Raw genomic sequence first — 57,044 nt, forward strand, 5'->3', positions numbered from 1 at the left:
GGGGTCGAGGATGACCATCACTTCGTAGTGACGCATGTGGAACCCACCTCCTTTGGACTCAGCGGCCACGGTCGTTCCGTGGCAGGAGGGTCGTGATGCGTGCGCACGGCATCTGCAGAGCAGACACCGCGCAGCTGTACAGACTACCTCCTCGACTCCTTCCGGTTGAAATCCGGCGCCAGGAGGCCACAATCTGTATGCATCGGGTGTTCTCGGTGCTAAGCCCCCGGCCTCGGCCGGTGGCGGCCCGCAGCACCGCTCTGCTGCAGCCAGGAGGCCTTCCCATGGCACAGGCAATGCAACGCCAGTCCATCTCGCTCTTCGCGACCGACGGCAAGCCCCATCCGCTCCAGGACACCCTGGTGGCGGTCACCCTGGTCCTCGGCGCCGTGGCGTTCATCACGGCGTTCTTCCACAATCTGCACCTGCTCAGCTCATGGACCGGGCTGATCGGGATCGCCACCGGGCTCTACGGCCAGTTCATCTCCGTCACGACACGCGAGCGCACAGCGCTGATCATCGGCCTCGGAGCCTCGGCGATCGGCTTCTTCCTCGGCATGGCGCACGGCGGTCTCTTCGGCGGCTGGCTGGGCTGACCGGGTGCTCCGCGACGGGGCGCCGGCCTCCCACCGGCCCAGGCACGGCCTGTCCCCCAGATGGGTGGCGCCCCCGTCGCAGTAGGCTTCGCGCCATAGCCAGCGAAGCCGCCGAGGAGACGCCCCGCATGAGCCTGTCCCTGAGGACCATCAGCCGAGAGCAACACCTGGGCTACCTCCAGAGCCTGCCCTCGGCTAGCCACTGCCAGGTCCCGGCGTGGGCCGACGTGAAGAACGAGTGGCGTTCCGAGAACCTCGGATGGTTCGACCAGTCCGGCGAACTCGTCGGCGCCGCACTCGTGTTGTACCGACAGCTGCCCAAGGTCAAGAGGTACCTCGCGTACCTCCCCGAGGGCCCCGTCATCAACTGGTACGCCCCCAACCTCGAGGAGTGGCTCCAGCCGATGCTGGCGCACCTCAAGCAGCAGGGCGCCTTCACCGTGAAGATGGGCCCGCCCGTCGTCATCCGCCGCTGGAACTCGACCGCCATCAAGGCCGGTATCCAGGACCCGGAGGTCAAGCGCCTGCGCGACGTGGAGGCCTCCGTCATCGAGCCCCGCGCCTTCGAGGTCTCCGACAAGCTGCGCCGTATGGGCTGGCAGCAGGCCGAGGACGGCGGCGCCGGCTTCGGCGACGTCCAGCCCCGGTACGTCTTCCAGGTCCCCCTCGCCAACCGCTCGCTGGACGACGTCCTCAAGGGCTTCAACCAGCTGTGGCGCCGCAACATCAAGAAGGCCGAGAAGGCCGGAGTCGAGGTAGTCCAGGGCGGCTACGACGACCTGCCGACCTGGCAGAAGCTGTACGAGGTCACGGCCGAGCGCGACAAGTTCCGCCCGCGCCCGCTCAGCTACTTCCAGCGCCAGTGGACGGCCCTCAACTCCGAGGACCCCAACCGGATGCGGCTGTACATCGCCACGCACGAGGGGGAGCCGCTGGCAGCCGCCACGATGCTCACCGTCGGCCAGCACGTCTGGTATTCGTACGGCGCCTCCGCCAACCACAAGCGCGAGGTCCGTCCGTCGAACGCGATGCAGTGGCGCATGCTGCGCGACTCCTACGCGCTCGGCGCAAGCGTCTACGACCTGCGCGGCATCAGTGACACCCTGGACGAGAACGACCACTTGTTCGGGCTGATCCAGTTCAAGGTCGGCACGGGCGGCGAGGCCGTCGAGTACGTCGGCGAGTGGGACTTCCCGCTCAACAAGCTGCTCCACAAGGCGCTCGACATCTACATGTCGCGTCGCTGACCCCGCCCCATCCACACACACCGCACCGCTGCACCACGCAGCTTTTCGAGAGAGGCTCCGGACGGGCATGGCGCTCACGCTCTACGTCGACACCGCGCGCTGGCGTGCGCACCAGAAGCAGATCCAGGACCAGTTCCCGGGGATGATCCCCGTCTGCAAGGGCAACGGCTACGGCTTCGGTCACGAGCGGCTCTGCGAGGAGGCGACCCGGATGGGCGCCGACGTCCTCGCGGTCGGCACCACGTACGAGGCCGCCAGCATCAAGGACTGGTTCGGGGGTGACCTGCTCGTCCTCACGCCGTTCCGGCGCGGCGAGGAGCCGGTGCCGCTGCCGGACCGGGTCATCCGCTCGGTGTCCTCGCTGGACGGGGTGCGCGGGCTGGTCGGCGCCCGCGTGGTCATCGAGTGCATGAGCTCGATGCGCCGGCACGGCATCTCCGAGCAGGAGCTCGGCCAGCTGCACTCGGCGATCGAGGACGTCCGGCTGGAGGGCTTCGCCCTGCACCTGCCGCTGGACCGCCCGGACGGCTCGGACGCCGTCGAGGAGGTCATCGGCTGGATGGACCGGCTGCGCGCGGCCCGGCTGCCGCTGCACACGATGTTCGTCAGCCACCTGAAGGCCTCGGAGCTGGCGCGGCTGCAGCAGCAGTTCCCGCAGACGCGCTTCCGGGCCCGCATCGGTACCCGGCTGTGGCTGGGCGACCACGAGGCGACCGAGTACCGCGGCGCGGTGCTCGACGTCACCCGCGTCGCCAAGGGCGACCGGTTCGGCTACCGGCAGCAGAAGGCCGCCTCCGACGGCTGGCTGGTCGTCGTCGCCGGCGGCACCTCGCACGGAGTCGGCCTGGAGGCCCCCAAGGCCCTGCACGGGGTGATGCCGCGCGCCAAGGGCGTCGCCCGCGCCGGACTCGCCACCGTCAACCGGAACCTGTCGCCGTTCGTGTGGGCGGGCAAGCAGCGCTGGTTCGCCGAGCCGCCGCACATGCAGGTGTCGATCCTGTTCGTGCCGTCGGACTCACCCGAGCCGAAGGTCGGCGAAGAGCTGGTGGCGCACCTGCGCCACACCACCACGCAGTTCGACCGGGTGCTCGACGCCTGAGTCACTCCCCGGGGCGTACGCCCCAGTCGACCCGCTGGCCCTCCGAAGGCGCCGCTTCCCGCGGCGCCTTCGTCGTCTGCGAGAACGTGAAGACGTCCTCCGCGCCGTCCAGGACGCCCCCCGAGGGGTCGTCCGAGCCGTCGCGCCGCACCACGTCCCGGTCGGGCAGCAGGATGTCGCGTACGACCACCGCGCACAGGTAGAGCGTGCACAGCAGGTGGGCCGCGATCGACAGCTGGTAGCCCTCCAGCGGCAGGCCCTGGTGCTTGTCGCCGCTGGTCGTGTAGGCGAGGTAGAACCAGATGCCCATGAAGTAGATGACCTCGCCGGTCTGCCAGATCAGGATGTCCCGCCAGCGCGGCCGGGCCAGTGCGGCGAGCGGGATGAGCCACAGCACGTACTGGGGCGAGTAGACCTTGTTGACCAGGATGAAGGCGGCCACCAGCAGGAAGGCCAGCTGGGCGAAGCGGGGGCGGCGGGGCGCGGTGAGCGTGAGCAGGCCGATGGCCGCGCACAGCAGCAGCGTCAGGCCCGTCGCGTAGGTGTTGGCATCTTCGAGCGGGTTCCCCGAGCGCTGGGAGATCAGCAGCCACACGGATCCGAAGTCGATCGGCCGCTCCTGGCTGAAGGTGTAGAACTTCTGCCAGCCCTCCCAGGCGAAGAGCATGACGGGCAGGTTCACCACGAGCCAGGAGGCCACGGTGCCGCCAACCGCCGGGCCGAAGGCACGCCACTTCCCGGCCCGCCAGCAGAGCACGAACACGGCCCCGAGCAGCAGCAGGGGATAGAACTTGGCCGCGGTGGCCAGGCCGAGCAGAACACCGAAGGCCAGCGGCCGGCTCCGCGACCACATGAGCATCGCGGCGGCGGTCAGGGCGATGGCCATCAGGTCCCAGTTGATGGTCGCGGTCAGCGCGAAACCGGGCGCGAGGGCGAAGAGCAGTGCGTCCCAAGGCCGTCGGCGGTGGGTACGGGCCACGCACACCGCGATCACGGCCGCGCAGACCATCAGCATGCCCGCGTTGACCATCCAGTACATCTGCTCGCGGTGCTGCATGGAGCCGCTGCCCGGGGTCATCCAGGAGGCGACCTTCATGAAGAGCCCGGTGAGCACGGGGTACTCCAGGAACTGCATGTCGCCGGGGATCCGGTCGAAGTACGGGACGAGGCCGTCGGCGAAGCCGCGTACGACGAAGAGGTGCGGGATGTCCGAGTAGCAGGCGTGGGTGTACTGGGAGCCCGCCCCGCGGAACCACGCCCAGTTGTAGCAGGGCAGCTTCTGCACCATGCCGAGTGCGAACATCCCCAGCGTCACGAGAACCACGACCCGTACGGGGTTCAGCCAATGGCCGCCCAGCCGGGCGTAGCGGCCCAGCGGGCCGCCGATGAGCTCGCTCCCCGCGGCGGCCACCTCGTCCTGCTGGGTGGGCAGTACGGGGCTGTCCTCGTGCACCTTCGTCATGCGCACATCCTGCCGTACGGCGCCGCCGTCTCCCATGGACAGCGTGCGAGAGGGCCGCCGCACTCGGTGCGACGGCCCTCCTCTGCCGTGTGGGGCGGCCCGGTCAGCCGCCCGTGGAGCCCCCTATCGGGAAGCCTCCGCTCCCGCCGTTCGTCGCGCCGCCCGGCCGGCCGCCGCCCGACTTGCTGGGCGAGGGCGAGGGTGACCGCGAGGAGCTGGGGCTGGGGTCCGGGTTGCAGATGGTCCACGGCTTGCAGGTCGGCTTGCCGCCGCGCGACGGGCTCGGGCTGGGGGACGGGCTCGGGGAGGGCGAGTTCGACGGGGACGGAGAGGGGGACGGCGACGGGGAGGGGGAGGGCGAGGGCGAAGGGGCGCCGGCGGCGTCCGCGACGATGCCGATGTCCTCGGCCTCCGGGAACTTCACCTTCGGGACGCCGTCCAGCGCCTCCTTCATGTACTTCGTCCAGATCTCGGCCGGGATGTCACCACCGTGGAGGGAGGGAATGCCCGCCACGCCCTCCATCGAGATCAGTTGCTTCTTCTTCGCGCTCGGGTCCGAGCGGAACAGCGCCACCGAGGTGGACAGCTCGGGGGTGTAGCCGACGAACCAGGCCGACATGTTCTCGTCGGTGGTACCGGTCTTGCCCGCGGCCGGCCGGCCGAGCTTCTTGGCCTTCGTACCGGTGCCGTTCTGGACGACGTTCTCCAGGACCTTGGTGATGTTGTCCGCGATCGAGTCGTCCATGGCCCGCTTGCCCTTGGGAGGACCGAAGTTCGGCAGCTCCTTGCCCGACTTCTGGACGCTGGTCACCGAGTACTGCTCGTGGTGGACGCCGGAGGCGGCGAAGGTGGCGTACGAGTTGGCCATCCGGATGGCGCTGGGGGTCGAGGTGCCTAGGGCGAAGGAGGCGTTGTCGTTCGGGTCGAAGGAGTCCGGCAGGATGCCGGTCGCCTCGGCGACCTGCTTCACCTTGTCGTGGCCGACGTCGAAAATGAGCTGGGCGAAGGGAACGTTGATGGACTTCTCCATCGCCTCGTTCAGGGTCACGTAGCCGTAGGCGGTCGGGCTCTCGTTCTTCTGCCGGAACGGCCTGCCGGACCCGTCACGCAACGGCTCGCCCGAACGGTTGTTGATCACCGTGAGGTCGTTCGCCTGGTACTTGCTGTCGGCCGAGATCCCCTTGCCCTTGGAGTTCTGGGTGCCGTACTCCATGGCCGCCGCCAGCACGAACGGCTTCCAGGTCGAGCCAACCTGGACACCGGAGGTGTTGGCGTTGTTGTTGAAGTGCTTCTTGTCGATGCCGGGACCGCCGTACAGGGCGACGAGGGCTCCGGTCTTCACGTCGACCGAGGCCGCGCCGAACTGCACGAAGGTGTCGGTCTTGGGCCGCTTCTTCTCGTCGAGCACCCCGTCGCGGGTGTTCTCGACGGCCTTGACCAGCGCGTCCACCTTCTCTTTTCTGAAGGTGGTGTGGATCTGGTATCCGCCCTTGGCCAGGTCCTCGGCCTTGATGCCCTTGCTCTTCGACAGGTACAGGTTGGCGGTGTCGACCAGGTAGCCGATCTGCCCCGTCATACCGGCGGCCTGAGCGGATTCGACGAAGGTGGGGAAGGTCGTGTACTTCTCCCGCTCGGCCTGCTGCATGCGCCCGACCTTGACCTCGCGGTTCAGGACCCAGGCCCAGCGGTCCTGGGCCCGCTTGGTGTTCAGTTCGGGCGTGGCCGCGGCGCCGATGCCGCCGTCGGGGTTGTAGAGGTTCGGGCCCTTGAGAACGGCCGCCAGGAAGGCGCTCTCGGAGGGGGTGAGCTCGTTGCAGTCCTTGCCGAAGTAGGCGCGCGCGGCCGCCTGGATCCCGTAGGCGTCGCGGCCGTAGTAGGCGGTGTTCAGATAGCCGGCGAGGATCACGTTCTTCTCCTCGCTGACACCCAGCTTTATCGAGATGAAGAGCTCCGTGACCTTTCGCTTGAGCGTCTGGTCCGAGTCCAGGTACTGGTTCTTCACGTACTGCTGGGTGATCGTGGAGCCGCCCTGGGTGGAGCCGCCCTTGGCCATGTTCCACACGGCGCGGGCGATGCCCATCGGGTCGACGCCCTTGTCCGACTCGAAAGACTCGTTCTCCGCCGCGATCACGGCGTTCTGCATGGACCGGGGGATCTTGTCGATGGGGACGATCTGGCGGTTGACGGAGCCGCCCGTCGCGACCATCTGGGAGCCGTCGGCCCAGTAGAAGACGTTGTTCTGCGCCTTGGCCGTCTTGTTCACATCGGGGGTGTCCACCGAAGCGATACCGATGCCGGCGCCCGCCGTGATGATCGCGAAGAAGCCCAGGGCCGTGCCGCTGACGAGCTTCCACGAGGGGACGAAGCGCTTCCAGCCGACCTTTTCCCCGCGCGGGTAGTTGATGAACCGCTTGGGACGGCCGGCGCCCGCGGCCGCGATGGCGCCCCGGCCCCGTCCTGCCGGAGCGCGGCCGACGGCTCTCCTGGCGTCCGCCCGGCTGCCGTGACCCGGCTGCTGCCCGTACGACCCGCTGGGTGACGCGGTGGGGACGTCTCGCCCGGCGCCCCTGGACGGGCGCTGCTGGGCAGCCCTACGGGCGGCGGCGCGGCCACCGCTCTGGGGCTGTTGCGGTTTGCGGCGGTGCTCGCTCATCGAACGACTACTCCTCGGGCAGGCGAGTGGCCTGGAAGCGGCAGGTGAGTTCCGGTCCCCCCGGTGTCTTGCCGCACAGACTACGCACGCCCAAAAGCCAATCAGTGCCGAAGTTCACCCCAAATCAGGCAACTTGCCTCGCCCAAATCGGGGATGTGACGCCGGTCACCGTGTCACCACTTGTAGCGGAGGGCTACCCGTTCTATCGTCTGGATGTATCGAGTCGATACATCAGCTCGACATAAAGACTCCGGGGTAGGGGAAGGGCAAGCGGATGAGCAGGCGCTCAGGCATTCTTGAGTTCGCTGTTCTCGGCCTGCTTCGCGAATCCCCCATGCACGGTTACGAGCTGCGCAAGCGGCTCAACACCTCGCTGGGGGTGTTCAGAGCGTTCAGCTACGGGACGCTCTACCCCTGCCTCAAGACGCTCGTCACCAACGGCTGGTTGATCGAAGAACCGGGCAATGCCCCGGAAGACGCTCTCGCCGCTTCACTCGCAGGGCGCCGCGCCAAGATCGTCTACCGGTTGACGGCAGCAGGTAAGGAGCACTTCGAGGAGCTCCTCTCCCACACGGGCCCCGATGCCTGGGAGGACGAGTCCTTCGCCGCCCGCTTCGCCTTCTTCGGCCAGACCGAACGAGACGTACGCATGCGGGTACTGGAGGGCCGTCGCAGCCGCCTTGAGGAGCGCCTGGAGAAGATGAGCGCCTCGCTGGCTCGCACACGCGAGCGGCTCGACGACTACACGCTCGAGCTGCAACGCCACGGCATGGAATCCGTGGAGCGCGAAGTGCGCTGGCTGAACGAGCTCATCGAGAGTGAGCGGGCGGGACGGGATCAGAGACGACCCGGTCCGTCCGACGAAACTGCAAAGTGAGGTCTGCATCTCGCAGGCCTCGTCCGAGAACAAACAGGGAGCAACCGGAATGGGTTCGGTTCGCGTAGCCATCGTCGGCGTAGGCAACTGCGCCGCCTCGCTGGTGCAGGGCGTCGAGTACTACAAGGACGCCGACCCGGCGGCCAAGGTCCCCGGTCTGATGCACGTCCAGTTCGGCGACTACCACGTGAGCGACATCGAGTTCGTCGCCGCGTTCGACGTCGACGCGAAGAAGGTCGGCCTCGACCTTTCGGACGCCATCGGCGCCAGCGAGAACAACACCATCAAGATCTGCGACGTCCCGAGTGCGGGCGTGACCGTTCAGCGCGGCCACACCCTGGACGGCCTGGGCAAGTACTACCGCGAGACGATCGAGGAGTCGGCCGAGACCCCGGTCGACATCGTCCAGACCCTTCTGGACCGTCAGGTCGACGTCCTGATCTGCTACCTGCCGGTCGGTTCCGAGGCTGCGGCGAAGTTCTACGCCCAGTGCGCCATCGACGCCAAGGTCGCCTTCGTCAACGCCCTCCCGGTCTTCATCGCCGGCACCAAGGAGTGGGCCGACAAGTTCACCGAGGCCGGTGTCCCGATCGTCGGCGACGACATCAAGTCGCAGGTCGGCGCCACCATCACGCACCGCGTGATGGCGAAGCTGTTCGAGGACCGCGGTGTCCGTCTTGAGCGCACCATGCAGCTCAACGTCGGCGGCAACATGGACTTCAAGAACATGCTGGAGCGCGACCGCCTCGAGTCGAAGAAGATCTCCAAGACTCAGGCCGTCACCTCGCAGATCCCCGACCGCGAGCTCGGCGAGAAGAACGTCCACATCGGCCCGTCCGACTACGTGGCGTGGCTCGACGACCGCAAGTGGGCCTACGTCCGCCTCGAAGGCCGCGCCTTCGGTGACGTTCCGCTGAACCTCGAGTACAAGCTCGAGGTCTGGGACTCCCCGAACTCCGCCGGTGTCATCATCGACGCCCTGCGCGCCGCGAAGATCGCCAAGGACCGCGGTATCGGTGGCCCGATCCTGTCGGCTTCCAGCTACTTCATGAAGTCCCCGCCGGTGCAGTACTTCGACGACGAGGCCTACGCGAACGTCGAGAAGTTCATCAAGGGCGAGGTCGAGCGCTAGTCGAACCCCGGCGTCCGCAAGGACACCTGGACTTCGGCAGTTCTTCCGCGGAGGGTCCCCGGGCAATATGCCCGGGGACCCTCCGCGTGTGTGACCCTTTCCCTCATGGCTGTCGTACGTGATCTGCGCGTACTCCTGCGTCTGCGGGACTTCCGCAACCTGCTCGCCGTCCGGCTGCTGTCCCAGGCCGCCGACGGGGTCTACCAGGTCGCGCTGGCCGCCTATGTCGTCTTCTCCCCGGAGAAGCAGGCCTCACCCGCGGCCATCGCCTCGGCCATGGCGGTGCTCCTGCTGCCCTATTCGGTGGTCGGCCCCTTCGCGGGAGTCCTGCTGGACCGCTGGCGCCGCCGCCAGGTCTTCCTCTACGGGAACCTGCTGCGGGCCTTCCTCGCCTGCGTCACCGGCATGCTGATCGTCGCGCAGGTTCCCGACTGGCTGTTCTACGCCTCGGCGCTGTCCGTGACCGCGGTCAACCGCTTCGTCCTGGCCGGGCTGGCCGCCTCCCTGCCCCGGGTCGTCGCACCTGGCCAGCTAGTCACCGCGAACGCCCTCTCACCCACCGCGGGAACGCTCGCCGCGGTCGCCGGCGGGGGTCTGGCCTTCCTCGTCCGGCTCATGGCCGACGAGTCCGACGCCCTGGTCGTGCTCCTCGGAGCCGGCCTCTACCTCTGTGCGGCCCTGGCCTCCCTGCACCTGGCCCTGGACGTGCTCGGGCCCGACCACCCTCCCGGCCGGATCAACCCGACGGTCGTCCAGGGGATCGCCCTCACCGTGCGGGGCCTCGCCGAGGGACTGCGGCACCTGGCCTCCCGGCGCGAGGCGGCCCGGGCGCTCACCGCCATGACCGTCATGCGGTTCTGCTACGGCGCCCTGTTCGTCACGCTGCTCATGCTCTGCCGCTACGCCTGGTCGGACAACGAGGCCGAGGGGCTCGCGCTGCTGGGCGTCACGGTCGGCGTGTCCGGGGCCGGGTTCTTCGCGGCCGCCGTCGTCACTCCCTGGCTGGTGGGCCGACTGGGCCCGCTCGGCTCCATCACCCTGTGCGCCGCGGGGGCCGCGGTGCTGGTGCCGGCGCTCGGCCTGTTCTTCGCCCCCGGGCCGATGCTGGCAGCAGCCTTCGTGCTGGGCCTGGCCACCCAGGGGGCCAAGATCTCCACCGACACCGTCGTGCAGTCCCAGATGGACGACGCCTTTCGCGGCCGCGTCTTCTCGGTCTACGACGTGCTCTTCAACGCGGCCTTCGTCGGCGCCGCCGGGGTGGCCGCGCTCGTGCTCCCCCTCGACGGGCACTCCGTCCCCCTGATCCTCGGGGTGGCGACGCTGTACGCCGCGACCGCGGCGCTCCTCATGCGTCAGGGCGATGTTTCACGTGAAACATCGCCCTGACCACCGCTCCGCCCCGATGTTTCACGTGAAACATCGGGGCTCCCTCAGGCCCTCAGTCCCTCAGTCCTGTGCGGCCCACCACTCCTTGAGCGCGGCGACCGCCGCGTCGTGCTCCATGGGGCCGTTCTCCAGCCGCAGTTCCAGCAGGAACGCGTAGGCCTTGCCGATCACCGGCCCGGGGCCCACGTCGAGGACCCTCATGATCTCGTTGCCGTCGAGGTCGGGCCGGATCGCATCCAGCTCCTCCCTCTCCTGCAGCTGGGCGATGCGTTCCTCCAGCCCGTCGTAGGTGCGGGAGAGCGCGTTCGCCTTGCGCTTGTTGCGCGTGGTGCAGTCGGAACGGGTCAGCTTGTGCAGACGGTCCAGCAGCGGACCGGCGTCGCGTACGTAGCGCCGCACGGCCGAGTCGGTCCACTCCCCGTCCCCGTAGCCGTGGAAGCGCAGGTGCAGCTCCACCAGCCGGGCCACGTCCTTGATCATGTCGTTGGAGTACTTGAGCGCCGTCATGCGTTTCTTGGTCATCTTCGCGCCCACCATCTCGTGGTGGTGGAAGGAGACCCGTCCGTCGCTCTCGAACCGGCGGGTCCGGGGCTTACCGATGTCGTGCAGCAGGGCCGCGAGCCGCAGCACCAGGTCCGGGCCGTCCTCCTCCAGTGCGATCGCCTGCTCCAGCACGATCAGCGAGTGGTCGTAGACGTCCTTGTGCCGGTGGTGCTCATCGCTCTCCAGGCGCAGCGCCGGCAGCTCCGGCAGCACGTGCTCGGCCAGCCCCGTGTCCACGAGGAGGCCCAGGCCCTTGCGCGGGTGCGCGGAGAGCAGGAGCTTGTTCAGCTCGCCCTGGACCCGCTCGGCCGAGACGATCTCGATGCGGCCGGACATCTCCGTCATCGCCCTCACCACGTCCGGAGCGACCTCGAAGTCGAGCTGGGCGGCGAACCGTGCCGCCCGCAGCATCCGCAGCGGGTCGTCGGAGAAGGAGTCCTCGGCGGTGCCCGGGGTGCGCAGCACACCCGCCCGGAGGTCCTCCAGACCGCCGTGCGGGTCCACGAACTCCTTCTCGGGGAGAGCGACGGCCATCGCGTTCACCGTGAAGTCGCGGCGGACGAGGTCTTCCTCGATGGAGTCGCCGTAGGAGACCTCCGGCTTGCGCGAGGTCCTGTCGTAGGACTCCGAGCGGTACGTGGTCACCTCGATCTGGAAGCTTCTGTCAGCGTCTCCGACGCGGGCGTCCTTCTGGGCACCGACCGTGCCGAAGGCGATGCCGACGTCCCAGACCGAGTCGGCCCACGGCCTGACGATCTTCAGGACGTCCTCGGGGCGGGCGTCGGTGGTGAAGTCGAGGTCGTTGCCGAGGCGCCCGAGCAGCGCGTCGCGGACGGACCCGCCGACCAGGGCGAGCCGGAAACCCGCCTCCTGGAAACGGCGGCCGAGCTCGTCGGCGACAGGGGCGATGCGCAGCAGTTCACTCACCGCGCGGGCCTGCCCGTGATTCAGGACACTGGGGTTGTCTTCGTTGGCGTTCGGCACAACAGAAAAGGGTACGTGCCCGGCCCGCCCGCAGCGCCCGTGTTTTGCGGCCACCCCGGCCCACGGCCGCTCCGGGGCGGACCCGATCATGTGGAGCAAGGCGCGGCACTCGCGCACAGCGGGCCTCGTTACCATGCGTGGACGCACAAACGACGACCACTGACACTCCGAGGGACGGGCGAGCGCGTTGGCCGAGGCGGCAGACATCCAGGGGGCGCCCGCTCCTGCCCGGCGACGCTGGCTGCGGCGCGCGGTCGTCCTGCTCGCAGGGACGCCCGTACTCGCCGGCCTGGTCTACTCGCACGCTCCCGAAGCCCAGGCCGCCGACACGGCGGCCGCCGCCGTCGACGTCCAGCTCGACGGCATGGCGCCGAGCGCCCCGGTCAAGGGCGACACCCTCACCATCACGGGCACCGTGATCAACAACAGCTCCGAGAAGATCACCGACGCGCACGTGGGTCTGCGGGTCGGGCCGGTGCTGGGGGACCGCAGCTCCATCGACGAAGCCGCGGACCGCGGCGCGTTCCGGGCGGGTGCCGACCCTGCAGAGGTCGGCGCCGAGTTCGCCGTGAAGATCGATTCGCTGCCCTCCAAGGTCAGCCAGCCCTTCACCCTCAAGGTGCCGGTGAACAAGCTGGACCTGGACGAGGACGGCGTCTACCAGCTCGGCGTCTCCTTGTCCGGAGAGACCGAGAGCCGCCAGTACGAGCAGGTCCTCGGCATCAAGCGGACCTTCCTGCCCTGGCAGCCGGAGGCCGCCGCCAAGCGTTCCCAGCTGTCGTACGTCTGGCCGTTGATCTCCACGACGCACCTGACCTCGGAGACCGGCTCGGACGAGCTGCAGACCCCCGTCTTCCTCGACGACGGTCTCGCCGACGAGCTGAAGCCGGGCGGGCGTCTGGAACAGATGGTCGCCCTCGGTAAGGACCTGCCCATCACCTGGGTCATCGACCCGGATCTGCTCTACACCGTCGACGCTATGACCAAGGGCTACCGGGTCCGCACCCCCGACGGCCGGACCGTCCCGGGCAAGAACAAGGCCGTCGCCGAACGGTGGCTCAGCGCGCTGGAAGGCGCCGTCCAGGGCAAGAAGGTCGTCGCACTGCCCTTCGCAGACCCGGACCTCGCCTCGCTCGCCCACCGCGGCAAGGACGTCTCCGGCACCCTGGGACAGCTGCGGCCCGCCACCGACAAGGCGAGGGATGCCGTCGAGACGGTTCTGCACGTCCCCGCGAGCACCGACTTCTCCTGGCCCGTGGACGGGGCGATCGACCCTTCGATCGTGAACGTCGCGACATCGGCCGGCGCCCACAAGGTCCTCACCCGCAGCGACAGCCTCCAGGAGACCGGCGCCCTGGGCTACACCCCGTCGGCCGCTCGGCCCATCGGTGCGGGCACCACGGCCGTCGTCGCCGACGCCGACCTCTCCACCGCCTTCCGGGGCGACATGCTCCGCTCCGGGAACTCCACCCTCGCGGTGCAGCAGTTCCTCGCCCATACCCTCGCGCTGAACCTGCAGGACACCGACAACCAGCGCAGCTTCGTCGTCGCCCCGCAGCGGATGCCCAGCGCCAGCCAGGCGCAGACGATGGCCGCCGCCATCCGGGGTCTGCAGTCGGGCCGGTGGAGCCAGGCCGTGGACCTGGAGGCGGCGGCCGCCGCGACGCCCGACCCGCGCGCGGCCACCCAGGTCCCCGGGGCCGGCCAGTACCCCGAGGCACTGAGCAAGCAGGAACTGCCCGTCTCCGCCTTCGAGAAGATCCGCACCACCGAGACCACCCTCGACCACTTCAAGGTGATCCTGACCGCGCCCGACCGGGTCAAGATCCCCTTCGGCAACACCACCAACCGGGAGATGTCCTCCTCGTGGCGCGCCCGCCCCGACGCGGCGCGGGAGTACCGGGACCAGGTGCAGGAGTACCTGATCCGGCTCACCGAGAAGGTCAAGATCATCCCTAAGTCCGACGCGACGCTCTCCGGACACAGCGCGACCATCCCGGTCACCGTCCAGAACAGCCTCGTCCAGGACACCCACAACCTGGTCCTGCGGCTGCGGTCCGCCAACCCGACCCGGCTGATGTTCGGCGACAGCGGTGAGGCCCAGCAGGAAGTCGCGATCCAGGGCGGGCACAGCCAGACCGTGAAGTTCCCGGCCATCGCCACCGCGAGCGGCCCGGTCGAGGTGACGGCTCAGCTCTTCACCATCGACGGCGTGCCCTACGGTAAGGCCCGCAAGTTCACCGTCGAAGCCACCGAGGTGACCCCGACCGTCATGCTCGTCATCGCGGGCGGTGTCCTCCTCCTCGTGCTGGCCGGCATCAAGATGTACGCCAGCCGCAAGCGTGTAGCGGCACGCGCCGCCGCCGAGGAGAACACGCAGCAGAGTGACGAGTCCCCGGACACCGGACCGCAAAGCGCGGACCCGTCCGGCACGGGTGAGACAGTGGACCGTTGAGCGATGCCGTGGCCGGTCGGCCTGGGGACGATGAGGTGGGGTTTCGATGAACGCGCCGTACGAAGGTGACCGTGCGCAGGGCACTGGCGGGCCCGCGCCCTCCCAGGGCACTGCCCCCGGCGCCCCGGTGCCGGGACAGGTTCCCGCGCCCGCGCAAGCGCCGGACCACGACCCCTATGTCCAGGACGCCTACGCCTACGACCCGTACCGGGCGCAGGACCTGTCCGCCCAGGACCCGGTTGCGGAAGTCCTGTACGACCGTGCCTCGCACCCGCCGCCACCGCCCGGCACCTTCCAGGAGCCCGGTCCGCTCTACGCGGCCCCGCCGACCCCCTCCTACGCCCCGGACCCCCGGGTGTGGGCCCAGACTCCGCCGCCCGAGCCGGACGGCCCCTCCCGGCACCTGCCCTACGGCGACCACGCGACGACCACGCAGTTCGTCGGCGTGGACTCCCTCGTGACCAAGGCCACCGACCAGGACCCCCGCCCCGACGCCTTCGCCCACCTGTACCGGGACCAGGACGCGGCGCCGCACACCTCCGCCGAGGACGCCCCCGTGGCCGCCCCGGCACCGAGCAAGCCCGCCGGACGCGCCTCCAGCCTGCTCAAGTCCAGCGCCCTGATGGCCGCCGGCACCATCGTCTCCCGCATCACCGGCTTCATGCGGACCCTGGTGATCGCCGGAGCCATCGGCGTCGCCACCCTCAACGACAGCTACCAGGTCGCCAACACCCTGCCGACGATGATCTACGTCCTGGTCGGCGGCGGCGCCCTCAACGCCGTCTTCATCCCGCAGTTGGTACGCGCGATGAAGAACGACGAGGACGGGGGAGAGGCCTACGCCAACCGCCTGCTGACGCTCGTCATGGTCCTGCTGGGCGCCGTCACCGTGGTCTGTGTGCTCGCCGCACCGCTGTTCATCGGCATGATGTCGCAGAAGATCGCCGACGACCCGGCACGGCTGGACGTCGCCGTCGCCTTCGCCCACTACTGCCTGCCCACCATGTTCTTCATGGGTGTGCACGTGGTCCTCGGTCAGATCCTCAACGCCCGCGGCCGGTTCGGCGCGATGATGTGGACCCCGGTCCTCAACAACATCGTCGTCATCGCCACCTTCGGCGCCTTCATCTGGGCCTTCGGCGGCTTCACCACCACGGGCGTCACCGAGGCCGGCATCACCCCCGAGGGCGTCCGGCTGCTGGGCCTGGGCACCCTGCTCGGCCTCGTCGTCCAGTCCCTGGCGATGCTTCCGTACCTGCGCGACGCCGGCTTCAGGCCGCGCCTGCGCTTCGACTGGAAGGGCCACGGCCTCGGCAAGGCCGCCGGCCTGGCCAAGTGGACGTTCTTCTTCGTCCTCGCCAACCAGCTCGGCCTCATCGTCGTCACCCAGCTCGCCACCTGGGCGGGCGAGGTGGCCGACAAGCAGGGCCACGGCGGTACCGGCATCACCGGCTACAACTACGCCCTGCTGCTCTGGCAGATGCCGCAGGCCATCATCACCGTCTCCGTCATGACCGCCGTCCTGCCGCGCATCTCCCGGTCGGCCCACGACGGCGACGCCGCCGCCGTCCGCGACGACATCTCCTACGGACTGCGCACCTCGGCCGTCGCGATCGTGCCCTGCGCCTTCGCGTTCCTCGCCCTCGGCGTCCCCATGGCCGGCCTGCTCTACGCCGGTTCCGGTTCCCAGAGCGCCCAGAACATCGGTTTCATCCTGATGGCCTTCGGCCTCGGACTGATCCCCTACTCCGTCCAGTACGTGGTCCTGCGCGGCTTCTACGCCTACGAGGACACCCGGACGCCCTTCTACAACACGGTCATCGTGGCCGCCGTCAACGCGAGCATGTCAGCCGTCGCGTTCTTCGTGCTCCCCGCCCGCTGGGCCGTCGTCGGCATGGCCGCCGCCTACGGCCTCGGCTACGCCGTGGGCGTCGGTGTCGCCTGGCGCCGACTGCGCACCCGCCTCGGCGGCGACCTCGACGGGGCGCACGTGATGCGCACCTACACCCGGCTCATCGGCGCCTGCGTCCCAGCCGCCGCGGTGGCCGGGGCCGTCGCCTTCGCCGTCCTGCACTTCATCGGCAACGGGGCCCTCGGTTCCCTCACCGCCCTGGTGGCCGGCGGCATCTCCCTGGCGGCGGTGTTCCTCGTCGCCGCCAAGAAGATGCGCATCGAAGAACTCAACGCCATGGTCGGGATGGTCCGCGGACGCCTGGGACGCTGATGCGTACAACCTTCCCCCTCTCTGGCGTGTCGTGCAGATCGGTGGACTGTGGGCACAATTGGCATGGCTTCGCAGACTGGCCGACAGCGCGCAACGGATGGGGAGGCGGGGACGACGGTGGCGGAACGTAGCACGGCTGCCGTCGACGTGGCCGACAACAGCGGCGACGAGCCGCTGGCCGCGGAGACGGCCCAGGCCACGGCCGACGGGGTGGACACCCAGAACGGACAAGCCGCGGACGGAACCATGCCCGAGAAGGACGGCGATCGCAGGGACGCGGCACCCGCTGCCGCGCCCACGGCCGCACCCGAGCTGCACAGCGGCCACAAACTGGCCAGACGCTACCGGCTCGAAGAGTGCGTCACCCGTCTGGACGGATTCAGCAGCTGGCGCGCGATGGACGAGAAGCTGCGCCGGGCCGTGGGCGTGCACCTGCTGCCCGCCGACCACCCGCGGGCCCGCTCCGTCCTGGCCGCCGCCCGTTCATCGGCCCTGCTCGGCGACCCCCGGTTCGTCCAGGTCCTCGACGCCGTCGAGGAGAACGACCTCGTCTACGTCGTCCACGAGTGGCTGCCCGACGCCACGGAGCTCACCGCGGTCCTCGCCGTGGGCCCCATGGAGCCGCACGAGGCCTACCAGCTCGTCAGCCAGGTCTCCCAGGCCATGGCCGCCGCACACCGCGAGGGCCTCGCGCACCTGCGCCTGACGCCCAGCGCGATACTGCGCACCTCCACGGGCCAGTACCGCATCCGCGGCCTCGCCGTGAACGCCGCCCTGCGCGGCATCACCAGCGAGACCCCGCAGCGCGCGGACACCGAGGCCATCGGCGCTCTGCTGTACGCCTCGCTGACCCAGCGCTGGCCGTACGAGAACGACGCCTACGGCCTCACCGGCCTGCCCAAGGGCGTCGGCCTGATCGCCCCCGACCAGGTCCGCGCGGGCGTGCACCGGGGTCTGGGCGAGCTGGCCATGCGCGCCCTCGCCAACGACGGGGCCACCGCCTCGCGGCAGGAACCCGCCTGCACCACCCCGGAGGAGCTCTCCAAGGCCGTGGCCGCGATGCCCCGCATCCGGCCGCCGGAGCCCACGTTCACGGCGCCTCCGGAGTACCAGCACACCACCTACCAGCAGGGCAGCTACGGCAGGCCCCAGGGCCCCGGCATGCCCACCGCGCAGGTCCTCACCGTCGTCCCCCCGCCGCCGCCCCTGCAGAGCCGGACCGGCCGCGTCCTCAAGTGGGGCGTCGCGGCCCTGCTGATCGCCGCCCTCGGGCTGGGCAGCTGGCAGCTCGCCGACACCCTGCTCAACCGCAACAACCAGGGCAGCACCAGCGGCAGTCAGACCACGCACGAGAAGGCCGACGACGCCCCGGAGAAGAAGGAGCCCACGCTCCTCTCCATCAAGGGCGCGCAGGAGTACTACCCCGACGGCGTGGCCCAGGACGCCGGCAACGTGGGGAACACCTTCGACGGTGACGCCACCACCTACTGGCGCACCAAGAGCTTCCGCGACGGCCCCGCGATGGCGCAGGACTACAAGGCCGGCGTCGGCATCGTCTACGATCTCGGCTCCGAGCAAGCGGTCAACGGCGCTTCGATAGCGCTGAAGTACGCCGGCAACCACACGACCGTCACGCTCTACGCGGCCAACTCCATGTCCTCGTCGACCCCGGTCGGCTCCATGAAGAAGATCGCGACCAGCACCACGTCGGACAGCACGCTCAAGGCGACCACCGACGCACCGGTCACAACGCGCTACGTCGTCGTCTGGATCACGGCGATGCCGCAAGCCGGCAGCGACACGTACAGCGGAGCGGGGTTCAAGCAGGCCATCACGGACGTGAAGTTCACGGGCTGACGGACGGCAGGGGGAGGGGCCCAGCGTTGGACGAAGCCACACCCGGCGGCCGCAGCGACCGGGAACTCCTGTCGCTGCACGCCGCCGGAGACCCGAATGCCTTCGGTGAGCTCGTGCGCAGGCACCGGGACCGGCTGTGGGCCGTGGCCCTGCGCACCCTCGGCGACCGGGAGGAAGCCGCCGACGCCGTGCAGGACGCCCTCGTCTCCGCCTACCGGGCCGCCCACACCTTCCGCGGCGAATCCGCCGTCACGACCTGGCTGCACCGCATCACCGTGAACGCCTGCCTGGACCGGGCCCGCAAGGCGGCCTCCCGCAGGACCTCCCCGATCGACGACACGGACCGCCTGGAGCGCCTTCTGGAGCCCCACGAGTCCGCCGAGGCACCCGCGGAGCGCCAGGACCTCCACCGGCAGCTACTGGCCGCCCTGAGCACCCTCCCGGCCGATCAGCGGGCCGCTCTGGTCCTCGTCGACATGCAGGGCTACCCCGTCGCCGAGGCCGCCGCCGTCCTCGACGTCCCCGTCGGCACCGTGAAGAGCCGCTGCGCCCGCGGCAGGGCGAAACTCGTCCCGCTCCTCACTCATCTGCGCACGCATACCGGGGATAACACCGATACCGAGCGGGGAAGGAACCGGACACCGGGGACAACCGTCCCACCGGCGGCAGACCGCGGGGACCGGACCCCGGATCCCAAAGCAGTGAAGGGCGGAGGTGGACGAGCGTGAATCCCCCAACCGGCGCGACCGGCACGATCGGGCACCCCGACGTCTCGGAGATCTCCGAGCTGGCGGAAGGCCTCCTCTCCCCGTCCCGCACGGCGGAGGTGCGCAGCCATCTCGGCGGCTGCCCCCTGTGCGCGGACGTCCGTGCCTCCCTCGAGGAGATCCGGGCCCTGCTCGGCACCCTCCCCGGTCCCGCCCGGATGCCCGTCGACATCGCCGGCCGGATCGACGCGGCCCTCGCCGCCGAAGCGCTCCTCGACGCCACCACCCCGCACGGGGAGCCCGGACCCACCGAACCCGCCGGACCGGCCGGACCGGCCCGGGCCGCCGACGGGGGCCCCGGCCCCGATGTTTCACGTGAAACCGCCCCCGACCCCCTCGGTCCCGGCGGAGCCCTGCGGCCCTCCGGTCACCCGACCGGCCCAACCGGCCCCGGGCGCCGTCGCGCACGCCGCCGGATCGCTCTCGCGGGCGGACTGCTCGCAGCGTGCGCCGCCGGAGCCCTGGTGTTCGGTCTGACGTCAGGCGACCGCACCGGGCAGGACTCCCTGCTGAGCGACACATCCACCGCACGGTCCAGGTCCGGCTCGCCCGAGTACACGGCGCAGGGGCTCCCCGGCACGGTGCGCGACCTTCTCGCGTCCTCCGCCCGGGGAGACAAGGCGGCGGGGGAGCGGAACAACACCTTCGGAGTGGAGAACAGCCCCGCGTCCGAACCGAGCGCCGCCCCGGCCGACGGCAGGGATCCCGGGGCACCCGCCTGCGTCCTGCAGGCCACCGGCCGCACCGAGACCCCGCTGGGCTTCGAGTCCGGCACCTACGAGGGCAAGGACGTCTTCCTCGTCGTCCTGCCCCACCCCGGGAACCCCGCCTCCGTGGACGCCTATCTCATCGGCTCCGCCTGCGCCACCGACCCCTCGGCCGATCCCGGAAAGCCCCTGCTCACCAGCACCTATCCCAGGAGCTGACAGACCCGGAAGGCCGGGGGGACAACTCGGGAATGCAGGCGCCGTAGGATCCGTTGGGTGGGGTGAGAGTCCACACCGGCCCCCCGGTAGGCAGCAGGCAGTCCGCAGAGACGAGGAATCAACCCGTGAGCGACGTACGAAACGTGATCATCATCGGCTCCGGGCCGGCCGGTTACACGGCCGCCCTGTACACCGCACGCGCTTCGCTCAAGCCCCTGGTCTTCGAAGGCGCCGTCACCGCCGGTGGCGCGCTGATGAACACCACCGAGGTGGAGAACTTCCCCGGCTTCCAGGACGGCATCATGGGGCCGGACCTCATGGACAACATGCGCGGCCAGGCCGAGCGCTTCGGCGCCGAGCTGATCCCCGACGACGTCGTGGCCGTGGACCTCACCGGCGAGATCAAGACCGTCACCGACACCGCCGGCACCGTGCACCGCGCCAAGGCCGTGATCGTGACCACCGGCTCCCAGCACCGCAAACTCGGCCTGCCCAACGAGGACGCCCTCTCCGGCCGCGGCGTCTCCTGGTGCGCGACCTGCGACGGATTCTTCTTCAAGGACCACGACATCGCCGTGATCGGCGGCGGCGACACCGCGATCGAGGAAGCCACCTTCCTCTCCCGGTTCGCCAAGTCCGTCACGATCGTCCACCGCCGCGACTCGCTGCGCGCCTCCAAGGCCATGCAGGACCGCGCCTTCGCCGACCCGAAGATCTCGTTCGCCTGGGACAGCGAGGTCGCGGAGATCCACGGCGAGCAGAAGCTCACGGGTCTCACCCTGCGCAACACCAAGACCGGTGAGACCTCCGCGCTGCCCGTGACCGGGCTCTTCATCGCCGTCGGCCACGACCCGCGCACCGAGCTGTTCAAGGACCAGCTCGACCTCGACGCCGAGGGCTACCTCAGGGTCGACGCCCCCTCCACCCGCACCAGCCTCACCGGTGTGTTCGGCGCGGGCGACGTGGTCGACCACACCTACCGTCAGGCCATCACCGCCGCGGGCACGGGTTGCTCCGCGGCCCTCGACGCCGAGCGCTTCCTCGCCGCCCTCGCGGACGCCGAGAAGGCGCACGCAGCGGTCTGACACCCTCAAGCAGCACCACACCCCACTCCCCGCAGGAAAAGAAGGAGGCCGCTGTGGCCGGCACCCTCAAGACCGTCACCGACGCAAGCTTCGATGACGACGTCCTCAAGAGCACCAAGCCCGTCCTGGTGGACTTCTGGGCCGCCTGGTGCGGTCCGTGCCGCCAGATCGCCCCCTCCCTCGAGGCCATCGCCGCCGAATACGGCGACGAGATCGAGATCGTCAAGCTCAACATCGACGAGAACCCGGAGACGGCGGCCAAGTACGGCGTCATGTCCATCCCGACCCTGAACGTCTACCAGGGCGGCGATGTCGTCAAGACGATCGTCGGCGCCAAGCCGAAGGCCGCCATCCTCCGCGACCTCGACGGCTTCGTCACCATCAAGGGCTGACGCACCCGCGTCCGGCAACGGACGCCCTCGCGTGACAACGGGGCCGCCCCCAGCCAGGGGCGGCCCCGTTCGCATGCCCGGCCGGTCCGGAACAGGACCGCTCCCCGTCTCACAGCGGACGCAGCGCCGGCTCCTTCCGGGCCGCACCCAGCAACCGGTCCAGCGCCAGTTCCACGTCTTCCTTCCACGACAGCGTGGACCGCAGCTCCAGCCGCAGCCGGGGACGCGTCGGATGCGGGCGTACCGTCTTGAAGCCCACGGCCAGCAGATGGTCAGCCGGCAGCAGACAGGCCGGACCGTCCCACCGGGCGTCACCGAACGCCTCGATCGCCCGGAACCCCCTGCGCAGCAGATCCTTCGCCACCGTCTGGACCATCACCCGCCCCAGCCCCTGCCCCTGATACCCCGGCATGATCCACGAGGTGATGAGCAGTACGGCATCCGGGGACGCCGGGCTGGTCGGGAACGCGGTCGCACGCGGCACGTATGCCGGCGGCGCGTACAGAACGAACCCCACGGGAACCTCGTCCACGTAGACCACCCGGCCGCACGAGCCCCACTCCAGGAGGACGGCGGAGATCCACGCCTCCTTCTCCTCAGCAGGGTTCCCCGCCTTCACGGCGGCCTCACCGCTGACGGGGTCCAGCTCCCAGAAGACACAGGACCGGCAACGCCGGGGCAGGTCTTGAAGGTTGTCCAGCGTGAGCGGTACCAGCCGACGACCCATGACCGCATCGTATCCACAGCTCGAATCACCCGAAACCGCGACAAGGCAAAGGGGCGGGCCGCACCGGCTCACACCGGCACGACCCGCCCCCAGACTGTGGGTTACTCCCCGGCAGCGCCCTGGTCCAGCACCCGGCCCTCGCCCGGCGCCAGGGTCCCCAGAATCCGCTCCAGGTCCTCCATCGATGCGAACTCGACGGTGATCTTGCCCTTCTTCTGGCCCAGATCGACCTTCACCCGCGTCTCGAACCGGTCCGACAACCGCGTCGCGAGCTCGTTGAGCGCGGGCGCGACCCGGGCACCCGCTCGCGGACCCTTCGGCTTCACCGCACTCGGCGACTCCGCACCCAGCAGCGCCACGATCTCCTCGACCGCACGCACCGACAGCCCCTCGGCCACGATCCGGTGCGCCAGACGGTCCTGCTCCTCGGAGTTGTCCACCGACAGCAGCGCCCGCGCGTGCCCCGCCGAGAGCACACCCGCCGCCACCCGCCGCTGCACGGGCGGGGAGAGCTTCAGCAGACGCAGCGTGTTCGACACCTGCGGACGGGAACGCCCGATCCGGTCCGCCAGCTGATCGTGCGTGCAGTTGAAGTCATGGAGCAGCTGGTCGTACGCGGCCGCCTCCTCCAGGGGATTCAGCTGCGCCCGGTGCAGGTTCTCCAGGAGCGCGTCCAGCAGCAGCTTCTCGTCGTCCGTGGCCCGGATGATCGCCGGAATACGGTCCAGGCCGGCCTCCCGGCACGCCCGCCAGCGCCGCTCGCCCATGATCAGCTCGTAGCGGCCCGGTCCGGACTGGCGCACCACGACCGGCTGGAGCAGACCCACCTCCTGGATGGAGGTCACCAGCTCGGCCAGCGCGTCCTCGTCGAACACCTCGCGCGGCTGCCGCGGGTTCGGCGTGATGGAGTCCATCGGGAGTTCCGCGAACGTGGCCCCCGCCACCTCGCCCGCCTGCGGAGCGGCAACCGGCTCCGGCACGCTCACGAGCGCGGACACCGGCGATGTTTCACGTGAAACATCGGCCTGCGCCAGCGAAGCCAGCTTCGCCGCGGCGACGCCCCGCTCCGACGGCAGCACCGGCACCGCCGACGGAGACGTCGACCCGGAACCGATCACCGGCGGCACCTTCTCCTGGGGAGCCGCGGGAATCAGCGCGCCGAGCCCCCGCCCCAGCCCCCTACGTCGCTCACTCACTGGATCCCCTCCGCCATGCTCTGCGTGTTGTTCATGCCCGCACCCTGATGGGGGTGCTGGGGGTCGTACTGGAATCCGGCCCCGCGCAGCGCGATCTCCCGCGCTGCCTCCAGATAGGAGAGGGAACCGCTGGAACCCGGGTCGTACGTCAGCACCGTCTGACCGTAGCTCGGAGCCTCCGAGATGCGGACCGACCGCGGGATGCTCGTGCGCAGCACCTCCTTGCCGAAGTGAGTGCGCACCTCCTCCGCCACCTGCGAGGCCAGCCGGGTCCTGCCGTCGTACATCGTCAGCAGGATCGTGGACACGTGCAGCGTCGGGTTCAGGTGGGCCCGCACCAGGTCCACGTTGCGCAGCAGCTGACCCAGCCCCTCCAGCGCGTAGTACTCGCACTGGATCGGGATCAGCACCTCCGCGCCCGCGACCAGGGCATTCACCGTGAGCAGGCCCAGCGAGGGCGGGCAGTCGATCAGGATGTAGTCCAGCGGCTGCTCGTACGCCTGGATGGCCCGCTGGAGACGGCTCTCCCGTGCGACCAGGGACACCAGCTCGATCTCGGCACCCGCCAGGTCGATCGTGGCCGGCGCACAGAAGAGCCCCTCCACGTCGGCCACCGGCTGGACGACCTCCATCAGCGGGCGGCTGTCGACCAGCACGTCATAGATGGACGGCACGTCCGCGTGGTGGTCGATGCCCAGCGCCGTGGAGGCATTGCCCTGCGGGTCGAGGTCGACCACCAGGACCCGCGCACCGTGCAGGGCCAGGGATGCGGCCAGGTTCACGGTCGACGTGGTCTTGCCCACGCCGCCCTTCTGGTTGGCCACCACCATGATCCGGGTCTTCGGGGGCCTGGGCAGGCCCTCACCCGCACGCCCCAGGGCCTCGACCGCGATCTGGGCGGCCCGGCCGATGGGCGTGTCTTCGTTGTCCACTAGGGGCGGGGCCGATGTTTCACGTGAAACATCGGCGCCCGGGGATTCAGAACGGGGACCGGGGACCGGATCGGCCATCGGCCCCGCAAGGTTGGCGTCTGACCGCACGGTGTCACTCTCCTCGGCATCAGGCTCGCGATGAACAGAGCCTGCCATGTCACCGGGGTGGCGAACCAGCGGGGCCCGTACTCCTGTGGATGAATCCACCGATGTGGACAACTCCGTCCCCCCTTCACCCTTGAGGAGACGGGGGGACGTAGCCGCACGACCGCGGCTGATGATTCCGTGCAGCAGAGAGCGACGTTTCACGTGAAACACGATGCCCGGACGGAGTCATCCGGCCGCTACGACACTCCGAAATCCATACCTATAGGGCTCAACACCCCTGAGATACGGCTGCGAGCACCGCCCGGGAGGGACTCAACGACGCCGGCGCGTACGGCTCGTACGGGCGGCCTTGGCCCGCTTCGCCGCGAACCGCACCCCGCCGGGGCTCTCCCCGACCTCGACCCGCACCACGGTGGACAGCGGGTCCACGATCCCCTCGCCCACGTGCAGCACCGAGGTCTTCACCACACCGAGCTTGGTCAGCGCGACCTTCGCCGCCACCAGCTCCTCCTCCGCGGTGTCGCCCTTCAGCGCCAGCATCTCGCCGTACGGGCGCAGCAGGGGCACGCCCCATCCGGCGAGCCGGTCCAGCGGGGCCACCGCGCGCGCCGTCACCACGTGCACCGGCGGGAGCTTGCCGAGGACTTCCTCGGCCCGCCCGCGCACCACCGTCACGTGGTCGAGCCCCAGCAGCTCCACGACCTCCTGGAGGAAGTTCGTGCGGCGCAGCAGTGGCTCCAACAGGGTGATCTTCAGGTCCCTGCGCACCAGGGCCAGCGGAATGCCGGGGAGACCGGCGCCCGAACCCACGTCGCACACGGTGACGCCTTCAGGGACCACTTCCGAGAGCACGGCACAGTTCAGCAGGTGCCTCTCCCAGAGCCGCGGCACCTCGCGCGGCCCGATCAGGCCCCGCTTGACACCCGCGTCCGCCAGCAGCTCCGCGTACCGCACAGCTTCCGGGAAATGCTCACCGAACACCGCACGCGCCTCTTCAGGTGCCGCGGGTGCTTCTTCGGGCATCGGGGGAAGCTCAGCTGCCTCCGTCACGGGGACCGTCCTTCCGTACCGCATGGTTGTGAAAACCCGTCGTGACCGTCGTGACTGCCGTCACTGCCAGGCTGACAAAGATCGGCCCCGCCTGCGAGACAGACGGGGCCGGACACTCACGCTTCCGATCAGGCCGGAAGCACGACGACGAAGCGCTGCGGCTCCTCGCCCTCGGACTCGCTCCGCAGACCGGCCGAGGCCACGGCGTCGTGGACGACCTTCCGCTCGAAGGGGGTCATCGGCTCCAGCTTCAGGGGCTCGCCGGACGTCTTCACGTCCTCCGCGGCCTTGGCGCCGAGCGCCGTCAGCTCCTCGCGCTTCTTCGCCCGGAAGCCGCCGATGTCCAGCATCAGCCGGCTGCGGTCCCCGGTCTCGCGGTGCACCGCGAGGCGGGTCAGCTCCTGCAGAGCCTCCAGCACCTCGCCGTCGCGGCCCACGAGCTTCTGCAGGTCGCGCGCGGACTCGCTGACGATGGAGACAGAGGCGCGGTCGGCCTCGACGTCCATGTCGATGTCGCCGTCCAGGTCGGCGATGTCCAGCAGACCCTCAAGGTAATCGGCCGCGATCTCACCCTCCTGCTCGAGGCGGGTCAGGGTGTCGCCACTCTCAGCGGCGGCGGTGGTGGTGCCTTCCGTCACGGGAGGGACTCCTTCTTACTTCTTGGGAGAGGGCTTGCTGGGGGGCGTCTGACGCTGCGACTTCGACTGCCGCTTGGGCTGCTGCCGCTTCTGGGCACCGCCGCCGGCCGCATCGGAGTCGACGGTCGCCTCGACGCTCTTCGCCACGGAGCCGTCCGCCTGCGCGGCCAGGCCCTGCTTGCTCAGACCGGTGATGAACTTGCGCTCGTTGTCGTTGCGGTCCGGGCCCTTGGCCACGATCGCCGCGACGATCTTCTTCTTGCCCCGGCTCTTGAGCTCGCCGTGCGAGGTGATCTGCTTCAGCAGGCGCGTCAGGTACTGGTCCTGGGCCAGGCTGCCCGGGGTGGGGTTCCGGTTGATCACGAACATCTGCTGGCCCATGGTCCACAGGTTCGTGGTCAGCCAGTAGACGAGGACACCGACGGGGAAGTTGATGCCCATGAACGCGAAGATCAGGGGGAAGACGTACATCAGCATCTTCTGCTGCTGCATGAACGGCGTCTTGACCGAGAGGTCGACGTTCTTCTGCATCAGCTGGCGCTGCGTGTAGAACTGCGACAGCGACATCATCACGATCATGATCGCGGTGACGATCCGCACATCCGTGATCGAGGCGTTCAGAGCGGCGGCCTTGTCCGCACTGTCCGTGAACTTGGACGCCAGCGGGGCGCCGAAGATGTGCGCGTTACGCGCGCTCTCCAGCAGCGGGCCGTCGATCTCACCGATCGGCTTGCCGTTGGCGATGCCTGCGAGCACGTGGTAGAGCGCAAAGAAGAACGGGGACTGCGCCAGGATGGGAAGGCACGAGGAGAGCGGGTTGGTACCCGTCTCCTTGTACAGCTTCATCATCTCTTCGGACTGACGCTGCTTGTCGTTCTTGTAGCGCTCCTGGATCGCCTTCATCTTCGGCTGGATCGCCTGCATGCCGCGCGTCGCCTTGATCTGCTTCACGAAGAGCGGGATCAGACAGATGCGGATCAAGATCACCAGGGAGACGATGGACAGGCCCCAGGCCCAGCCACTGTCGGCGCCGAACATGGCGCCGTACACCTTGTGGAACTGGACGATGATCCACGAGACAGGCGTGGTAATAAAGCTGAACAGACTGGCAATCGTGTCCACTAATCAGGCTCCTTGAGCATTGCGAGATCTACGCAACGCACTGCGCAGCTGCTCGTGCCAACGCGGGCGTTTCCGGGGTGGGACGTGGTCCACGCCACCCGGGGACCACGGATTGCACCGCAGGATCCGCCAGGCGGTCAGAGCCGTCCCCTTCACCGCACCATGCCGGTCGATGGCCGTGTACCCGTAGTGCGAACACGAGGGGTAGTAGCGGCACACCGGTCCGAGCAGCGGACTGATCGTCCACTGGTACAGCTTGATCAATGCGAGCAGCGGGTACTTCATCGAGCCACGCCTCCCAAGAGCCGCAGCAATGCGGCATCGAGGTCCCGGGCCAGCTCGTCGAGACCGGCATCACCCGCTCCGGGCAGAGCGCGTACCACCATCAGGCTACCTTCGGGCAGCTGAGACAGCCGCTCGCGGACGAGATGGCGCAAACGGCGCTTGACCCGGTTGCGTACGACGGCGATGCCGACAGCCTTGCTGACGACGAAACCCGCACGCGCCGAGGGATCGATCTCCCCCGACTCGTGCGGGTCCGTTGCACCGCTTGTACGTAGGTGGACGACGAGGAGCGGGCGACCAGCCCGACGACCTCGACGTACCGCGCTCGCGAAGTCCTCGCGCCGCCTCAGCCGATTTTCGGGAGACAGCACGACGTCACGATCCGCCCGTCAGTTACGCGGAAAGGGCGGCGCGGCCCTTGCCACGACGGTTCGCGAGGATCGCGCGACCGGCACGGGTACGCATCCGCAGGCGGAAGCCGTGGGTCTTGGCACGACGGCGGTTGTTCGGCTGGAAGGTGCGCTTGCTCACTCGGGGGCTCCAGAGAATAAATCGTTGTGGCGGGACATCGCCTGGCTGTCACCGTGCGCCCACGAAGGAATGGAAACTCGCGTGTTCGCCCGAGTGGCACCGCTAGCGATCACAACCAGTGATCTTCGCCCATCGGTAGGCAGGCGGCAGCAGCCATCGACAACTCGACCTCGTTACGGTACGCGCGGCTACGCCATCCGGTCAAACCGAGCCGACGGTGCCCCACACTGTGCACAGGCTGTGGACAACGACTTGAACCGTACCCGCTGGCCTGACTACCGTTGCCTGACCCTGGATTTTTTGTCCCGACCGTCCCAAAGAACCACACATTCGTGGGACCCCCTCTGAGAGAGCGTGCTCTGTGGCTGACGTACCTGCCGATCTTGCCGCAGTGTGGCCAAGGGTGCTCGAAAAGCTCCTCGGGGAGGGACAGAACAGCATCGAGCCCAAGGACAAGCAGTGGGTCGAGCGCTGTCAGCCCCTGGCCCTGGTGGCGGACACCGCGCTGCTTGCCGTCCCCAACGAGTACGGCAAGCGGGTCCTCGAGGGCCGGCTCGCCCCACTCATCAGCGACGCCCTCAGCCGTGAGTGCGGCCGCCCCATCCGGATCGCCATCACGGTCGACGACTCCGCCGGCGAGCCCTCGCCCCCGGCCCCGTCCGCGTCGATGGGTCCCTCCCGCGACGGCTACGAACCGTACGGCGGCCAGCGTTCCGGCGGGCACACCGGGCCCATGGGTCACACGGGCCCCGGCGGCCACACCGGCCCGTCCGACGACCAGCTCCCCAACGCCCGCCCCGCCTACCCGGACTACCAGCAACCGCGCTCCGAGCCCGGCGCCTGGCCCCGCGGCGGCCAGCAGGACGACTACGGCTGGCAGCAGCCCCGCCTCGGCGGCTTCCCCGAGCGCGACCCGTACGCCTCCCCGCAGCCGGGCTACATGCAGCAGTCCGAGCCCTCCTCCTACGACCAGGGCTCCTACGAACAGCAGAAGTACGAGCAGCAGCAGTACGAGGGTCAGCAGCAGCGCTCCTCCCGCCAGTACGAGCAGCAGGGCTACGAGCAGCAGTCCGCCCCGCGCCCGGCGCCCAGCCGGCCCGCGCCCTCGGCCCCGTCCGGCGGTTCCACCTCGGGACCGCTGGAGCCGACCGCCCGGCTGAACCCCAAGTACCTCTTCGACACCTTCGTCATCGGCGCCTCCAACCGCTTCGCGCACGCGGCCGCGGTGGCCGTCGCCGAGGCGCCGGCCAAGGCGTACAACCCCCTCTTCATCTACGGGGAGTCGGGCCTCGGCAAGACGCACCTGCTGCACGCCATCGGGCACTACGCGCGGAGCCTCTACCCCGGCACCCGGGTGCGGTACGTGAGCTCCGAGGAGTTCACCAACGAGTTCATCAACTCGATCCGCGACGGCAAGGGCGACGCGTTCCGCAAGCGCTACCGCGAGATGGACATCCTGCTCGTCGACGACATCCAGTTCCTCGCGAGCAAGGAGTCGACGCAGGAGGAGTTCTTCCACACCTTCAATACGCTCCACAACGCCAACAAGCAGATCGTGCTCTCCTCCGACCGGCCGCCCAAGCAGCTCGTCACCCTGGAGGACCGGCTCCGCAACCGCTTCGAGTGGGGTCTGATCACCGACGTCCAGCCGCCCGAGCTGGAGACCCGTATCGCGATCCTGCGCAAGAAGGCCGTACAGGAGCAGCTCAACGCCCCGCCGGAGGTGCTGGAGTTCATCGCCTCCCGCATCTCGCGCAACATCCGCGAGCTGGAGGGGGCGCTGATCCGGGTCACGGCCTTCGCGAGCCTGAACCGGCAGCCGGTGGACCTCGGCCTGACCGAGGACGTACTGAAGAACCTGATCCCCGGTGGCGAGGACAGTGCGCCCGAGATCACGGCGACGGACATCATGGCCGCCACAGCCGACTACTTCGGGCTGACCGTGGACGACCTGTGCGGCTCCTCGCGCAGCCGCGTGCTGGTCACCGCCCGGCAGATCGCCATGTACCTGTGCCGGGAGCTCACGGACCTCTCGCTGCCCAAGATCGGGGCACAGTTCGGCGGCCGCGACCACACCACCGTCATGCACGCGGACCGCAAGATCCGCGCTCTGATGGCGGAACGCCGCTCCATCTACAACCAGGTGACCGAGCTCACCAACCGCATCAAGAACGGCTGACGCCGGCTCTGTGGACGTGCCGTACGGGCGCTGCCGAGCCCTTCCAAACGCTTCAAGAGGGCGCTTCCGGGTCACTTCGGGGGCGCCCTTCTTCGTGCGTGCGCCCCCAACCTGTTCGAATACGCCCCCTTGGGGCCAACTCATCCACAGATTGGGTGACTTTCTTCCGTCCACAGCCTGGGGACGGGGTTCGCTGCCCACAAGACTGTCCACAGGGCCCTTGTGTGAGGCACCATCAGGGCTGGTCAGACCCCTGTGGAATTGTGCGCAACAACTATCCACAGGCTGTGGACGAAATATCCGTCCACAGCTCTGTCCACCGCGTTGTCCACCGCCGGTCCACAGCTTCCCGGGTCCTGTGCACAGGATCAGACGACTTCCCCACACCGTTGTCCACTGTTCGGCAACGAGGAACCCTCGATCACCGCCCCGAGTGAAAGCGGTCACACCGAAGTCGACGTTTGGGTTGTGGAGTACTCGGGAAAACCTGGGGACGCACCTGTGGAGTACTCGGGGTCATCTGGGGACGGCCTGTGCAGAAGTTTTCGTTCTCCACAGAGACACGTGGTTGTCCACCGGTGTCGCCCACAGGGTGTGTGCATAAAAAACGCGGGCTGACCTGTGGAAACACTGTTATCCACCGTTTCCACAGGCCCTACTACTACCCCCATAGAGAGTTAGCCCGGTTTCGGTTTTCAAGCAGGTCCTGTGCACAACTCGGTGGATCGCCCTCCCCTACACCTCGCTCCCGACTTGACCGGCAGCAGCGACGAGTGTCGGCGCCGTACGTCAGACTGGTCCCCGGCATCGGTCGAGGCATCGACGAGCCGACGACGAAGGCCGGCAGACGAGCGAGCAACAGCAGGAGGCGGTTTCCGGTGAAGATCCGGGTGGAGCGCGACGTACTCGCGGAGGCGGTGGCCTGGGCTGCCCGTAGCCTCCCGGCCCGGCCGCCGGTGCCCGTTCTCGCGGGCCTGCTGCTGAAGGCCGAGGAGGGCAAGCTGTCCCTCTCCGGCTTCGACTACGAGGTCTCGGCCCGGGTCTCCGTCGAGGCGGACGTCGAGGAGGACGGCACCGTCCTGGTCTCCGGCCGGCTGCTCGCCGACATCTGCCGCGCCCTCCCCAACCGTCCGGTGGAGATTTCCACAGACGGTGTACGGGCGACCGTGGTCTGCGGATCCTCGCGATTCACACTCCACACCCTGCCTGTGGAGGAGTACCCGGCACTGCCGACCATGCCCACCGCGACCGGCACCGTGCCCGGCGAGGTCTTCGCCTCCGCCGCCGCCCAGGTCGCCATCGCCGCGGGCCGCGACGACACGCTCCCGGTGCTGACCGGTGTCCGCATCGAGATCGAGGGCGACAAGGTCACCCTGGCCTCCACCGACCGCTACCGCTTCGCGGTCCGCGAGTTCCTGTGGAAGCCCGAGGACCCCGAGGCCTCGGCCGTGGCCCTGGTGCCCGCCAAGACCCTCCTGGACACCGCCAAGTCGCTCACCAGCGGCGACACGGTCACCATCGCGCTGTCGGGCTCCGGCCAGGGCGAGGGCCTCATCGGCTTCGAGGGCGCCGGCCGCCGCACCACCACCCGCCTCCTCGAGGGCGACCTGCCGAAGTACCGCACGCTCTTCCCGACGGAGTTCAACTCGGTCGCCGTGATCGAGACCGCCCCGTTCGTCGAGGCCGTCAAGCGCGTGGCCCTGGTCGCCGAGCGCAACACCCCGGTCCGCCTCAGCTTCGAGCAGGGCGTGCTGATCCTGGAGGCCGGCTCCTCCGACGACGCACAGGCTGTGGAGCGCGTCGACGCGAAGCTGGAGGGCGACGACATCTCGATCGCCTTCAACCCGACCTTCCTGCTGGACGGCCTGAGCGCGATCGACTCGCCGGCCGCGCAGCTGAGCTTCACCACGTCCACCAAGCCGGCGCTGCTCAGCGGCCGCCCGGCGGTCGACGCCGAGGCCGACGAGGCGTACAAGTACCTGATCATGCCGGTCCGCCTCTCCGGCTGAGACCGGGAAACGACGCGGCAAGCCCCTCGGGCCCGGCCCCGCTCCACGCGGGACCGGGCCCGAGGGCGCTCCGCCTCCCCGCCCGCGCAGCCCCATAGCGGCTCCGCAGTGGCCCGCAGCGGCCGCCCAGGGGCTCGTACGGAGCCTCGTGCGCGGCCCCCCGGACGCCTCGCGGCCGACACCCGGAGTGCCCGTGGCGCCGGGCGGCACGGCCCGGCGTAGGCTCGGCACGGGGGGATGTCCCCGGGCGGGGAGCACCCCGGCACAGACGGCCACAACGCTAAAGGAACCACCTGATGGAGCTTGGTCTCGTCGGTCTCGGCAAGATGGGCGGCAACATGCGCGAGCGCATCCGCCGCGCCGGCCACACCGTCATCGGATACGACCGCAACCCGGACCTCGCCGATGTCCACAGCCTGCGGGAACTTGTGGACAGCCTGCAGGCCCCCCGCGTGGTGTGGGTGATGGTCCCGGCGGGCGCGGCGACCCAGTCCACCGTCGACGAGCTCGCCGAGCTGCTTTCGATCGGCGACATCGTGGTCGACGGCGGCAACTCCCGATGGACCGACGACGAGAAGCACGCCGCGGAGCTGGCGACCAAGGGCATCGGCTTCGTCGACTGCGGGGTCTCCGGCGGCGTATGGGGCCTGGAGAACGGCTACGCGCTCATGTACGGCGGCGCCAAGGACCACGTCGCACGGGTCCAGCCGATCTTCGACGCCCTCAAGCCCGAGGGCGAGTTCGGCTCCGTGCACGCGGGCAAGGTCGGCGCCGGCCACTTCGCGAAGATGGTCCACAACGGCATCGAGTACGCCATGATGCAGGCCTACGCCGAGGGCTGGGAGCTCCTGGAGAAGGTCGACTCGGTCACCGACGTCCGCGAGGTCTTCCGGTCCTGGCAGGAGGGCACGGTCATCCGTTCCTGGCTGCTGGACCTGGCCGTGAACGCGCTGGACGAGGACGAGCACCTGCAGCAGCTGCGCGGCTTCGCGCAGGACTCGGGCGAGGGCCGCTGGACGGTCGAGGCCGCGATCGACAACGCCGTGCCGCTGCCCGCGATCACGGCCTCGCTCTTCGCGCGCTTCGCGTCCCGCCAGGACGACTCCCCGCAGATGAAGATGATCGCCGCGCTGCGCAACCAGTTCGGCGGTCACGCGGTCGAGAAGAAGTAATCCACAACCGCTCCACAGATTCACAGATCCACAGATCAGCAGCTCCACAGGCCGCGGCCTGGATGTGCACAGCCTGTGGAGCGGAGCACGGCAGAGCAGCAGGAAGCCGGGGGAGGTCGGCGCACATGCACGTTTCGCATCTCTCGTTGGCCGACTTCCGCTCGTACGCCCGGGCCGAGGTTCCCCTCGACCCGGGCGTCACCGCTTTCGTGGGCCCCAACGGGCAGGGCAAGACCAATCTCGTCGAGGCGATCGGCTACCTCGCGACCCTGGGCAGTCACCGCGTCTCCGCGGACGCCCCGCTCGTGCGGATGGGCGCCGAGCGCGCCGTCATCAGGGCCGCCGTCACCCAGGGCGAGCGGCAGCAGCTCGTGGAGCTGGAGCTGAACCCGGGCCGCGCCAACCGGGCCCGGATCAACCGGTCCTCCCAGGTCAGACCACGTGACGTCCTGGGGATCGTGCGCACGGTGCTGTTCGCCCCCGAGGACCTGGCCCTGGTCAAGGGCGACCCCGGGGAGCGGCGCCGCTTCCTCGACGAGCTGGTCACTGCGCGCTCGCCGCGCATGGCGGCCGTCCGCTCGGACTACGAGCGGGTGCTCAAGCAGCGCAACACCCTGCTGAAGTCGGCGGCGATGGCCCGCCGGCACGGCGGCCGCTCCATGGACCTGTCCACCCTCGACGTGTGGGACCAGCACCTGGCGCGCACGGGCGCGGAGCTGCTGGCCCACCGGCTCGACCTGATCGCGACGCTGCTGCCGCTGGCGGACAAGGCGTACGAGCAGCTCGCCCCGGGCGGCGGCCCGCTGGGGGTGGCCTACAAGTCCTCCGCGGGCGAGCAGGTGGACAGCGGTGAGGCGCGCACCCGCGAGGCGCTGTACGAGGTCCTCCTCGGCTCCCTGTCCGAGGTGCGCAAGGGCGAGATCGAGCGCGGGGTGACCCTGGTCGGCCCGCACCGCGACGACGTGGTGCTGCGCCTCGGGGAGCTGCCGGCCAAGGGGTACGCGAGCCACGGCGAGTCCTGGTCGTACGCGCTGGCCCTGCGGCTGGCCTCCTACGAGCTGCTGCGCTCGGAGGGCAGTGAGCCGGTGCTGATCCTCGACGACGTGTTCGCGGAGCTGGACGCGCGGCGCCGGGAGCGGCTGGCGGAGCTGGTGGCCCCCGGCGAGCAGGTGCTGGTGACGGCGGCCGTCGACGACGACGTGCCCGGGGTGCTGGTCGGGACCCGGTTCGCGGTGTCCGGCGGAGAGGTGACCCGGCTGTGAGCGGCAAGGAGCAGGAACCGGCCCCCCCGGAGCCACCGCGCAAGGCGGCCGAGCCCTCCGGCGTGGACCTGGCGCGCCAGGCGCTGGCGGCGGCGCGGGAGCAGGCGCGGGCCCGTGGCAACGCGGCGCAGAACAAGAAGGGCCGTTACCAGCCGGGCCTGCGCTCGGGCGCCCGCGCGGACGGCCGGGACCCGATGCCGCTGATGGCGGCCTTGGACCGGCTGCGCACGGAGCGCGGCTGGGAGATGCCGATGGCGGTGGCGGGCGTGATGGAGCGCTGGCCGGAGATCGTGGGCCAGGACATCGCGACGCACTGCGTGCCGGACCGGTACGAGGACCGCGAGCTGGTGGTGCGCTGCGATTCCTCGGCGTGGGCGGCGCAGCTGAAGCTGCTGGCCCCGCAGCTGGTGGCGCGGCTCAACGCGGACCTGGGGCAGGGCACCGTCCGGCTGATCAAGGTCCACGGTCCGGGTGGCGGGCCCAAGCGGTACGGGCCCTGGCGGGCGCCGGGGAGCACCGGCCCGGGGGACACCTACGGGTGATCCGGCGAGCTCGACCCGGCGTGGTCCGACCGCGCGCGGGCGCTTTCGTACGCCTGCCCGCGCGCACGCCCGTACGGGTGAGTAGGGGGCGGGCGGTCACCCGTACGGACGGCTCCGCGGGTGGTGTCCCTCACGGTAGCGGGAGGTTGACAGCCCGAAGCGCTCAATGCCCGTGTGAGCCTCTTTGAGCCCCTCCCCGGATATGGGGAGTCGGAGAGAGGAGTTTCCGGGCGGCACATGCGGACTCAGGTACCGGCAAACGCCCATTCATGGGGGTGATACCGGTAGACTGAACGAGAATCCCGCGCACGCGCGGGATTCAGTTGAGTAAAGCTGACCACCGCTGACAACGCAGATCGACGCAGCCGCTCCCGCTTGCATGCATGCCGGCCCGGAGTACGGCCTGTGCTGTGCCAGAAAGGGCGCTTCGTGGCCGATTCCGGCAACCCCAACGACAACCAGTCCACAGTCGGCCAGAACGGCGAGGTCACGTCCTCGTACGACGCCAGTGCCATCCAGGTCCTCGAGGGCCTGGACGCGGTCCGCAAGCGGCCCGGCATGTACATCGGCTCGACCGGTGAGCGCGGGCTCCACCACCTCGTGTACGAGGTCGTCGACAACTCGGTCGACGAGGCCCTGGCCGGGCACGCGGACACCATCGACGTGACGATCCTCGCCGACGGCGGCGTGCGCGTGGTCGACAACGGCCGCGGTATCCCGGTCGGCATCGTGCCGTCCGAGGGGAAGCCGGCCGTCGAGGTCGTGCTGACGGTCCTGCACGCGGGCGGCAAGTTCGGCGGCGGCGGCTACGCCGTTTCCGGCGGTCTGCACGGCGTGGGCGTCTCCGTCGTGAACGCCCTGTCCACCAAGGTCGCGGTCGAGGTCAAGACCGACGGTTTCCGCTGGACCCAGGACTACAAGCTCGGTGTCCCGACGGCGGCCCTGCTGAAGAACGAGGAGACGTCCGAGACGGGCACCTCGGTGACCTTCTGGGCCGACGGCGACATCTTCGAGACCACCGAGTACTCCTTCGAGACGCTCTCGCGCCGCTTCCAGGAGATGGCCTTCCTCAACAAGGGCCTGACCCTCTCGCTGACGGACGAGCGCGAGTCGGCGAAGGCGACGATGGGCGCGGACACCGCCGAGGAGACCGACGACCAGCGGGCGCGGACGGTCAAGTACCACTACGAGGGCGGCATCGTCGACTTCGTGAAGTACCTGAACGCGCGCAAGGGCGAGCTGATCCACCCGACCGTCATCGACGTCGAGGCCGAGGACAAGGAGCGCATGCTCTCGGTCGAGATCGCGATGCAGTGGAACTCGCAGTACACCGAGGGGGTCTACTCCTTCGCGAACACGATCCACACGCACGAGGGCGGCACCCACGAAGAGGGCTTCCGCGCGGCGATGACCGGCCTGGTCAACCGCTACGCGCGGGAGAAGAAGTTCCTCCGCGAGAAGGACGACAACCTCGCCGGCGAGGACATCCGCGAGGGTCTGACGGCGATCATCTCGGTGAAGCTGGGCGAGCCGCAGTTCGAGGGCCAGACGAAGACCAAGCTGGGCAACACGGAGGCCAAGACCTTCGTGCAGAAGGTCGTGCACGAGCACCTCAACGACTGGTTCGACCGGAACCCGAACGAGGCCGCGGACATCATCCGCAAGTCGATCCAGGCGGCCACGGCGCGCGTCGCGGCCCGCAAGGCCCGTGACCTCACCCGTCGCAAGGGTCTGCTGGAGAGCGCCTCGCTGCCGGGCAAGCTGTCGGACTGCCAGTCCAACGACCCGACGAAGTGCGAGATCTTCATCGTCGAGGGCGACTCGGCCGGCGGCTCCGCCAAGTCCGGCCGCAACCCGATGTACCAGGCCATCCTGCCGATCCGCGGCAAGATCCTGAACGTCGAGAAGGCGCGCATCGACAAGATCCTCCAGAACACCGAGGTCCAGGCGCTGATCAGCGCCTTCGGCACGGGCGTGCACGAGGACTTCGACATCGAGAAGCTCCGCTATCACAAGATCATCCTGATGGCGGACGCCGACGTCGACGGCCAGCACATCAACACCCTGCTGCTGACCTTCCTGTTCCGCTTCATGCGGCCGCTGGTCGAGGCGGGTCACGTGTACCTGTCGCGTCCGCCGCTGTACAAGATCAAGTGGGGCCGCGACGACTTCGAGTACGCGTACTCGGACCGTGAGCGCGACGCCCTGGTCGAGCTCGGCAAGCAGAACGGCAAGCGGATCAAGGAAGACTCGATCCAGCGCTTCAAGGGTCTGGGCGAGATGAACGCCGAGGAACTGCGCATCACCACGATGGACGTGGACCACCGCGTGCTCGGCCAGGTCACCCTGGACGACGCCGCGCAGGCCGACGACCTGTTCTCGGTGCTGATGGGTGAGGACGTCGAAGCCCGGCGCTCCTTCATCCAGCGCAACGCCAAGGACGTTCGCTTCCTCGACATCTGAGTCGGCTCAGCTGACCGCCTGAAAGGACCTTTGACCAGCAATGGCCGACGAAACCACGCCCACCGCCGCGGAATCCGCGGAGGAGCAGCCCGTCGTACGCATCGAGCCCGTCGGGCTCGAGACGGAGATGCAGCGCTCCTACCTCGACTACGCGATGTCCGTCATCGTCTCCCGCGCGCTGCCCGACGTACGGGACGGCCTCAAGCCGGTCCACCGTCGTGTGCTGTACGCGATGTACGACGGCGGTTACCGGCCCGAGAAGGGCTTCTACAAGTGCGCCCGCGTCGTCGGTGACGTCATGGGCACGTACCACCCGCACGGTGACTCCTCGATCTACGACGCCCTGGTCCGCCTGGCCCAGCCGTGGTCGCTGCGCATGCCGCTCGTGGACTCCAACGGCAACTTCGGCTCCCCGGGCAACGACCCGGCGGCCGCGATGCGCTACACCGAGTGCAAGCTCATGCCGCTGGCCATGGAGATGCTCCGGGACATCGACGAGGAGACCGTCGACTTCACGGACAACTACGACGGCCGCAACCAGGAGCCCACGGTCCTGCCGGCGCGCTTCCCGAACCTGCTGATCAACGGCTCGGCGGGCATCGCGGTCGGCATGGCCACCAACATCCCGCCGCACAACCTGCGCGAGGTCGCGGCCGGCGCCCAGTGGGCGCTGGAGCACCCGGAGGCCTCGCACGAGGAGCTCCAGGACGCGCTCATCGAGCGGATCAAGGGCCCGGACTTCCCGTCGGGCGCCCTGGTCGTGGGCCGCAAGGGCATCGAGGAGGCGTACCGGACCGGTCGCGGCTCCATCACGATGCGCGCGGTGGTCGAGGTCGAGGAGATCCAGAACCGCCAGTGCCTGGTGGTCACGGAGCTTCCGTACCAGACCAACCCCGACAACCTGGCGCAGAAGATCGCCGACCTGGTCAAGGACGGCAAGGTCGGCGGCATCGCCGACGTCCGCGACGAGACCTCGTCCCGGACCGGCCAGCGCCTGGTGATCGTCCTCAAGCGCGACGCCGTCGCCAAGGTCGTGCTGAACAACCTCTACAAGCACACCGACCTGCAGACGAACTTCGGCGCGAACATGCTGGCGCTGGTGGACGGCGTGCCGCGCACGCTGTCGATCGACGCGTTCATCCGCCACTGGGTGACGCACCAGATCGAGGTCATCGTCCGGCGCACGAAGTTCCGCCTGCGCAAGGCGGAGGAGCGCGCCCACATCCTGCGCGGTCTGCTCAAGGCGCTGGACGCGATCGACGAGGTCATCGCGCTGATCCGGCGCAGCAACACGGTCGAGATCGCCCGCGAGGGCCTGATGGGCCTGCTGTCGATCGACGAGATCCAGGCGAACGCGATCCTGGAGATGCAGCTCCGCCGCCTCGCGGCCCTGGAGCGGCAGAAGATCGTCGCCGAGCACGACGAGCTCCAGGCCAAGATCAACGAGTACAACGCGATCCTGGCCTCCGAGGAGCGTCAGCGTCAGATCGTCAGCGAGGAACTGGCCGCCATCGTCGAGAAGTTCGGCGACGACCGGCGTTCCAAGCTGGTGCCCTTCGACGGCGACATGTCCATGGAGGACCTGATCGCCGAAGAGGACATCGTCGTCACGATCACCCACGGCGGGTACGTCAAGCGCACCAAGACCGAGGACTACCGCTCGCAGAAGCGCGGCGGCAAGGGCGTGCGCGGCACGAAGCTGAAGCAGGACGACCTCGTCGACCACTTCTTCGTGTCCACCACGCACCACTGGCTGCTGTTCTTCACGAACAAGGGCCGGGTCTACCGCTCCAAGGCGTACGAGCTGCCGGACGCCGGCCGTGACGCCCGCGGGCAGCACGTGGCGAACCTGCTGGCCTTCCAGCCGGACGAGAAGATCGCCCAGATCCTCGCGATCCGCGACTACGAGGCCGCCCCGTACCTGATCCTGGCCACCAAGGGCGGCCTGGTGAAGAAGACGGCGCTCAAGGACTACGACTCTCCCCGTTCGGGTGGCGTCATCGCGATCAACCTGCGGGAGACCGAGGACGGCAGCGACGACGAGCTGATCGGCGCCGAGCTGGTGTCCGCCGAGGACGACCTGCTGCTCATCAGCAAGAAGGCGCAGTCGATCCGCTTCACGGCAACCGACGACGCGCTGCGCCCGATGGGCCGCGCCACCTCGGGCGTGAAGGGCATGAGTTTCCGCGGAGGGGACGAACTGCTCTCCATGAGCGTGGTCCGGCCGGGTACGTTCGTCTTCACCGCGACCGACGGCGGCTACGCCAAGCGGACGCCGGTGGACGAGTACCGCGTCCAGGGCCGTGGTGGCCTGGGCATCAAGGCCGCGAAGATCGTGGAGGACCGCGGCTCGCTCGTCGGGGCGCTGGTGGTCGACGAAACGGACGAAATCCTCGCCATCACGCTCAGCGGTGGTGTGATTCGTACGCGCGTCAACGAAGTACGGGAGACCGGCCGTGACACCATGGGCGTCCAGCTGATCAACCTGGGCAAGCGCGATGCCGTCGTCGGCATCGCCCGCAACGCGGAGGCCGGTCAGGAAACTGACGAGGCCGACGACAGCGAGAACGAGATCGGGACCGACGCGGCCGTCGAAGGACAGGCCGCCGAGGCTGCCGAGGGCACGGAGCCCTCGGCTGGGGAGCACGAGGAGTAAGCGTGAGCGGAGCCACGGGCGCCGGACCGGCCCAGACTGGAGCGAACGGTGCCCGTGGCCCCGCCGCGGACTCGCAGGGGGGAACCGTGACGGACACCCGAGGACCGCAGCCGCCTCAGTCGCCTCAGACGCAGGCCGGCTCTCAGCAGCCGTACCACCCGCCGCAGGCGTACTCGGTGCCCCAGGGCCCCGGGGCACCGCGGGGGGCGGGCGACCCCGGCGCGCAGCGCAAGCCGCGCACGGGGGCCCGTATGGCGCCCAGGACGCGCAAGGCGCGGCTCCGGGTGGCCAAGGCCGACCCCTGGTCGGTGATGAAGGTCAGCTTCCTGCTGTCGATCGCGCTGGGCGTGTGCACGATCGTCGCGTCGGTGGTGCTGTGGATGGTCATGGACGCCATGGGCATCTTCTCCAGCGTCGGCGGCACGATCAGTGAGGCGACCGGCTCGAACGAGAGCAACGGCTTCGACCTCCAGACCTTCCTGTCGCTGCCGCGCGTTCTGATCTTCACGACGGTGATCTCGGTCATCGACGTGGTGCTCATGACGGCGCTGGCGACCCTGGGCGCGTTCATCTACAACCTGTCGGCGGGCTTCGTCGGCGGTGTGGAGCTGACGCTCGCCGAGGACGAGTAGCCCCAGTCGGGCACGGGCTGCGGACGGGGCTGGTGACCTGCGCAGACGGGTCACGGGAACCGATTTTGGAGTCACCGGGTCTGTGCGCTAACCTTCAGAAGTCAGCGCGCAGCGCGGATGGGGCTATAGCTCAGTTGGTTAGAGCGCATCCCTGATAAGGATGAGGCCACAGGTTCAAATCCTGTTAGCCCCACAGTGTCGAAGACCCTCAGGCCCATGGCCTGGGGGTCTTTGTCGTTGGGCCAGTTGGTGCAGTGGTAGGTCACCGATCGGTATCGGTCGGTGTGTATTGTTGGGCGCCAGAAGTCCCCTACGTCAACGAAAGACGAGGTCGTGCGGTGAAGAAGCTGCTCCTGGTCGCACTGGCCGCCATCGGCGGGCTCCTCGTGTACCGCCAGATCCAGGCGGACCGTGCGGAGCAGGACCTGTGGACGGAGGCAACCGACTCCGTGCCTTCTGGTTCCGGTGTGTGAGACCCGAGGTTGATCCCAGAGCCCCGACTGCCGCTGCGGTCGGGGCTTTGTGCTGCTCTGTGACGAATTGTTGCGGTATGCAAAGAAGTTGCTTGCGTTGGCAAACTCGGGGTGGGTGCGTGTGATGGGTGGGGTACGTCGGGTACGTCGGCTACGGACGGGCGCTGCGGCGGCGCTGGCCGCCCTCGGGCTGGTCGCGGCCCTGCCGGGGGCCGCGGGCGCGGTGGGGACCCCGAAGCCGGTGCCCGCCTACCGGGGCGCGGACGGGGCGGTGGCGGTGGAGGGGAAGCCCTCCACGGCGGGAGCGCCGCAGCTGAAGACCGGGTCGGTCTACAAGGACCGGATCGCGCCGGGGGAGCGGTACTACCAGCTCACCCTCGACGCCGCTTCGAGCGTGTACGTGTCCGCGGTGCTCCAGCCCCCGGCCGGCGCCAAGGTGGGCTACAGCGACGGCCTGGAGGTCGAAGTCCTCACCCTCGAGAACCGCTCCTGCCAGAGCGGTCCGGGGCGCGCGTCCTTCGGCTACGACCCCGTCCCCATCAGCGCGGTGGGAGGCCGGATCCTGCAGGAGGACGGCTCCTGCCAGGGGAGCGGTCCCTACTACGTCAGGGTCACGCGCGAGACGGCCAAGAACGCCAACGACGCTGACAAGGCGGCCTGGCCCCTGGAGCTGCGGGTCCAGCGCGAGCCGGCGCTCGGCGGCAGCAACGCGCCCACCTCGGCCCCCAGCGTCTGGCCCTCGGCCTCCCCGACCCTGCCCGGCAGCGACGCGGCCCCGCGGGCCGGTGGGACCGGCTTCAACGACGCGCGGGCCCTGGGCAGCGGCGTCTGGAGCGACGAGCTGCGGCCCGGGCAGACCCGCTTCTACCGGGTGCCGCTCGACTGGGGGCAGCAGCTGGGCCTGGCGGCCGAACTCTCCGCGGGCGAGCTGACGAAGGACTCCGGGTACGCCTCGCCCGGGCTCTCCGTCGCGCTGTACAGCCCGTACCGCTCGCTGATCGACAGCGAGGACGCCTCGTACGACGGCAAGCAGGCGGGGCTCACCCTGCCGCGTACACCGCCGGTGGCCTACGAGAACCGCTTCGCCTCCGACCGGAAGCTCGGGGCGGTCCGGGTGGCCGGCTGGTACTACATCGCGGTGACCATGGCGGGGAAGGTCGGGGAGTTCACCCAGGACGCGGTGCCCGTCCCGCTGACCCTGCGCACCCAGATCATCGGAACGCCGGGCAAGGCGCCGGCCTACGCGGAGGACCTCGCGGCCGGCGGGTTCGGCGTGGGGTCCGAGGACCGTACCGCCGCCAAGGAGGGCACCACGGCCGTGGAGGCCGACGCCGCCGCGGAGAACCGGTCGGTGATGCGGGTGGTCGCGAGCGCCGGCTTCGGTACGGGGACGCTGCTGCTGCTCGTGCTGGGCGGCTGGATCCTGCTGGCGAGGCGGCGTATGGCCTAGGAGATCCGAAAGAGACGGCCTAGAGCTGGGTCAGGGCCCAGATCCCGACGGCGAAGCACAGTACGGCGGCGAGCAGGATCCCGGCGGTGACCTTCGCGGGCGGGGGCGCGAGGGCGGCCGTGCGGGGCGCGGCCGGGGAGACCGGCTGGGCCTGGGGCTGGGGTTGGGCGTAAGGATGCGGGTACGGGGCCGTCTGCGCGGTCGGCACCGTCGGCGCGCTCCGGGGCGTCGGGGTGGTGGCGAGCTGGGGCGGCGGGAGGTGGAAGCTGCCCGTCTCCGAGGGGCCGAACACGCCGAGGGGCTCGGTGGCGGGTGTGGGGGCTTCGGTGGGCTGCGCGGGCACGGAGGGCGGGGGCGGGTTCGTCGCCGGGGCCGGTCCCGGGTTCGTCGGGTTCGCAGAAGGGGTCCCGTACGCGGTCTCCCGCAGTGCCCTGGGCGTGAAATCGTGCGGCACCGGGCCCAGTTGGTCGAACACCTCGACCGGATCCCCGTCCGGGCCGGGCGGCGGGAGCAGCTCCACGGCCTCGGCGAGGGCCCTGCGCGCCCCGGTGGCCGTCTGGAACCTGCTCCGGGGGTCCGGCTGGAGCAGCGCCGCCAGGACGTCCCACAGCGGCGCGGGAACACCCTCCGGGGCATCGGGGGTGCCGTGGGTGAAGAACTGCTCCACGAGGGTCTGGGAGTCGGGCTTGGCGCCCTGGAGCAGGTAGAGGCCGACCAGTCCGACGGCGAACAGGTCAGCGGTGAAGTCCGGCTCGGAGCCGAGGAGTTGCTCGGGGGCGAGATAGCCCGGCGTGCCCACCACGTACGCGGTCTCGGTCAGCCGGGGCTCGCCCTTGCGCATGGCGATGCCGAAGTCGGACAGCCGCAGGTGCGGCCGCCCGGTTCCGGTGGCCTCCATCAGGATGTTGGCCGGTTTGATGTCGCGGTGCACGACGCCCTCCGCATGCACCGCCGCCAGCCCCGACAGGAGCTGGTCGAGCAGCGTGCACACGAACCGGGGCGGCAGCGCCCCGTAGTCCCCGATCACATGGGCGAGGGAGCCGCCGGCGACGAGGTCCATGGTGAAGAGGACCTTGTCGTCGTCCGCCGCCCAGCTGGCCGGGGCCAGTACGTGCGGGTGATCGATCCGCAGCGCCTGCTCGCGCACGAACCGCAGCAGGGTGTGGGCATCGCTGTGCAGGAGGACCTTCGCTGCGACGTACCTGCGGCGCCGGTGGTCCCACGCTCGCCATACGGCACCTGCGCCGCCACGCCCGATCGGGTCGATCAGTTCGTACCGGCCGGCGAAGATCTCACCCATTGCTGCGCCCGTCCCCCGTCGTCAGCTGTGTCTGTCGCGTGCGTTGCGTGTCAGTTCTGGTGCGCCTCGTAGTGCGCGACGGCGTCGGAGGTGCGGCCCGCTCCGTACACCCGGAGGAACTCTGCCAGTTCCGGGTGGGTCGGGGCGAGGGTGTCCGCCGCGTCGATGATGTCGCCGGCCGCGGAGACCGAGCGCAGCAGCGACTGGATCTCGCGCACGACGCGCTTGACGGTGGGTGCGCCGGAGCCGGTGGCGGTCTGGCTGGTGCTGTTGCTGAGGACGGAACCTCCCTGGGTCTTCTTGATCTCGTCCATCCGGTCGGTCGCCTCTCCCGCGCTGACGCTCCCGTCGGCCACCTGGCCGGCGAGATCCTGGAGGGCCTGGACCCGCTGGACCACGGCGGGGTTGCCGATCTTTGCGCGCTGGCCGCTCATCAGCTGGGACAGCATCGGAGCCGACAGCCCGAGGACGGCAGCGAGGCGGGCCTGGTTCAAGCCGAGGTCATCTATGAGCCGGCGGAACAGCGCGCCGAGCGGCTCCCCGTACCAACTCCGCTGGAGTTCCCTGGCTCTGGCGGTCGCCTCTTGCTGTACTGCGTCCACTCTTACTACTCCCCTTCGCTGGTGCGAACCTCGCGAGCATCTTACGGAGCGTGGTCGCGGGGCGGGAGTCCCTATCATTTTGCGGGAGGAGGGGGTACACGGGGTACTCTGTCCTTCGGAACGGCCGCACCCTCCCAGGGAACAGCCGCGTCCACATCTCGGGGCCTTAGCTCAGTTGGTAGAGCGCTGCCTTTGCAAGGCAGATGTCAGGAGTTCGAATCTCCTAGGCTCCACATCACAGAAACCCTGTCCGACCTGCGAAAACCCAGGCCGGGCAGGGTTTTCTCGTGGGCTGTGCGCGCCGCGAGGCCCTCCACCGTCCCGTCGGCCCGGGCGGGGTCAGTCGGTGTCCTGGCGGCCGGCGCGATCGCCGGCTTCCTGGCCCGCCGCCGCTCCTGGCTCATGGCGCAGCGCGACGTGATGGGTTCGGTCCTGGGTACCCTCGCCTTCACCCTGGCCCTCGACACCTCGGGCCCGGCCTGACCGACACCACCGCCGCGCCGGCCCACGGGGCCGAGGGGACATCATGCGTACAAGTAGGGTCACTCCGTTCCGGATCGACTTCCCGCAGGCCGATCTGGACGATCTCCACCAGCGCCTGGACCGCACCCGGTGGCCGGACGAGATCCCCGGCTCGGGCTGGGAGTACGGGATTCCGGGCGGCCACCTGAAGGAACTGGTCCGGTACTGGCGCGAGGAGTACGACTGGCGGGCCGCCGAATCCCGGCTGAACGCGTGGCCGCAGTTCACGACCGAGATCGACGGGGCGCACGTTCACTTCGCCCACATACGGTCCCCGGAACCGGACGCCACCCCGCTGCTCATGACCCACGGATGGCCGGGCTCGATCGTCGAGTTCACCGATGTGGCCGGTCCGCTCACCGATCCGGCAGCCCACGGCGGCGACCCGGCCGACGCCTTCCACCTGGTCCTGCCGAGCATCCCCGGATTCGGGCTGTCCGGGCCGACCCGAGAGGCGGGGTGGGAGTTCCGGCGCGTGGCCGCCGCCTTCGCCGAGCTGATGCGCAGGCTGGGATACGAGCGGTACGGGGTCCAGGGCGGCGACTGGGGCGCGGCCATCTCCCGCGAGATCGGCCGCACCCGGCCCGAGGTGACCGGCGTCCACCTGAACCTGATTCCGAACGCCTACATGGCACGGGAACCGGAACCGGCCGATCTGCTGGGCCTCTCCCCTGAGCAGGCCGCGCGCACCCGGATGTCCTGGGAGCGGTTCCAGGGCTGGGCCCGCGACCAGCAGGGGTACGCCGACATCCAGTCCACCCGCCCGCAGACCCTCGCGTACGGTCTCACCGACTCGCCCGTCGGGCAGCTCGCCTGGATCGCCGAGAAGTTCCACGAGTGGACGGGCTCTCCCGTCGACCGCGACCTGCTCCTCACGAACGTGATGCTCTACTGGCTGACGGCCACGGCGGGTTCCTCGGCCCGCCTCTACTACGAGCGCGCGCACGCCGGCTACTGGGGAGAGCCGCCCGAGCCGTCGACGGCGCCCACCGCCCTCGCCCATTTCCCGCACGAGAACTTCCTCCTGCTGCGACACCTGGCCGAGCAGACGAACAACATCGTGCAGTGGACCGAATTCGACCGTGGCGGCCACTTCGCGGCCCTGGAAGAGCCCGAGTTGCTGGTCGGGGACATCCGGCGCTTCTTCCGCTCCCGCTGACCGAGGGTGCGTACGGCCGTCGCGGGGCTCGTTCAGCCGCGGGTGCGAGCCCTGCGGGCCTGGACCAGCAGGGTGGAGCCGAGGCCGGCGAAGATCGCGATGAGGGCGGTGCCCGCGGCCGCGGTCGTGGTGTTGTCGGTGTCCGCGGAGGCGATCTCGGCGCCGGCGGCGACGGAACCCATGGGGATGACCGCGGTCTGCCGGGCGGGCTCCGCGGCCCGGGCGGGCTTGGGGAGGATGTAGCTGCCGCGGGAGGCGTCCTCGCCGAGGACGCGGACGTCGAAGCCGTAGCGGCCTTCGTACGGGCCCGATCCGAGCTCCTTGAGTTCGTACTGGACGCCTTCGAGGACCGCGCGCCGGTGGGCGGGGTCGAGCTTGGCCAGGACGCGGCCGGCCCAGCCGTCGCCGGGCTTCCAGTCGGCGGCGACGGCGCGGATCCAGACCTCGGGGCCCTCGGCTCCGTTGCGCAGCACGGCGAGGCGGCTCTTGGCGACGAGGATCTTCTCGCCGTCGTAGCGGTCGTTGCCGGAGCCGTCCCCGGACACGGCGGACGCCGCGGACACGGTCGTCATCGAAGTGACCGCCGCCACCGAGGTCACGGCCTGCGGGGCGGGCGCCGCGAGGGCCGTCGCGGCGGGGGCCAGGAGGGCTCCGGCGAGGGCGGCGGTGACGATCGGGGTACGAAGGGCGGTACGCATAACGACTCCTTGGAACATTGTCCGGGAAGGGGCGGAGAGTCGCATGCCGCGGTGTCGCTGTCGGGGTTTCGTCCGGTCAGGTCTGCGGGGCTGCTGAGAAGAAATCTACGGACCGTGATCGACCGGAACGTGGGCTTTCTGTCATGGCTGAGTAACGGGGAACAGGTGGGAAACCCGCCGGAGGGCCGGCGGGCCCGCCGGTTAAGGTCCTCTACTTGTGAGTCGAGTTGACGATCACTCGCAAGACGACGGCTGAGGAGAGTACGGATGTCCGTGCAAGCGAAGACCACCGAGAAGGCCCTGAAGCTGCGGGAGTTGGGTGCGTCGCTGCTCGTTCTCCCCAACGCCTGGGACGCGGGCAGCGCGGCAGTGATCGAGTCGGCCGGGGCGCAGGCCATCGCCACCACGAGCGGGGGCGTGGCCTGGTCGATCGGCCGCGGGGATGGGCAGCACGCGACGAAGGCGGAGATGCTGGCGGCGGCCGCGCGGATCGTGGCGGCCGTTGACGTCCCGGTCACCGTGGACATCGAGGGCGGCTACGAGGACGTCGCGGCCACCGTGCGCGAGGTGGTGGCGGTGGGCGCCGTCGGGATCAACCTGGAGGACTGGAAGCCGGCCGACGGTACGCTCCGCACCGCCGCGGAGCAGGCCGAACGGATCCGCGCCGCCCGTGCGGCCGCCACCGGGGCCGGGCTGCCGGAGCTGGTCATCAATGCCCGTACCGATGTCTTCCTGTTCGGGATCGGCGAGGAGTCCGGCCGCCTCGCCGACGTCCTGGCCCGGGTGGAGGCGTACGCCGCAGCCGGCGCCGACGGGATCTTCGTGCCGGGGCTGCTGGACCTGGAGGCCCTGCGCGAGATCGCGCGCGGCCCGCTGCCGGTCAACGCCATGGCCGGTCCGGGCGGTCCGTCCGTCGCCGAGCTGGCGAAGGCCGGAGTGCGCCGGGTCAGTGTCGGCACCGGGGTGGCGCAGGCGGCGTACACGGCGGCCCGGGCCGCGGCGGTGGAGGTGCTGGAGCAGGGGACGTACGGGGCCCTGGAAGGGGCGCTCGACTACGGGACGCTGAACGGCCTCTTCGTGAAGTAGGGCCGCTGACACGACTGTGGGCCGCTCCGGTGGAGCGGCCCACAGTCGTGTCCGGATCCTTCACGCGACCCGATGTTTCACGTGAAACATCGGGCGGGAGTCAGCGGCGCCGGCCGGTCCGCAGCAGGGTCGCCGCCACGACGAGCGCGGTGAGCATCAGCCCGGCTCCGATCCCGAAGGCCAGGTGGTAGCCGGAGGTCAGGGCCGCGGCGCGGTCGAGGCCGGTGCCGAGCAGGGAGTCGGTGCGGGCGGCCGCCAGGGTGGAGAGGACGGCGACGCCGAGGGCCATGCCGATCTGCTGGGTGGTGTTGAACAGGCCCGAGGCGAGCCCCGCGTCCTGCTCGTCGGCGCCGGACATGCCCAGGGCGGTGAGGGCGGGCAGGGCCAGGCCGAAGCCGGCGGCCAGCAGCATCACGGGGAGCAGGTCGGTGACGTAGTCGGCGCGGACCGGGAGCCGGGTCAGCAGGCCGAGGGCGGCGACGAGCAGGGCCAGACCGGCGAGGAGCACGGAGCGCTCGCCGAAGCGGGCGTTGAGCGGGGCGGAGGCGAAGAGGGATACCGCGCCGATGACCACGGCCGCCGGGAGCATCGCCAGGCCGGTCTCGGCGGCTCCGTAGCCGAGCACGTTCTGGAGGTACAGGGCGACGAGGACCTGGAAGGAGAACAGTGCGGCCACCATCAGCATCTGGACCAGGTTCGCGCCGACCACGGTCCGCGAGCGGAAGATGTGCAGCGGTACCAGCGGGGTACGGGTCCTGGCCTGGCGTGCGGTGAAGCCGGCGAGCAGGGCGATCGAGAGCGTGCCGAGGCCGAGGGTGTGCACGGAGAGCCAGCCGTAGCGCTCCACCTCGACGACGGTGAAGATGCCGAGCATCAGGCCGGCGGTGACCAGCAGGGCGCCGATGACGTCGGCTCCGGCGCGCAGGCCGGGTCCGGCATGAGCACCGTCGGCGGGGAGTGCGGGCAGGGCCAGGGCGAGGGCGGCGAGTCCTATGGGCAGGTTGATGAAGAAGATCCAGTGCCAGTCGAGGGCGTCGGTCAGGACCCCGCCGAGCACCTGGCCCAGGGAGGCTCCGGCCGCTCCGGTGAAGGAGAAGACGGCGATGGCCTTGGCCCGCTCGCGCGGTTCGGTGAACAGCGTGATCAGGATGCCGAGGCTGACGGCCGCGGCCACGGCGCTGCCGAGGCCCTGGAGGAAGCGGGCGGCGATCAGCACATCGGGCGAGCCGGCGAATCCGGCGAGCAGGGAGGCTCCGGTGAAGATCCCGGTCCCGGCGAGGAACATCCGCTTGCGGCCGATGAGGTCGCCGAGCCGGCCGGCGAGGAGCAGCAGGCTGCCGAAGGCGATCAGGTAGGCGTTGACGACCCAGCTCAGTCCGGCGGGGGTGAAGCCCAGGTCCTTCTGGATGGCCGGCATCGCCACCGTGACGATGCTGCCGTCGAGGACGGTCATGAGGACGCCGGTGGAGAGCACCCCGAGGGCGGTCCAGCGGGAGCGCAGCCCGCGCGGTGCGGCCGGGGTGGCGGCGGTCGCGGTGGCGGCGGTGGGGACGGGAGCAGGGGCGGGAGCGGTGGGCGCGGAGGCGGCAGGCATCGGTGTCCCCAGTCGGTGGTCTCGGCAGGCTGACTTGGTAAGACCGTATCAGATAGTTCTGTTGCAGACGATCTGTTGGGGACTGAAATTGCTAGACTGGCGGACATGACAGCCATGGCACCCGCAGCACGGAACGAGCCGGACCTCTCCTTCCTCCTGGACCACACCAGTCACGTCCTGCGCACCCGGATGGCGGCGGCGCTCGACCAGGTCGGGCTCACGGCCCGGATGCACTGCGTGCTCGTGCACGCCTTGGGGGAGGAGCGGACGCAGATCCAGCTCGCCGAGATCGGGGGCATGGACAAGACGACGATGGTCGTCACCGTCGACGCCCTGGAGAAGGCCGGACTGGCCGAGCGGCGGCAGTCGAGCACGGACCGCCGGGCCCGCGTCATCGTCGTCACGGACAAGGGCGCGGAGCTGGCGAAGGAGAGCAGCCGCATCGTCGACCAAGTGCACGCCGATGCCCTCGGCTCCCTCGGGGCCGCGGACCGCGAAGCGGTGGTGCGGGTGCTGAACCTGCTGGTCAAGGGCGATCTGGGGACCCCTTCGGAGAGCCCGAGGCCGGCCCGCAGGGCGCGCCAGTAGCGCGTCCCCCGGGAATCCCCCGGATGGCGCTGTCGCAGGGCCGTCCGGCGTGTTCTGGCAGACAGTGGAAGAGGGCACTCAGCCCAGGGGGGCACCACCATGCCGGAGGCGTACGCACATGGGACTGTTCGACTTCATGAGGTCCGACAAGAAGAAGGAACAAGCCGAGAAGGCCGCCGAAAAGGCGGCTGAGCAGGTGCAACAGCAGGCCGCGGCCGCCCCGGCGCCGCCGTCCGCGATGCCCGCCGACACGGGGATCAAGTACACCGACTCGGCAGCGGCGACCAAGGCGGCCGCCGAGCGCATGGCGGCCGCGGCGCCGCCCAAGCCCGCACCGATGCCGCCCAAGGCCGCACCGATGCCCCCCGCCGCGAAGCCCGCCCCGCACACGCCCACGCCGGCCTCCGCCGCGCACAAGGCGGTCCCCGCGGCCCCGAAGCCCGCGCCCAAGGCCCAGCGCACGTACACCGTCCGCCCGGGCGACTCGCTCTCCGCGATCGCCCGCCGCGAGCTCGGCAACGAGGGCCGCTGGCGCGAGCTCTACGCGATGAACAAGGGCGTCATCGGCTCGAACCCCGACATGATCCACCCGGGGCAGAAGCTCACCCTCCCCAGCTAGCGAGGGGAACACGGGAGTGGGGCCCGGATCCTGGAAAGGATCCGGGCCCCACTCCCGTGCCGTGCCACGCCGGCTCAGCGGTGCTTGCGCTTCGCGTCCTCCGCGTCGATCCGCTCCTGAGCGGCCTCGGCCTCTTCCTCCAGGCTGGAGACGAACTCCGTCCCGGTCTCGCGCTCCTTCGCCGCCAGCTCCTCGTCGAAGGAGGCCGGGGCCTCCTCCCGCGCCGACAGCTCGGTCGCGGCCGGCGGCTCGACGAGCCAGTCCGGGTTCGACTGCTGGTCCCACCACCGCCACGCGGCGTAGGCCCCGCCGGCCAGGACGCCGACCACCGCCACGCCCTTGAACAGGCGGCCGCAGCGGGCACGCCGCTCGTGGCGCCGTACGAGCTGCTGGACCTCCTTGGCCGACACCTGGCCGCGCAGCGCCGCCAGCGCCGCCGTCGACCGGGACGCGGCCTCCTCGGCCACCGGCTGGGCCGCCGCCAAAGCGCTCTCCAGCCGCGGCTGCGTGTAGTCCACGGCGCTCCGGGCCGCCAGGCGGGTCTGCTTCACGGCGTTGGTCGCGGCCCGGTCCACATTCGGCGGCACGTGGGCGCGCGCCGATTTGATCCGGGGCTGTACGTGGCAGCCGTACGTCTGGCGGGCTTGTTTCGCAGCCTCGCCGGCCGCGTACGACACCTTCGGCGCCAGCCGTTCATTTGCTTCGTGGGCGTAATGCACCGCAGCGTGCTTGGCGGATTCCGCGTACGGCGCCACCACTTCCGCTGCGTGCCGCGCCGTATCCCTGGCACTTGATGCTGCCAGGCGCACGCTTTCCTTGCGGGTCACGGGATCCTCCTCCTCGGTGGCGGACACAGTTCACCTTTCCACCCTTTGTCGGATCATGCCTCCCATACCGTCGAGCGGCATGCGTGACAGGGCATACGGGTGGACGATTTCCGTCCTGTGCAGCTCTCCGTGGGAGGATCTGAAACCGACAGTGATGACGAGAGGAAGGCAGATCCGTGGTCGAGAAGCTCTACGCCACCCTGAAGACCAACCACGGCGACATCGAGATCGAGCTTCTGCCGAACTTCGCCCCGAAGACCGTGCGGAACTTCGCCGAACTCGCCACCGGTGAGCGCGAGTGGACGCGTCCCACGGACGGGCAGAAGACCACGGACCCGCTCTACGACGGCACCGTCTTCCACCGCGTCATCAGCGGGTTCATGATCCAGGGCGGCGACCCGCTGGGCAACGGCACCGGCGGCCCCGGCTACCAGTTCGCCGACGAGTTCCACCCCGACCTGGCCTTCACCAAGCCCTACCTGCTCGCGATGGCGAACGCCGGCCCGGGAACCAACGGCTCGCAGTTCTTCATCACCGTCGCCCCCACCGCCTGGCTGACGCGCAAGCACACCATCTTCGGCGAGATCGGCGACAAGGCCAGCCAGAAGATCGTCGACGCCATCGCCGCAGGTCCCACCAACCCGCGCACCGAGCGTCCCCTCGACGACGTGATCATCCAGTCGGTCGTCATCGAGAAGCGCTGACCGCAGGGGAACCTTTCGGACCCGCCCGTCCGTCCTCGATACGTACCGGACGGGCACCGGCGGATCCGCCGCCCCGCCGCCGACCGAGGGGACCGATGGACACCGACCGTCTTCCGGGCTGCTACCGGCACCCGGACCGCGAGACCGGGATCAGCTGTACGCGCTGCGAGCGGCCGATCTGCCCCGAGTGCATGATCAGCGCCTCGGTCGGCTTCCAGTGCCCGGAGTGCGTCCGCGGGGGCTCGGGAACGGGCCACAGGGCCGCGGCCAACGCTCCGCGGACGATCGCGGGCGGGGTGGTGGCCGCCGATCCGTACCTGGTGACCAAGATCCTGATCGGGATCAACGTGGCCCTGTTCCTCCTGGTGACGGCCGTCCCCGGGCTGGACATCCAGCTGGAGCTCCTGGGCCGGTACCGGGAGCAGGTGGGCGGGCCGCTCGAAGGAGTCTCCACCGGCGAGTACTACCGGCTGTGGACCTCGGCCTTCCTGCACGTGCAGCTCTGGCACATCTTCAGCAACATGCTCGCCCTGTGGTTCATCGGCGGACCGCTGGAGCAGGCGCTCGGCCGGGCCCGCTATCTCACGGTGTACCTGCTGTCCGCCCTGGGCGGCAGCGCGGCGGTCTACCTGCTGACCGAGCCGAACGTCGCGACCCTCGGCGCCTCCGGCGCCGTGTTCGGCCTGCTCGGTGCCACCCTGGTGCTGTTCCGCCGCATGAGGTACGAAATGCGGCCCCTGGTCACGATGGCCGTCTTCATGCTGGTGCTGACTTTCGCACCGGGGCTGAACGTGTCCTGGCAGGCCCATATCGGTGGTCTGATCACCGGTGCGCTGGTCGCGCTGGGCTTCCTGTGGCCTGCCAAGGACATGGGCGCGCGACATCGCAAATTCGTCCAGTGGGGCACCTGTGTGGCGGTGTTCCTGCTGGCCACAGCCCTGATCGCGGTCCGGACGGCCGAGCTTTCCGCGCTCACCTGATCACACCGGCGTCAACTCTCCACAGAGTTATCCACAGATCTTCTGTCTTTTCCTCAGGTGTGGATGACGCTGTGGATAACTCATGGGGAGAGCTTGCGGAGCCGGACTACTTCCACTGCGTGGAGACGCCGAATCCTGCCGCAATGAAGCCGAATCCGACCACAATGTTCCAATTTCCGAGGGCTTCGACCGGAAGCTGGGTCTCGGACAGATAGAAAACGACGATCCACGCCAGACCGACCAAGAAGAACGCCAGCATGACCGGGGCGACCCAGTTGCGGTTCGTCAGCTTGATCGACTGCGGCGTCCGCGTGGGGGGCGGCGTGTAGTCGTCCTTCTTGCGGATACGTGACTTCGGCACGAGGGGCTCTCCTGTCGATGGGCTGGGGACCTGGCCTGCCCCGGGCGTCCGTTAGCGTAGTGGACCTGTGGCGTTGAAGGAGAAGGGTACGTTGAGCAATTCCGACGACTCCTCCGCGGGTCCCCGTCGCCGTGCCAGACCGGTCCGGCTGCTCACGGCCGCCGTTTTCGCCCTGGCCGGCTTGATCTTCGTCACCAGCTTCAACACCTCCAAGGGTACGAACATCCGGACGGACGCCTCCCTCCTCAAGCTGTCCGACCTGATCCACGAGCGCAGCCAGAGCAATCTGGAGCTGGAGAAGAGCACCGCCACCGCACGCGGCGAGGTCGACGCCCTCGCCGACCGCGACAACGGGAGCACCCGGGCCGAGGACGCGAAGCTGGCCGCCCTGCGCGCCGCCTCCGGCACCTCGGACGTCACCGGCAAGGCCCTGACGGTCACCCTGAACGACGCGCCCCCCGACGCCACGGCCCGCATCCCCAACGTCCCCGAGCCGCAGCCCAACGACCTGGTGATCCACCAGCAGGACCTGCAGGCCGTGGTCAACGCCCTCTGGCAGGGCGGCGCCCAGGGCATCCAGGTCATGGACCAGCGCCTGATCTCCACCAGCGCCGTGCGCTGCGTGGGCAACACCCTGATCCTCCAGGGCCGGGTGTACTCGCCCCCGTACAAGGTGTCGGCCGTCGGCGACCCCGGCGCGCTGAAGAAGGCGCTCGCGGCCTCCCCGGCGCTGCAGAACTACCAGCTGTACGTGAACGCGTACGGGCTCGGCTGGAAAGTGGACGAGCACAAGGCGCTGACACTTCCGGGCTACTCCGGCACAGTGGACCTCCACTATGCGAAGCCGCTGGAGACCGCCACCCCGTGATGTCGTACTGCGCCTGCTGGTACGGACGTTCAGCGAGGTGTGCCTGACCGCGGGCTCGCTCATCGTGCTCTTCGTGGCCTACGTCCTGCTGTGGACCGGGGTCAAGGCCGACCAGGCCATGGACGGGGAGATGGCCCGCATGCGCGACCGCTGGGCCGCGGCCCCCGCGGCCGCGCCGCTGCCCGCGCCGTCGGCCGCCCCGGCCGCCCCCGAGACCGCCGCGTACCCGCCGGGCCGGGCCTTCGCCGAGATGTACGTACCGCGCTTCGGCCCCGACTGGAACAAGCCGGTCCTGGAGGGCACGGGCACCGAGCTGCTGAAGAAGGGCCTGGGCCACTACGCCGGTACGGCCCGGCTCGGCGGCACCGGGAACTTCGCGGTGGCCGGCCACCGGCGCACGTACGGGGACCCCTTCAAGGACATCCCCAAGCTGCGCCCCGACGACCTCGTGATCCTCAAGGACGCCACCGGCTGGTACACGTACACCGTCCGCGCGCCGGTGCTGCGCACCCTCCCGACGGAGGTCGGCGTCGTCGATCCGGTGCCGGCCCGCTCGCCCTTCGGCGGGCCGGGCAGGTATCTGACGCTGACCACCTGCGATCCGGAATGGGGCCACAGCCACCGGCTCGTGGTCTGGGCCGAACTGACCGGTAGGCGGACCCTCGCGCAGGGCTCACCGGAGGGATTGGCAAGGTGACCCTCCGCGCCGGGCGGGTGGCTTTAGGCTGTGGACGTACCGCCCCCGCGGTGCGTTGAACGATCGTGGACGAAAAGGACACAGGCGGCATGTACGGCTGGATCTGGCGGCATTTGCCGGGAAACGCGTGGGTACGCGTGATGATCTCCCTCGTGCTGGTGCTCGCGGTGGTGTTCGTGCTGTTCCAGTACGTCTTCCCGTGGGCCGAGCCGCTGCTCCCGTTCAACGATGTGACGGTGGACGAGGGATCGGGAGCGACTCCGTGAGCGCGCGCATTCTGGTGGTCGACAATTACGACAGCTTTGTCTTCAACCTGGTCCAGTACCTCTATCAGCTCGGTGCCGAGTGCGAGGTGCTGCGCAACGACGAGGTCGAGCTCGCCCACGCCCAGGACGGCTTCGACGGCGTCCTGCTGTCCCCGGGCCCGGGCACGCCGGAAGAGGCAGGGGTCTGCGTCGACATGGTCCGCCACTGCGCGGACACGGGCGTACCGGTCTTCGGCGTCTGCCTCGGCATGCAGTCGATGGCCGTCGCCTACGGAGGCGTCGTCGGCCGCGCTCCGGAACTGCTGCACGGCAAGACCTCTCCGGTGGTCCACGAGGGCCTCGGCGTCTTCGAGGGGCTGCCCTCGCCGTTCACCGCGACCCGCTACCACTCCCTCGCGGCCGAGCCGCCGACCCTGCCGGACACCCTCGAGGTCACGGCGCGGACCGAGGACGGGATCATCATGGGCCTGCGCCACCGCGAGCACGACGTCGAGGGTGTGCAGTTCCACCCCGAGTCCGTGCTGACCGAGTGGGGCCACCGGATGCTCGCGAACTGGCTGGTGCGCTGCGGTGACGCGGGCGCGGTGGAGCGCTCGGTGGGGCTCGCCCCGGTGGTGGGCAAGGCCGTCGCGTGACGGCGCTCGCGCCGTCCGCGCCCACCGAGGGCCGGGCAGCGCGACGCAGGGCGGCGCAGGAGGCGGAGAAGCGTGCGCGTTCGCGCGGCCGGAGCGGGGGCCGGGGCCGGGGACGGCGGCGCAGGCGGCCGGCCTCCGGCGGGCCGGTCGTGGTCGTCAGCAGGCTCGCCGGGGAGCTGTTCATCACGCTGGGCCTGGTGATGCTCCTCTTCGTCGGCTACCAGCTCTGGTACACGAACTTCCTGGCGGGCCGGACGGCCGACAACGCGGCCGGCTCGCTCCTCAAGACCTGGGACCGCGACCCGGCCGGGGCGGCCGCGCCGCCGGTGGCGGCCTTCGAACCGGGGCAAGGCTTCGCGATCCTGTACATCCCGAAGCTGGACGTGAAGGTGCCGGTCGCGGAGGGGACGAACAAGGCCAAGGTCC

52 protein-coding genes, 2 tRNA genes and 3 pseudogenes (2 of these 57 cut by a window edge) are annotated in these 57,044 nt (G+C 69.8%); 38 read left to right on the plus strand and 19 right to left on the minus strand.

Translation table 11 applies throughout. The features are described from left to right. Positions 1 to 36 carry the beginning of a 30S ribosomal protein S6 gene (gene rpsF / locus OG435_RS22980; RefSeq protein ID WP_015034882.1) on the minus strand. Its footprint begins 255 nt before the window's first position, so 36 of the gene's 291 nt are visible here — the first part of the coding sequence; the start codon lies at positions 34 to 36; its stop codon lies beyond the left edge, outside the window. 248 nt (positions 37 to 284) lie between these two features. On the opposite strand from rpsF, the gene OG435_RS22985 reads away from it, so the two are divergent. From OG435_RS22985 to OG435_RS22995, 3 genes are all read left to right on the plus strand, one after another. After that, on the plus strand, positions 285 to 596 hold the full coding sequence (locus tag OG435_RS22985; protein WP_266879255.1) for a hypothetical protein: 312 nt from the start codon (positions 285 to 287) through the stop codon (positions 594 to 596). A gap of 128 nt (positions 597 to 724) precedes the next feature. Beyond that, complete coding sequence (locus OG435_RS22990) at positions 725 to 1,843, plus strand: lipid II:glycine glycyltransferase FemX (RefSeq protein ID WP_266879257.1); 1,119 nt, start codon at positions 725 to 727, stop codon at positions 1,841 to 1,843. A 67-nt stretch (positions 1,844 to 1,910) separates the two neighbouring features. After that, positions 1,911 to 2,942 (plus strand): alanine racemase, encoded by a 1,032-nt coding sequence (locus tag OG435_RS22995; RefSeq protein ID WP_266879258.1) that lies wholly within the window; start codon positions 1,911 to 1,913, stop codon positions 2,940 to 2,942. Position 2,943: 1 nt separating this feature from the next. Here OG435_RS22995 and OG435_RS23000 read toward each other — a convergent pair whose 3' ends face one another. Next, on the minus strand, positions 2,944 to 4,404 hold the full coding sequence (locus OG435_RS23000; RefSeq protein ID WP_266879260.1) for a glycosyltransferase family 87 protein: 1,461 nt from the start codon (positions 4,402 to 4,404) through the stop codon (positions 2,944 to 2,946). Between the two features lie 103 nt (positions 4,405 to 4,507). Further along, positions 4,508 to 7,057: a transglycosylase domain-containing protein gene (locus OG435_RS23005; protein WP_266879262.1), complete on the minus strand. Its 2,550-nt coding sequence runs from the start codon at positions 7,055 to 7,057 to the stop codon at positions 4,508 to 4,510. 274 nt (positions 7,058 to 7,331) lie between these two features. Between OG435_RS23005 and OG435_RS23010 the strand changes: the two genes are divergently transcribed. The 3 genes from OG435_RS23010 (at position 7,332) to OG435_RS23020 (ending at position 10,452) form a co-directional block, all read left to right on the plus strand. Further along, positions 7,332 to 7,934, plus strand: a complete 603-nt coding sequence (locus tag OG435_RS23010) for a PadR family transcriptional regulator (protein ID WP_250738617.1) — start codon at positions 7,332 to 7,334, stop codon at positions 7,932 to 7,934. Between the two features lie 49 nt (positions 7,935 to 7,983). Further along, a complete protein-coding gene (locus tag OG435_RS23015; RefSeq protein WP_250738618.1) occupies positions 7,984 to 9,066 on the plus strand; it encodes an inositol-3-phosphate synthase in 1,083 nt (360 codons plus the stop codon). Positions 9,067 to 9,171: 105 nt separating this feature from the next. Further along, a complete protein-coding gene (locus OG435_RS23020) occupies positions 9,172 to 10,452 on the plus strand; it encodes an MFS transporter (RefSeq protein WP_266879265.1) in 1,281 nt (426 codons plus the stop codon). Positions 10,453 to 10,512: 60 nt separating this feature from the next. Here OG435_RS23020 and OG435_RS23025 read toward each other — a convergent pair whose 3' ends face one another. After that, positions 10,513 to 11,979, minus strand: a complete 1,467-nt coding sequence (locus OG435_RS23025) for a CCA tRNA nucleotidyltransferase (RefSeq protein ID WP_266879267.1) — start codon at positions 11,977 to 11,979, stop codon at positions 10,513 to 10,515. A 187-nt stretch (positions 11,980 to 12,166) separates the two neighbouring features. Between OG435_RS23025 and OG435_RS23030 the strand changes: the two genes are divergently transcribed. The 7 genes from OG435_RS23030 to trxA all read left to right on the plus strand — a co-directional run bounded on the left by OG435_RS23030 (position 12,167) and on the right by trxA (position 21,685). Then, on the plus strand, positions 12,167 to 14,434 hold the full coding sequence (locus tag OG435_RS23030) for a DUF6049 family protein (protein WP_266879269.1): 2,268 nt from the start codon (positions 12,167 to 12,169) through the stop codon (positions 14,432 to 14,434). Between the two features lie 46 nt (positions 14,435 to 14,480). Then, complete coding sequence (murJ, locus tag OG435_RS23035) at positions 14,481 to 16,658, plus strand: murein biosynthesis integral membrane protein MurJ (protein ID WP_266879271.1); 2,178 nt, start codon at positions 14,481 to 14,483, stop codon at positions 16,656 to 16,658. A gap of 117 nt (positions 16,659 to 16,775) precedes the next feature. Then, positions 16,776 to 18,515 (plus strand): protein kinase family protein, encoded by a 1,740-nt coding sequence (locus OG435_RS23040; protein WP_266879273.1) that lies wholly within the window; start codon positions 16,776 to 16,778, stop codon positions 18,513 to 18,515. Between the two features lie 26 nt (positions 18,516 to 18,541). After that, entirely contained in the window at positions 18,542 to 19,243 is a 702-nt protein-coding gene (gene sigM, locus OG435_RS23045) for an RNA polymerase sigma factor SigM (protein WP_266879275.1), read from the plus strand. Continuing rightward, positions 19,240 to 20,208, plus strand: a complete 969-nt coding sequence (locus tag OG435_RS23050; RefSeq protein ID WP_266879277.1) for an anti-sigma factor family protein — start codon at positions 19,240 to 19,242, stop codon at positions 20,206 to 20,208. Before sigM ends, OG435_RS23050 begins: the two co-directional genes overlap by 4 nt. A 125-nt stretch (positions 20,209 to 20,333) precedes the next feature. Further along, a complete protein-coding gene (gene trxB / locus OG435_RS23055; protein WP_266879279.1) occupies positions 20,334 to 21,293 on the plus strand; it encodes a thioredoxin-disulfide reductase in 960 nt (319 codons plus the stop codon). Between the two features lie 53 nt (positions 21,294 to 21,346). Continuing rightward, a complete protein-coding gene (trxA, locus tag OG435_RS23060) occupies positions 21,347 to 21,685 on the plus strand; it encodes a thioredoxin (RefSeq protein WP_266879281.1) in 339 nt (112 codons plus the stop codon). A gap of 109 nt (positions 21,686 to 21,794) precedes the next feature. Here trxA and OG435_RS23065 read toward each other — a convergent pair whose 3' ends face one another. The 9 genes from OG435_RS23065 to rpmH all read right to left on the minus strand — a co-directional run bounded on the left by OG435_RS23065 (position 21,795) and on the right by rpmH (position 28,274). Beyond that, positions 21,795 to 22,412: a GNAT family N-acetyltransferase gene (locus OG435_RS23065; protein WP_266879283.1), complete on the minus strand. Its 618-nt coding sequence runs from the start codon at positions 22,410 to 22,412 to the stop codon at positions 21,795 to 21,797. 101 nt (positions 22,413 to 22,513) lie between these two features. After that, positions 22,514 to 23,608: a ParB/RepB/Spo0J family partition protein gene (locus OG435_RS23070; RefSeq protein WP_266879285.1), complete on the minus strand. Its 1,095-nt coding sequence runs from the start codon at positions 23,606 to 23,608 to the stop codon at positions 22,514 to 22,516. Beyond that, entirely contained in the window at positions 23,605 to 24,696 is a 1,092-nt protein-coding gene (locus OG435_RS23075; protein ID WP_266879286.1) for a ParA family protein, read from the minus strand. The genes OG435_RS23070 and OG435_RS23075 overlap by 4 nt, the downstream gene beginning before the upstream one ends. A 264-nt stretch (positions 24,697 to 24,960) precedes the next feature. After that, a complete protein-coding gene (rsmG, locus tag OG435_RS23080) occupies positions 24,961 to 25,671 on the minus strand; it encodes a 16S rRNA (guanine(527)-N(7))-methyltransferase RsmG (protein ID WP_266879288.1) in 711 nt (236 codons plus the stop codon). Positions 25,672 to 25,826: 155 nt separating this feature from the next. Next, the gene (locus OG435_RS23085; RefSeq protein ID WP_266879290.1) at positions 25,827 to 26,336 is read right to left on the minus strand and encodes a protein jag; all 510 of its coding nucleotides are present in this window, start codon (positions 26,334 to 26,336) and stop codon (positions 25,827 to 25,829) included. Between the two features lie 15 nt (positions 26,337 to 26,351). Further along, complete coding sequence (gene yidC / locus OG435_RS23090; RefSeq protein ID WP_266879292.1) at positions 26,352 to 27,458, minus strand: membrane protein insertase YidC; 1,107 nt, start codon at positions 27,456 to 27,458, stop codon at positions 26,352 to 26,354. Between the two features lie 3 nt (positions 27,459 to 27,461). After that, positions 27,462 to 27,743: a membrane protein insertion efficiency factor YidD gene (gene yidD, locus OG435_RS23095; protein ID WP_076043740.1), complete on the minus strand. Its 282-nt coding sequence runs from the start codon at positions 27,741 to 27,743 to the stop codon at positions 27,462 to 27,464. Continuing rightward, a complete protein-coding gene (gene rnpA, locus OG435_RS23100) occupies positions 27,740 to 28,114 on the minus strand; it encodes a ribonuclease P protein component (RefSeq protein ID WP_266879294.1) in 375 nt (124 codons plus the stop codon). The genes yidD and rnpA overlap by 4 nt, the downstream gene beginning before the upstream one ends. A 22-nt stretch (positions 28,115 to 28,136) precedes the next feature. Next, complete coding sequence (rpmH, locus tag OG435_RS23105; RefSeq protein WP_008741645.1) at positions 28,137 to 28,274, minus strand: 50S ribosomal protein L34; 138 nt, start codon at positions 28,272 to 28,274, stop codon at positions 28,137 to 28,139. 361 nt (positions 28,275 to 28,635) lie between these two features. Between rpmH and dnaA (OG435_RS50715) the strand changes: the two are divergent. The 12 genes and pseudogenes from dnaA (OG435_RS50715) to OG435_RS23160 all read left to right on the plus strand — a co-directional run. Next, positions 28,636 to 28,926 (plus strand): annotated as a pseudogene (dnaA, locus tag OG435_RS50715) (chromosomal replication initiator protein DnaA); the annotation flags it as partial. A 120-nt stretch (positions 28,927 to 29,046) separates the two neighbouring features. Then, positions 29,047 to 30,453 (plus strand): annotated as a pseudogene (gene dnaA / locus OG435_RS23110) (chromosomal replication initiator protein DnaA); the annotation flags it as partial. Between the two features lie 878 nt (positions 30,454 to 31,331). After that, positions 31,332 to 32,462, plus strand: a complete 1,131-nt coding sequence (gene dnaN / locus OG435_RS23115; protein WP_243331110.1) for a DNA polymerase III subunit beta — start codon at positions 31,332 to 31,334, stop codon at positions 32,460 to 32,462. Between the two features lie 296 nt (positions 32,463 to 32,758). Beyond that, entirely contained in the window at positions 32,759 to 33,634 is an 876-nt protein-coding gene (gene gnd / locus OG435_RS23120) for a phosphogluconate dehydrogenase (NAD(+)-dependent, decarboxylating) (protein ID WP_266879296.1), read from the plus strand. 125 nt (positions 33,635 to 33,759) lie between these two features. After that, positions 33,760 to 34,896, plus strand: a complete 1,137-nt coding sequence (gene recF / locus OG435_RS23125) for a DNA replication/repair protein RecF (RefSeq protein WP_266879298.1) — start codon at positions 33,760 to 33,762, stop codon at positions 34,894 to 34,896. Beyond that, positions 34,893 to 35,438 (plus strand): DUF721 domain-containing protein, encoded by a 546-nt coding sequence (locus OG435_RS23130; RefSeq protein WP_266879300.1) that lies wholly within the window; start codon positions 34,893 to 34,895, stop codon positions 35,436 to 35,438. Before recF ends, OG435_RS23130 begins: the two co-directional genes overlap by 4 nt. 405 nt (positions 35,439 to 35,843) lie before the next feature. After that, positions 35,844 to 37,901 (plus strand): DNA topoisomerase (ATP-hydrolyzing) subunit B, encoded by a 2,058-nt coding sequence (gene gyrB / locus OG435_RS23135; protein WP_323187884.1) that lies wholly within the window; start codon positions 35,844 to 35,846, stop codon positions 37,899 to 37,901. A 40-nt stretch (positions 37,902 to 37,941) separates the two neighbouring features. Next, a complete protein-coding gene (gene gyrA, locus OG435_RS23140) occupies positions 37,942 to 40,557 on the plus strand; it encodes a DNA gyrase subunit A (protein ID WP_266879303.1) in 2,616 nt (871 codons plus the stop codon). Between the two features lie 2 nt (positions 40,558 to 40,559). Next, a complete protein-coding gene (locus tag OG435_RS23145; protein ID WP_266879305.1) occupies positions 40,560 to 41,189 on the plus strand; it encodes a DUF3566 domain-containing protein in 630 nt (209 codons plus the stop codon). 119 nt (positions 41,190 to 41,308) lie between these two features. Beyond that, positions 41,309 to 41,382, plus strand: a tRNA-Ile gene (locus OG435_RS23150). Positions 41,383 to 41,527: 145 nt separating this feature from the next. Then, positions 41,528 to 41,662, plus strand: a complete 135-nt coding sequence (locus tag OG435_RS23155) for a DLW-39 family protein (RefSeq protein ID WP_208809277.1) — start codon at positions 41,528 to 41,530, stop codon at positions 41,660 to 41,662. 124 nt (positions 41,663 to 41,786) lie between these two features. Next, the gene (locus OG435_RS23160; protein WP_266879306.1) at positions 41,787 to 43,112 is read left to right on the plus strand and encodes a hypothetical protein; all 1,326 of its coding nucleotides are present in this window, start codon (positions 41,787 to 41,789) and stop codon (positions 43,110 to 43,112) included. A gap of 19 nt (positions 43,113 to 43,131) precedes the next feature. Here OG435_RS23160 and OG435_RS23165 read toward each other — a convergent pair whose 3' ends face one another. Both OG435_RS23165 and OG435_RS23170 read right to left on the minus strand, forming a co-directional pair. Then, positions 43,132 to 44,412, minus strand: coding sequence for a serine/threonine-protein kinase (locus OG435_RS23165; protein ID WP_266879307.1), 1,281 nt, complete (start codon positions 44,410 to 44,412; stop codon positions 43,132 to 43,134). 50 nt (positions 44,413 to 44,462) lie between these two features. After that, complete coding sequence (locus OG435_RS23170; RefSeq protein WP_266879309.1) at positions 44,463 to 45,014, minus strand: helix-turn-helix domain-containing protein; 552 nt, start codon at positions 45,012 to 45,014, stop codon at positions 44,463 to 44,465. Between the two features lie 160 nt (positions 45,015 to 45,174). Between OG435_RS23170 and OG435_RS23175 the strand changes: the two genes are divergently transcribed. The 3 genes from OG435_RS23175 to OG435_RS23185 all read left to right on the plus strand — a co-directional run bounded on the left by OG435_RS23175 (position 45,175) and on the right by OG435_RS23185 (position 46,695). Further along, positions 45,175 to 45,247: transfer RNA gene (locus tag OG435_RS23175), tRNA-Ala, on the plus strand. A gap of 61 nt (positions 45,248 to 45,308) precedes the next feature. After that, positions 45,309 to 45,497, plus strand: a complete 189-nt coding sequence (locus OG435_RS23180) for a hypothetical protein (protein WP_266879310.1) — start codon at positions 45,309 to 45,311, stop codon at positions 45,495 to 45,497. A 43-nt stretch (positions 45,498 to 45,540) separates the two neighbouring features. Beyond that, complete coding sequence (locus OG435_RS23185) at positions 45,541 to 46,695, plus strand: epoxide hydrolase family protein (protein ID WP_266879312.1); 1,155 nt, start codon at positions 45,541 to 45,543, stop codon at positions 46,693 to 46,695. 32 nt (positions 46,696 to 46,727) lie between these two features. On the opposite strand, the gene OG435_RS23190 is transcribed toward OG435_RS23185, so the two are convergent. Continuing rightward, a complete protein-coding gene (locus OG435_RS23190; RefSeq protein WP_266879314.1) occupies positions 46,728 to 47,393 on the minus strand; it encodes a hypothetical protein in 666 nt (221 codons plus the stop codon). A 267-nt stretch (positions 47,394 to 47,660) separates the two neighbouring features. Between OG435_RS23190 and OG435_RS23195 the strand changes: the two genes are divergently transcribed. Beyond that, positions 47,661 to 48,479 (plus strand): isocitrate lyase/PEP mutase family protein, encoded by an 819-nt coding sequence (locus OG435_RS23195; RefSeq protein WP_266879316.1) that lies wholly within the window; start codon positions 47,661 to 47,663, stop codon positions 48,477 to 48,479. A 100-nt stretch (positions 48,480 to 48,579) separates the two neighbouring features. Here the strand turns inward: OG435_RS23195 and OG435_RS23200 are convergent, their stop codons facing one another. After that, positions 48,580 to 50,073, minus strand: a complete 1,494-nt coding sequence (locus OG435_RS23200; RefSeq protein WP_266879318.1) for an MFS transporter — start codon at positions 50,071 to 50,073, stop codon at positions 48,580 to 48,582. A gap of 105 nt (positions 50,074 to 50,178) precedes the next feature. Between OG435_RS23200 and OG435_RS23205 the strand changes: the two genes are divergently transcribed. Beyond that, positions 50,179 to 50,661: a MarR family winged helix-turn-helix transcriptional regulator gene (locus OG435_RS23205; RefSeq protein WP_266879320.1), complete on the plus strand. Its 483-nt coding sequence runs from the start codon at positions 50,179 to 50,181 to the stop codon at positions 50,659 to 50,661. Between the two features lie 118 nt (positions 50,662 to 50,779). Beyond that, entirely contained in the window at positions 50,780 to 51,280 is a 501-nt protein-coding gene (locus tag OG435_RS23210) for a LysM peptidoglycan-binding domain-containing protein (RefSeq protein WP_266879322.1), read from the plus strand. Between the two features lie 74 nt (positions 51,281 to 51,354). On the opposite strand, the gene OG435_RS23215 is transcribed toward OG435_RS23210, so the two are convergent. Beyond that, a complete protein-coding gene (locus OG435_RS23215) occupies positions 51,355 to 52,107 on the minus strand; it encodes a DUF5324 family protein (RefSeq protein ID WP_266879324.1) in 753 nt (250 codons plus the stop codon). A gap of 176 nt (positions 52,108 to 52,283) precedes the next feature. Here OG435_RS23215 and OG435_RS23220 point away from each other — a divergent pair, with 176 nt between their 5' ends. Together OG435_RS23220 and OG435_RS23225 are read left to right on the plus strand one after the other, a co-directional pair. Continuing rightward, positions 52,284 to 52,811, plus strand: a complete 528-nt coding sequence (locus OG435_RS23220) for a peptidylprolyl isomerase (protein WP_266879326.1) — start codon at positions 52,284 to 52,286, stop codon at positions 52,809 to 52,811. Positions 52,812 to 52,906: 95 nt separating this feature from the next. Continuing rightward, a complete protein-coding gene (locus tag OG435_RS23225; RefSeq protein WP_266879328.1) occupies positions 52,907 to 53,791 on the plus strand; it encodes a rhomboid family intramembrane serine protease in 885 nt (294 codons plus the stop codon). 106 nt (positions 53,792 to 53,897) lie between these two features. On the opposite strand, the gene crgA is transcribed toward OG435_RS23225, so the two are convergent. Next, positions 53,898 to 54,152 carry a cell division protein CrgA gene (gene crgA, locus OG435_RS23230; protein WP_266879329.1) on the minus strand — a complete coding sequence of 85 codons (255 nt, stop codon included), beginning with the start codon at positions 54,150 to 54,152 and terminating at the stop codon, positions 53,898 to 53,900. A gap of 91 nt (positions 54,153 to 54,243) precedes the next feature. Between crgA and OG435_RS23235 the strand changes: the two genes are divergently transcribed. The 5 genes and pseudogenes from OG435_RS23235 to OG435_RS23255 all read left to right on the plus strand — a co-directional run. Next, on the plus strand, positions 54,244 to 55,020 hold the full coding sequence (locus OG435_RS23235; protein WP_266879331.1) for a DUF881 domain-containing protein: 777 nt from the start codon (positions 54,244 to 54,246) through the stop codon (positions 55,018 to 55,020). Beyond that, positions 54,989 to 55,717 (plus strand): class E sortase, encoded by a 729-nt coding sequence (locus tag OG435_RS23240; protein ID WP_266879333.1) that lies wholly within the window; start codon positions 54,989 to 54,991, stop codon positions 55,715 to 55,717. The genes OG435_RS23235 and OG435_RS23240 overlap by 32 nt, the downstream gene beginning before the upstream one ends. A gap of 65 nt (positions 55,718 to 55,782) precedes the next feature. Then, positions 55,783 to 55,983: a hypothetical protein gene (locus OG435_RS23245; RefSeq protein WP_254382427.1), complete on the plus strand. Its 201-nt coding sequence runs from the start codon at positions 55,783 to 55,785 to the stop codon at positions 55,981 to 55,983. Continuing rightward, positions 55,980 to 56,618, plus strand: coding sequence for an aminodeoxychorismate/anthranilate synthase component II (locus OG435_RS23250; protein ID WP_254382122.1), 639 nt, complete (start codon positions 55,980 to 55,982; stop codon positions 56,616 to 56,618). The genes OG435_RS23245 and OG435_RS23250 overlap by 4 nt, the downstream gene beginning before the upstream one ends. Before the next feature lie 149 nt (positions 56,619 to 56,767). Next, a pseudogene (locus OG435_RS23255) lies at positions 56,768 to 57,044 on the plus strand (class E sortase); its annotated part runs 401 nt beyond the window's last position; the annotation flags it as partial.

This window comes from Streptomyces sp. NBC_01264, assembly GCF_026340675.1.
Taxonomy (GTDB): domain Bacteria; phylum Actinomycetota; class Actinomycetes; order Streptomycetales; family Streptomycetaceae; genus Streptomyces.

Coding starts and splice junctions, on each gene's coding strand:
- OG435_RS22985 (WP_266879255.1), top strand. CDS start 285: ATGGCACAGGCAATGCAACGCCAGTCCATCTCGCTCTTCGCGACCGAC.
- OG435_RS22990 (WP_266879257.1), top strand. CDS start 725: ATGAGCCTGTCCCTGAGGACCATCAGCCGAGAGCAACACCTGGGCTAC.
- OG435_RS22995 (WP_266879258.1), top strand. CDS start 1,911: ATGGCGCTCACGCTCTACGTCGACACCGCGCGCTGGCGTGCGCACCAG.
- OG435_RS23000 (WP_266879260.1), bottom strand. CDS start 4,404: ATGACGAAGGTGCACGAGGACAGCCCCGTACTGCCCACCCAGCAGGAC.
- OG435_RS23005 (WP_266879262.1), bottom strand. CDS start 7,057: ATGAGCGAGCACCGCCGCAAACCGCAACAGCCCCAGAGCGGTGGCCGC.
- OG435_RS23010 (WP_250738617.1), top strand. CDS start 7,332: ATGAGCAGGCGCTCAGGCATTCTTGAGTTCGCTGTTCTCGGCCTGCTT.
- OG435_RS23015 (WP_250738618.1), top strand. CDS start 7,984: ATGGGTTCGGTTCGCGTAGCCATCGTCGGCGTAGGCAACTGCGCCGCC.
- OG435_RS23020 (WP_266879265.1), top strand. CDS start 9,172: ATGGCTGTCGTACGTGATCTGCGCGTACTCCTGCGTCTGCGGGACTTC.
- murJ (WP_266879271.1), top strand. CDS start 14,481: ATGAACGCGCCGTACGAAGGTGACCGTGCGCAGGGCACTGGCGGGCCC.
- OG435_RS23065 (WP_266879283.1), bottom strand. CDS start 22,412: ATGGGTCGTCGGCTGGTACCGCTCACGCTGGACAACCTTCAAGACCTG.
- OG435_RS23075 (WP_266879286.1), bottom strand. CDS start 24,696: ATGGCAGGCTCTGTTCATCGCGAGCCTGATGCCGAGGAGAGTGACACC.
- rsmG (WP_266879288.1), bottom strand. CDS start 25,671: ATGCCCGAAGAAGCACCCGCGGCACCTGAAGAGGCGCGTGCGGTGTTC.
- yidD (WP_076043740.1), bottom strand. CDS start 27,743: ATGAAGTACCCGCTGCTCGCATTGATCAAGCTGTACCAGTGGACGATC.
- gnd (WP_266879296.1), top strand. CDS start 32,759: ATGGAGCTTGGTCTCGTCGGTCTCGGCAAGATGGGCGGCAACATGCGC.
- recF (WP_266879298.1), top strand. CDS start 33,760: ATGCACGTTTCGCATCTCTCGTTGGCCGACTTCCGCTCGTACGCCCGG.
- gyrA (WP_266879303.1), top strand. CDS start 37,942: ATGGCCGACGAAACCACGCCCACCGCCGCGGAATCCGCGGAGGAGCAG.
- OG435_RS23160 (WP_266879306.1), top strand. CDS start 41,787: ATGGGTGGGGTACGTCGGGTACGTCGGCTACGGACGGGCGCTGCGGCG.
- OG435_RS23165 (WP_266879307.1), bottom strand. CDS start 44,412: ATGGGTGAGATCTTCGCCGGCCGGTACGAACTGATCGACCCGATCGGG.
- OG435_RS23185 (WP_266879312.1), top strand. CDS start 45,541: ATGCGTACAAGTAGGGTCACTCCGTTCCGGATCGACTTCCCGCAGGCC.
- OG435_RS23190 (WP_266879314.1), bottom strand. CDS start 47,393: ATGCGTACCGCCCTTCGTACCCCGATCGTCACCGCCGCCCTCGCCGGA.
- OG435_RS23195 (WP_266879316.1), top strand. CDS start 47,661: ATGTCCGTGCAAGCGAAGACCACCGAGAAGGCCCTGAAGCTGCGGGAG.
- OG435_RS23200 (WP_266879318.1), bottom strand. CDS start 50,073: ATGCCTGCCGCCTCCGCGCCCACCGCTCCCGCCCCTGCTCCCGTCCCC.
- OG435_RS23205 (WP_266879320.1), top strand. CDS start 50,179: ATGACAGCCATGGCACCCGCAGCACGGAACGAGCCGGACCTCTCCTTC.
- OG435_RS23210 (WP_266879322.1), top strand. CDS start 50,780: ATGGGACTGTTCGACTTCATGAGGTCCGACAAGAAGAAGGAACAAGCC.
- OG435_RS23225 (WP_266879328.1), top strand. CDS start 52,907: ATGGACACCGACCGTCTTCCGGGCTGCTACCGGCACCCGGACCGCGAG.
- OG435_RS23240 (WP_266879333.1), top strand. CDS start 54,989: ATGCGAAGCCGCTGGAGACCGCCACCCCGTGATGTCGTACTGCGCCTG.